The sequence below is a fragment of the Methylotuvimicrobium sp. genome, from assembly GCF_050611805.1.
GTDB lineage: Bacteria > Pseudomonadota > Gammaproteobacteria > Methylococcales > Methylomonadaceae > Methylotuvimicrobium.
This window is the reverse complement of the sequence record NZ_JBNGHF010000002.1, coordinates 1-57,671: the sequence shown is the minus strand read 5'-3', so window position 1 is coordinate 57,671 and position 57,671 is coordinate 1. Positions and strand designations below refer to the sequence as shown.

The 57,671-nt window shown below is 47.0% G+C and carries 42 protein-coding genes, 2 tRNA genes and 1 pseudogene; 15 read left to right on the top strand and 30 right to left on the bottom strand.

All coding sequences use genetic code 11. The annotated features are described in order from the left end of the window. Window positions 1-30 precede the first annotated feature (30 nt). Complete coding sequence (locus tag ACRJJO_RS01710; protein ID WP_431064253.1) at window positions 31-570, top strand: hypothetical protein; 540 nt, start codon at window positions 31-33, stop codon at window positions 568-570. 20 nt (window positions 571-590) lie between these two features. Here the strand turns inward: ACRJJO_RS01710 and ACRJJO_RS01705 are convergent, their stop codons facing one another. The 4 genes from ACRJJO_RS01705 to ACRJJO_RS01690 all read right to left on the bottom strand — a co-directional run bounded on the left by ACRJJO_RS01705 (window position 591) and on the right by ACRJJO_RS01690 (window position 7,673). Next, window positions 591-3,386, bottom strand: coding sequence for an EAL domain-containing protein (locus ACRJJO_RS01705; protein WP_431064252.1), 2,796 nt, complete (start codon window positions 3,384-3,386; stop codon window positions 591-593). A 1,217-nt stretch (window positions 3,387-4,603) separates the two neighbouring features. Then, entirely contained in the window at window positions 4,604-5,116 is a 513-nt protein-coding gene (locus ACRJJO_RS01700; protein ID WP_431064251.1) for a hypothetical protein, read from the bottom strand. After that, the gene (locus tag ACRJJO_RS01695; protein WP_431064250.1) at window positions 5,116-7,371 is read right to left on the bottom strand and encodes a heavy metal translocating P-type ATPase; all 2,256 of its coding nucleotides are present in this window, start codon (window positions 7,369-7,371) and stop codon (window positions 5,116-5,118) included. Before ACRJJO_RS01695 ends, ACRJJO_RS01700 begins: the two co-directional genes overlap by 1 nt. A 92-nt stretch (window positions 7,372-7,463) precedes the next feature. Beyond that, window positions 7,464-7,673 carry a heavy-metal-associated domain-containing protein gene (locus ACRJJO_RS01690; protein WP_431064249.1) on the bottom strand — a complete coding sequence of 70 codons (210 nt, stop codon included), beginning with the start codon at window positions 7,671-7,673 and terminating at the stop codon, window positions 7,464-7,466. Between the two features lie 391 nt (window positions 7,674-8,064). Between ACRJJO_RS01690 and ACRJJO_RS01685 the strand changes: the two genes are divergently transcribed. Genes ACRJJO_RS01685 through ACRJJO_RS01670 form a run of 4 tightly spaced genes read left to right on the top strand, consistent with a single transcriptional unit; the run spans window position 8,065 to window position 11,286 of the window. Further along, window positions 8,065-9,264 (top strand): EAL and HDOD domain-containing protein, encoded by a 1,200-nt coding sequence (locus ACRJJO_RS01685; RefSeq protein ID WP_431064248.1) that lies wholly within the window; start codon window positions 8,065-8,067, stop codon window positions 9,262-9,264. A gap of 8 nt (window positions 9,265-9,272) precedes the next feature. After that, entirely contained in the window at window positions 9,273-9,713 is a 441-nt protein-coding gene (locus ACRJJO_RS01680) for a rhodanese-like domain-containing protein (protein WP_431064247.1), read from the top strand. Beyond that, a complete protein-coding gene (hflD, locus tag ACRJJO_RS01675; RefSeq protein ID WP_431064246.1) occupies window positions 9,710-10,339 on the top strand; it encodes a high frequency lysogenization protein HflD in 630 nt (209 codons plus the stop codon). Before ACRJJO_RS01680 ends, hflD begins: the two co-directional genes overlap by 4 nt. A gap of 11 nt (window positions 10,340-10,350) precedes the next feature. Further along, entirely contained in the window at window positions 10,351-11,286 is a 936-nt protein-coding gene (locus ACRJJO_RS01670) for an ATP-binding cassette domain-containing protein (protein WP_431064245.1), read from the top strand. 68 nt (window positions 11,287-11,354) lie between these two features. On the opposite strand, the gene ACRJJO_RS01665 is transcribed toward ACRJJO_RS01670, so the two are convergent. From ACRJJO_RS01665 to ACRJJO_RS01645, 5 genes are all read right to left on the bottom strand, one after another. Further along, the gene (locus tag ACRJJO_RS01665) at window positions 11,355-12,626 is read right to left on the bottom strand and encodes a hybrid sensor histidine kinase/response regulator (protein WP_431064244.1); all 1,272 of its coding nucleotides are present in this window, start codon (window positions 12,624-12,626) and stop codon (window positions 11,355-11,357) included. Between the two features lie 493 nt (window positions 12,627-13,119). Beyond that, window positions 13,120-16,680, bottom strand: a complete 3,561-nt coding sequence (locus ACRJJO_RS01660) for a PAS domain S-box protein (protein ID WP_431064243.1) — start codon at window positions 16,678-16,680, stop codon at window positions 13,120-13,122. Next, window positions 16,677-18,293, bottom strand: a complete 1,617-nt coding sequence (locus ACRJJO_RS01655) for a sensor histidine kinase (protein ID WP_431064242.1) — start codon at window positions 18,291-18,293, stop codon at window positions 16,677-16,679. The genes ACRJJO_RS01660 and ACRJJO_RS01655 overlap by 4 nt, the downstream gene beginning before the upstream one ends. 750 nt (window positions 18,294-19,043) lie before the next feature. Then, complete coding sequence (locus tag ACRJJO_RS01650) at window positions 19,044-21,305, bottom strand: PAS domain S-box protein (RefSeq protein WP_431064241.1); 2,262 nt, start codon at window positions 21,303-21,305, stop codon at window positions 19,044-19,046. A gap of 4 nt (window positions 21,306-21,309) precedes the next feature. After that, window positions 21,310-22,410 carry a response regulator gene (locus ACRJJO_RS01645; RefSeq protein ID WP_431064240.1) on the bottom strand — a complete coding sequence of 367 codons (1,101 nt, stop codon included), beginning with the start codon at window positions 22,408-22,410 and terminating at the stop codon, window positions 21,310-21,312. A gap of 330 nt (window positions 22,411-22,740) precedes the next feature. Between ACRJJO_RS01645 and ACRJJO_RS01640 the strand changes: the two genes are divergently transcribed. After that, entirely contained in the window at window positions 22,741-24,687 is a 1,947-nt protein-coding gene (locus ACRJJO_RS01640) for a helix-hairpin-helix domain-containing protein (protein ID WP_431064239.1), read from the top strand. A 213-nt stretch (window positions 24,688-24,900) separates the two neighbouring features. On the opposite strand, the gene gpmI is transcribed toward ACRJJO_RS01640, so the two are convergent. The 18 genes from gpmI to ACRJJO_RS01550 form a co-directional block, all read right to left on the bottom strand. Further along, window positions 24,901-26,553: a 2,3-bisphosphoglycerate-independent phosphoglycerate mutase gene (gene gpmI, locus ACRJJO_RS01635; RefSeq protein WP_431064238.1), complete on the bottom strand. Its 1,653-nt coding sequence runs from the start codon at window positions 26,551-26,553 to the stop codon at window positions 24,901-24,903. A 663-nt stretch (window positions 26,554-27,216) separates the two neighbouring features. Then, window positions 27,217-27,290: transfer RNA gene (locus tag ACRJJO_RS01630), tRNA-Cys, on the bottom strand. Between the two features lie 47 nt (window positions 27,291-27,337). Next, window positions 27,338-27,412 (bottom strand) — tRNA-Gly (locus ACRJJO_RS01625). Window positions 27,413-27,462: 50 nt separating this feature from the next. Beyond that, entirely contained in the window at window positions 27,463-28,005 is a 543-nt protein-coding gene (locus tag ACRJJO_RS01620; protein WP_431064237.1) for a hypothetical protein, read from the bottom strand. A gap of 246 nt (window positions 28,006-28,251) precedes the next feature. Further along, on the bottom strand, window positions 28,252-29,838 hold the full coding sequence (locus tag ACRJJO_RS01615; protein ID WP_431064236.1) for a hypothetical protein: 1,587 nt from the start codon (window positions 29,836-29,838) through the stop codon (window positions 28,252-28,254). 767 nt (window positions 29,839-30,605) lie between these two features. Next, entirely contained in the window at window positions 30,606-32,060 is a 1,455-nt protein-coding gene (gene sbcB, locus ACRJJO_RS01610) for an exodeoxyribonuclease I (RefSeq protein WP_431064235.1), read from the bottom strand. Window positions 32,061-32,077: 17 nt separating this feature from the next. Continuing rightward, window positions 32,078-32,473, bottom strand: a complete 396-nt coding sequence (locus ACRJJO_RS01605) for a CBS domain-containing protein (protein ID WP_404361195.1) — start codon at window positions 32,471-32,473, stop codon at window positions 32,078-32,080. 225 nt (window positions 32,474-32,698) lie between these two features. Beyond that, window positions 32,699-32,878 (bottom strand): (Na+)-NQR maturation NqrM, encoded by a 180-nt coding sequence (nqrM, locus tag ACRJJO_RS01600; RefSeq protein ID WP_404361194.1) that lies wholly within the window; start codon window positions 32,876-32,878, stop codon window positions 32,699-32,701. After that, on the bottom strand, window positions 32,875-33,939 hold the full coding sequence (locus ACRJJO_RS01595; protein ID WP_431064234.1) for an FAD:protein FMN transferase: 1,065 nt from the start codon (window positions 33,937-33,939) through the stop codon (window positions 32,875-32,877). The genes nqrM and ACRJJO_RS01595 overlap by 4 nt, the downstream gene beginning before the upstream one ends. Before the next feature lie 42 nt (window positions 33,940-33,981). Further along, entirely contained in the window at window positions 33,982-35,202 is a 1,221-nt protein-coding gene (nqrF, locus tag ACRJJO_RS01590) for an NADH:ubiquinone reductase (Na(+)-transporting) subunit F (protein ID WP_431064233.1), read from the bottom strand. 12 nt (window positions 35,203-35,214) lie between these two features. Continuing rightward, window positions 35,215-35,823, bottom strand: a complete 609-nt coding sequence (nqrE, locus tag ACRJJO_RS01585) for an NADH:ubiquinone reductase (Na(+)-transporting) subunit E (protein WP_341325421.1) — start codon at window positions 35,821-35,823, stop codon at window positions 35,215-35,217. Next, on the bottom strand, window positions 35,823-36,503 hold the full coding sequence (locus ACRJJO_RS01580; protein WP_014148702.1) for an NADH:ubiquinone reductase (Na(+)-transporting) subunit D: 681 nt from the start codon (window positions 36,501-36,503) through the stop codon (window positions 35,823-35,825). Before ACRJJO_RS01580 ends, nqrE begins: the two co-directional genes overlap by 1 nt. 9 nt (window positions 36,504-36,512) lie before the next feature. Next, the gene (locus tag ACRJJO_RS01575) at window positions 36,513-37,349 is read right to left on the bottom strand and encodes a Na(+)-translocating NADH-quinone reductase subunit C (protein ID WP_431064232.1); all 837 of its coding nucleotides are present in this window, start codon (window positions 37,347-37,349) and stop codon (window positions 36,513-36,515) included. Further along, a complete protein-coding gene (locus ACRJJO_RS01570) occupies window positions 37,342-38,544 on the bottom strand; it encodes an NADH:ubiquinone reductase (Na(+)-transporting) subunit B (protein WP_404361189.1) in 1,203 nt (400 codons plus the stop codon). Before ACRJJO_RS01570 ends, ACRJJO_RS01575 begins: the two co-directional genes overlap by 8 nt. Continuing rightward, entirely contained in the window at window positions 38,544-39,896 is a 1,353-nt protein-coding gene (locus ACRJJO_RS01565) for a Na(+)-translocating NADH-quinone reductase subunit A (protein WP_431064231.1), read from the bottom strand. Before ACRJJO_RS01565 ends, ACRJJO_RS01570 begins: the two co-directional genes overlap by 1 nt. Window positions 39,897-40,653: 757 nt before the next feature. Then, window positions 40,654-41,751, bottom strand: coding sequence for a quinolinate synthase NadA (nadA, locus tag ACRJJO_RS01560; RefSeq protein ID WP_431064230.1), 1,098 nt, complete (start codon window positions 41,749-41,751; stop codon window positions 40,654-40,656). A gap of 275 nt (window positions 41,752-42,026) precedes the next feature. Next, the gene (gene aspS / locus ACRJJO_RS01555; protein WP_431064229.1) at window positions 42,027-43,817 is read right to left on the bottom strand and encodes an aspartate--tRNA ligase; all 1,791 of its coding nucleotides are present in this window, start codon (window positions 43,815-43,817) and stop codon (window positions 42,027-42,029) included. Between the two features lie 69 nt (window positions 43,818-43,886). Continuing rightward, window positions 43,887-44,162, bottom strand: coding sequence for an FmdB family zinc ribbon protein (locus ACRJJO_RS01550; RefSeq protein WP_125219593.1), 276 nt, complete (start codon window positions 44,160-44,162; stop codon window positions 43,887-43,889). A 101-nt stretch (window positions 44,163-44,263) separates the two neighbouring features. Here ACRJJO_RS01550 and pyrC point away from each other — a divergent pair, with 101 nt between their 5' ends. Then, on the top strand, window positions 44,264-45,301 hold the full coding sequence (pyrC, locus tag ACRJJO_RS01545) for a dihydroorotase (RefSeq protein ID WP_431064228.1): 1,038 nt from the start codon (window positions 44,264-44,266) through the stop codon (window positions 45,299-45,301). Between the two features lie 219 nt (window positions 45,302-45,520). Here pyrC and ACRJJO_RS01540 read toward each other — a convergent pair whose 3' ends face one another. Continuing rightward, on the bottom strand, window positions 45,521-46,111 hold the full coding sequence (locus ACRJJO_RS01540; protein ID WP_125220822.1) for a DUF502 domain-containing protein: 591 nt from the start codon (window positions 46,109-46,111) through the stop codon (window positions 45,521-45,523). 134 nt (window positions 46,112-46,245) lie between these two features. Continuing rightward, on the bottom strand, window positions 46,246-46,968 hold the full coding sequence (locus ACRJJO_RS01535) for a hypothetical protein (protein ID WP_431064227.1): 723 nt from the start codon (window positions 46,966-46,968) through the stop codon (window positions 46,246-46,248). 1,042 nt (window positions 46,969-48,010) lie between these two features. On the opposite strand from ACRJJO_RS01535, the gene ACRJJO_RS01530 reads away from it, so the two are divergent. The 4 genes from ACRJJO_RS01530 (at window position 48,011) to ACRJJO_RS01515 (ending at window position 54,294) form a co-directional block, all read left to right on the top strand. Then, entirely contained in the window at window positions 48,011-49,300 is a 1,290-nt protein-coding gene (locus ACRJJO_RS01530) for a TolC family protein (protein WP_431064226.1), read from the top strand. Beyond that, on the top strand, window positions 49,293-50,675 hold the full coding sequence (locus ACRJJO_RS01525) for an efflux RND transporter periplasmic adaptor subunit (RefSeq protein WP_431064225.1): 1,383 nt from the start codon (window positions 49,293-49,295) through the stop codon (window positions 50,673-50,675). The genes ACRJJO_RS01530 and ACRJJO_RS01525 overlap by 8 nt, the downstream gene beginning before the upstream one ends. Continuing rightward, window positions 50,668-53,856 (top strand): efflux RND transporter permease subunit, encoded by a 3,189-nt coding sequence (locus ACRJJO_RS01520; RefSeq protein ID WP_431064224.1) that lies wholly within the window; start codon window positions 50,668-50,670, stop codon window positions 53,854-53,856. Before ACRJJO_RS01525 ends, ACRJJO_RS01520 begins: the two co-directional genes overlap by 8 nt. Before the next feature lie 66 nt (window positions 53,857-53,922). Beyond that, entirely contained in the window at window positions 53,923-54,294 is a 372-nt protein-coding gene (locus tag ACRJJO_RS01515; protein ID WP_431064223.1) for a hypothetical protein, read from the top strand. 515 nt (window positions 54,295-54,809) lie between these two features. On the opposite strand, the gene ACRJJO_RS01510 is transcribed toward ACRJJO_RS01515, so the two are convergent. Continuing rightward, on the bottom strand, window positions 54,810-55,112 hold the full coding sequence (locus ACRJJO_RS01510; RefSeq protein ID WP_125219588.1) for a hypothetical protein: 303 nt from the start codon (window positions 55,110-55,112) through the stop codon (window positions 54,810-54,812). Between the two features lie 54 nt (window positions 55,113-55,166). Between ACRJJO_RS01510 and ACRJJO_RS01505 the strand changes: the two are divergent. The 4 genes and pseudogenes from ACRJJO_RS01505 to ACRJJO_RS01490 all read left to right on the top strand — a co-directional run. Further along, window positions 55,167-55,341, top strand: a pseudogene (locus ACRJJO_RS01505) (IS1595 family transposase); the annotation flags it as partial. 70 nt (window positions 55,342-55,411) lie between these two features. Continuing rightward, complete coding sequence (locus tag ACRJJO_RS01500; protein WP_125219587.1) at window positions 55,412-55,852, top strand: hypothetical protein; 441 nt, start codon at window positions 55,412-55,414, stop codon at window positions 55,850-55,852. 159 nt (window positions 55,853-56,011) lie between these two features. Continuing rightward, window positions 56,012-57,367 carry a TolC family protein gene (locus ACRJJO_RS01495; protein ID WP_431064222.1) on the top strand — a complete coding sequence of 452 codons (1,356 nt, stop codon included), beginning with the start codon at window positions 56,012-56,014 and terminating at the stop codon, window positions 57,365-57,367. Next, on the top strand, window positions 57,364-57,671 hold a 308-nt coding region (locus tag ACRJJO_RS01490), incomplete at its 3' end, for a FixH family protein (RefSeq protein ID WP_431064221.1). The genes ACRJJO_RS01495 and ACRJJO_RS01490, both read left to right, overlap by 4 nt.

Genomic DNA, 57,671 nt, shown 5'->3' with positions numbered 1-57,671 from the left:
CAGTTTGACTCTTCTTGTGGAGCATGCAAAATGAATAGAGAAACAGACAATTCAGCTAATAGTCTGGACGATAACGTAACTAAAATCGTTGAGTCCATTGATCGTGATGTCGAACGTGGAGAGGACATTGTGATGGCAGGCTTATGTATCGTAATGATGTCGACTTTTTTTGCACCGATAGCGCCTCCGGCAGTATTATTGCCTTTTGTCGCTATTACATTCGCAGTATCGGCGGGACTGGCGCGATTAAATTATCGAAAAATCGAACGGAAATTGACGAATTTCCTAATGATGATTGAAGAACCGGAACAATCCAAACTCAGACCAATTCAAGCAGCGCTTAAAGCATCGCCCTATGAATCGCTCGGTCAATCTTTTAATCCCTTTAAAAATATCAAGCGTACCTTTAAATCAGTGCTCGGCGGATTATTGATCAACCCGTTGTGGATGCCTATTTTCTATATGATCGGCCTACAAATCGAGGAAGAAAAAAAATTGATCGCTCTGAATCAAGCCGTTATGTCTATCGAACAAGAATCAGTCGATAACCCATATGAGTTTTACGCGTAAATTGCAAATCAAGAAAGCGATCACCCCACTCGATTCGTTTGAATGATTGGGGTTTCGCTCGGCTTACCGATTAAGTCTCCAGCGACGTTATTAACCCCCATTTTCCTAACCACATCGAAAATCCGACGCGTACTCACCGACTCAATAGTAGTAACTTTATCAAGTGCTTGCGCCACTTCGACCATCAGCTGTAAATTATTTCTGTTGTCTTGGTTCTTTTTAATTTGATCAACGAACTGCCCATCGATTTCAACAAAATCGACCGGCAAATGTTTAAGGTAAAAAAACGATGAAAACTCAATTCCGATATCGTTTAATGCGCACCGGCAACCGTATTCTTTAATGCGCCTTACAAAACGTTGTGCGATAACGAACTGTCCAATCACCGAAGACTCACTGATTTCAAACATGATCTGACTCGGATCAACCACGTTTTTGTTTAATAATCCGGCCATATCCGAGCAAAAGTCGGGATCTAAAAACAAAGCACCGGATAAACCGATCGAGATGCTAATCCGATTCCCCGATTGATTATAAAAAGCAAGTTCATTAATTGCTGTAACGACTAGAAGGCGCTCCAGTCGAGCCGCGAGTCCTAATTGCTCAGCATAAAGCCAATATTCCTTCGGCGAAATCAAACTACGGTCATCTCGTCGTATACATAAGCGACTTTTAAAATAACTTACGCAACGCTGATCGATATCCCAAACCGGCTGGTAACTCAACACAAATCGATCCCTATCGAAAGCAATATCGAATAAAACTTGCCATTCGCTTCGCCTCTTGCCGTTGCCTTGACTATTACGTTGCTGATCGAAAAATAAATAGAAGCCGTCTTTTTTTGCATGATGCATCGCCGAATGAGCATTAGCCCTTAATTGATCGACCGTATCGCCATGCTGCGGATAGAGCGCTATTCCGATACCCGTTGATAAGAAAAGGTTTGGCGAATCAATTTCCACATTGAGTGATTCGACTTCATCAATGATTTTATTCGCTAATACAATAATCCCTCGTTGTTGACAATTCGGCATGATCAACGCAAAACGATTATCGCCAATACGATACAATCGATCGGAAGATCGCAGAATGGGCTTAAGCCTGCTTGCGACACGAACCATGTAAGATATATCGAAACGTAAATCGCCCGTGCCGCGCGGAGTCACATCAAATACCAGCAAGGCTAACTTGCCGCCATGTCTTTTAGCCGATGCGAGCCGATCGGCTAGTTCGGATTCAAAGCTCCTCTGATTACCCAGACCGGTAACCGGATCAAAATTTGCTATGACTAATAACTTTTGCTCAACGATATGTTCGACACTCATATCGACGCCCATCGAAAGCACAAATGCTTCTTGGTTTTCGCCATCCTGATAAAATGGCGCATGAATCCAAAATATGTCGCGACTTCCGCCTAGCTTCGATGACAAACTACCTTCTATTTGCAACCGTTGCGCATGCCTATCGCTTCTTAGCCGGGCTAATTGAGCCCGATGATGCTCCTCGGAAGACGGCAAATAAAGATCAAATAATTTACCGATAATCGAATCCCTTTCTTCGCCTAAAACATCCGCCGCCGCCTGATTCGCACTCGCAATCAATCCATTCATCCGTTGCGTAATCATTATGACGGGAGCGGCACTCACCATACGATTAATAAAATCTCTTTCTTCGGCTAAATTCCGGTTATGCTCTATGATTTCAAGCGTATTAGTATTTACGATTTGTTCCACCAACTCAAGCTGTTGAGCCAATCCTAATACGGAATGATTTAGTTGATCGATTTCATCATGAAAAAATGGAAACAATCTTTTAGACTTTACTTGCTGTCTGAATGCCGGAAATTGCCGACCGGCCAATAACGGAATCGCTTTTGATAGTCTGTCCACGCGACCAATGAAAAACCGGAGAACAATCAATAATACAAGTAGCGATAAGAAAAAACTCATCAATACTTGAATCCAAATTGATCTCCGCTCGACATTTAAAACATCTATTTCGTGAGTGATATCGTTAACAAAAACAAAAAATGGCGCACGATTTGTCTCCGAGTGATTCATGCGTCTCATACCGAGCTCATAGTAACGGTCTCCGAAAGATAATCGTTCGTTACGATCGGCAAAACGACTGACTGCATCGCTCTTGGATAAAATACCTAAGATGTCGAAATCCAAACCGGAAAAAGTTTTAGCGGTTAATTTGACCGCATAATTTGGGTCTTCAGACGTCAGGAAGTCTTCGACCAAAATGCCGATATCGTTATTCGTTAGCTTTTTGTATTTTATGATAATATCTGCAAAAGACTGAGATACACTCAATACACCGGACGACTTTGATTGCCCCAACATTGGAATCATCGTTTGTTGAAAACAAGCATCGGGACATACAAGCCGGTGAACAGGTTCTTCGACCTTTAAAACCTGATGCACATCAGCATCGGATATTGCCAGCTTACGCCCCCATGCACCAATGAGTCGCCCACTCTCATCAAATAGAGTAACATTTTCAATATCCCAAATTAATTGTAATTGCTCTCCATTTCGCTCCAACATTTCTGACAGTTTTTTTTCTTTATCAGTATCCCCTACCGAGAGAGCTAAACCTTCGGCGAGCTGGTCTAAAGTTTGGAATGCTTCGTTGGATAATACCTGAGCGGTGTCGAATTGCTTGCTTTGAATATGTTCGCGTTCGAGCTTGAAAGCCCGATTCACTTCGTTATAAGCATAATAGAAATAAGCGCCATAAACGAACAACATTCCTATGCCGAATAAAATCGATAATTTCCAGCGCAAACTGAAAAAAGGGGCTTCATCCATCGGACTTACCAATCAAACCATGACATAAACACCTCTATTACCTGAATATTATGGCTCCGCATAAGGTGAACGACATAAAAAGTGCGACGTCGGATTCAACTGAAATAAATACTCTATTCGAGAGCAATCTGACCATTGCCGAAATCTATTGCTTGGCTTATCGTAGCCGGTCACACAAGGCAATGCGGACCGAATTACTTCAATTGAGCAATTAAAACATTAGGAATATAACTATTTGAAAATAGTTAACTGATAAGTTTTAACAAAAATCGGCATTTTAGCGCTTTTTACCCTATTTAACCCTACGGTGTTACTTCGCGCTTTCCGTCTCTTCTGTTTCTAGGATTAAAGATAATTGAATTGGTTTAATTTATTTTTCAAACAAACTTAACTATATTAATCAATTACTTATAAAATATTTATGGATGTAATCTCAGAATAATATGATAACAGACCCTTTGAAGCAAAAAATTCTAACGGATGAAGTATAACCTTTTTGTTCAATCAAGCCACTAATAATTTATCGTAACCTTATCATTCCGGCATGAATTGACGAAATCGATTCAAAAAATGGAAGTATACCTTTCGCACTTCAAATTTCGGCAGTGCCTGAGGAGGCGCCAGGGTGTGCGGCAAAGGCTTTGCCAGCATGGAGCTGGCATAGAGCCTACATGGACGTATTCACGGCGTCCTTTGACGGACCCCTGGTGCCGAATTTTGATCTGCGATAGGTATAAAAAAATATTCGACAGAGCAAAGATAGCAACAAAAACCATAAAAAGGTTTTACGGCACCCTCAGGTGGTCTTTCGATAAAACAGGTTGCTGATTTAGCCTCCCTTTTGAAAAGGGAAATTGAAAGGGGATTTTTTAACAATATCCCCTAGTCCCCATAAGTAACTACACAAGTTTTTATATCATAAATAGAATGAGTTATAAGCTGGCCTAGCACCCTCTCCTGTTGGAGAGGGTTGCGGTGGTGAGAGTAAAAACAACCACTTATATTCCCCTCATCCCAACCTTCTCCCGCAAGGAAAAAGGGGCAAGTACTTGTGTAGATACCTATGCCTAGTCCCTCGGCAACTGCTGAGTGACTAGGATGTCACGAATGTAGAAAATGCATTACTCCTCGGATGGCGTGTATTAGGGCAATGTAGTAGCAATTGCCGAGGAGTAAACCCCGGCCAGGATAACCAATCAGTGAGCGCTCGTACTCCATTAATGCCAGCCACCGTATTGCTTAGTCGGGTCGCCTTTAAAGCCGGTAGACGTTCCTTTTCCACTCGATTTTTTATTTTGCCGAATCGCATTAATAGCAGCCTGAGCCATGTTTTGCTTGGTCAAACCGCCCAAATTTCTAGCCGATTCGACGACCAGCGTCGACATCGTCGAAATATCCTGCATCGCCAATGCCGAATCCATAACAACCGCTTCCAGTAAGGTATTCTTGTCGACGGCAATCTCGAGCGTCACCGGATAAGCGGACCCGGGCGGCAATGCTATCAAATAGTGGGCTTCTTGATCAGGTTCAGCAGTGGCAATCGTCGCTCCATTTTTATCCTTCGCGACAATTTTTCCGCTAACAATCAATTCGTCTCGGTCGGTCACGGTTCCTTCAATAACATGCGAGGAGTTGACCCCGACTTGTTTCGCGCTACTGGAAGAATCACCGCAAGCCGCTACCACTGACACAATAGTCATACAAAATATAAGCTTTAATAATTTATTCATCACCTTCCTCCTAATTTAACCCACCGCAGCCGGTTGGCATTCATCACCACTGTGACCGACGACATAGCCATCGCAGCACCGGCAATCATCGGATTCAATAAAATCCCGAACAACGGATACAACAAGCCGGCCGCGACTGGAATACTGATCGTATTATAGAAAAAGGCGCCCAACAAATTTTGTTTAATGTTAACGACCGTCGCCTTAGACAATTCGATCGCTTCGGGCACTTTCATCAACGAACCTTGCAAAATAACGACATCCGCGCTTTCTATCGCGACATCGGTGCCGGTACCGATCGCGACACCTACATCGGCTTGCGCCAGGGCCGGCGCATCGTTAATGCCGTCACCGACCATGCCGACCTTTTCTCCTCTCTCTTGTAATTCCTTGACGACGGCGGCTTTGTCCTGCGGCAGCACTTGCGCCCTAACTTCGGAAATACCGGCCTGACCGGCAATCGCTTTTGCCGTAACTTCGTTATCGCCGGTCACCATAATAATGCGTATGCCTTGCTCTTTAAGCTGTTTAATCGCTTGTTCGGAATCTTTTTTAATCGGATCGGCTACCGCGACAATACCGGCGATTTCATTATCGACAGCTAACAGCATCGGCGTTTGCCCCTGCTTCGACAAAGCTTGCATTGGCTCCGAATAAGCTGCGCAATCGACGTCTTTTTGCGCCATTAGCGCGGTATTACCGAAATATACCTGACGTTTATCGATTTCAGCACAAACTCCGTGACCTGCCACAGCTTGGAAACGCCTTGCCCGTGACGGCTTAATACCGCGCCGCTCCGCTTCGGCCAAAATAGCTCCCGCCAAAGGATGCTCGGAACCTGATTCGATACTGGCAGAGATTTGCAGCACTTGTTCTTCGGAAAACCCGTTCACTGCCTCGATTGTTGAAACCGACGGCTTACCTTCGGTCACCGTGCCGGTTTTATCGAGAATCACACAAGTCATCTTACCGGCCGTCTGCAAGGCTTCCCCATTGCGAATCAAAATTCCCATTTGTGCCGCGCGTCCGACCGAAACCATAACTGAAATCGGGGTCGCCAAACCCAAGGCGCAGGGACAAGCAATCACCAACACAGTCATCGAAGTGACGAAAGCGTACCCGAGTGACGGTTCGGGCCCCAAACCCAACCATATAAAAAATGTGAGTATTGACAAAGCGACAACGGTCGGGACAAAGACACTCGAAATCCTGTCGGCCAAACGCGCGATATCGGGCTTGCTGCCTTGCGCCTGACGCACGCTTTTAATAATCTGAGCCAAAGCGGTATCGCGACCTATACGGGTTGCCTTAAAAATAAAACTTCCTTTTTGATTCATCGTACCCGCTGCAACCGATGAACCTTCCGTTTTTTCGACTGGCAAGGGTTCGCCGGTCAACATCGATTCGTCGACGGACGAATGCCCTTCGGTCACCGTACCGTCCACTGGAATTTTTTCGCCGGGACGAACCCGCAAGATTTCGCCGAGCCCGACATCGTGAATCGGAATATCGCTTTCCTTTCCGTCACGGATGACTCTCGCGGTACGCGGTTGAAGCCCGATCAATTGACGAATCGCACCCGACGTTTTGCCGCGCGCCAAAGTTTCCAAACCGGAACCTAAATTGATGAACGCCAAGATAATCACGGCCGCTTCAAAATAAGCATGCTTGGCTAGCGACGGCAAGGCATCGGAATAATCGATCACAATCGACGAATACAACCAAGCCGAACCGGTTCCGAGCGCGATTAAGGTATCCATGTTGGCCTGACCGTGAGACAACGACTTGATCGCACCGCTATAAAAATGCCAGCCTGAATAAATCAAGATACCCAAGGTCATCAAGGAAAGTTGCGGCCAAAACCATTGTCCGGCTTCGGAACCGATTTCGGGCAGCCAGTCGAAGTGATCGGCCAGCATTAACGGAATACCCAGCGCTGCTGCCGCTGCGGCTTTTTTCATCAACGAACGATAGCGTTTGAGTTCGAGCTCTTCTTGTTCGGAGGGATCTTCATCCAAACCTTCCATGACGGCCGCATCGTAACCCGCCGCTTTTACCGCTTTGGTTAATGCGTCCGGATCGGCATCGCCTTTGACCTGAGCCGAATGATCGGCAAAATTGACCGAAACTTCGGCCACGCCTTCAACTTCCGCCAAGGCGGTTTCAACAGCACCGACGCATCCGGCACAGCGCATACCCAAAATCGACAGGCGCAGTTCGGGCATCGGCATCTCGGATTCGTTTTGCGTGCTCATGATAATCTCCGAATAGAAGTGAATAAGGTTTAAGGGGCAAGGCTTAAGGGACAAAGCACCTTTCATCTTTCATCTTGAACCTAATTAATCCCTCATTCTACTGAAAAGCCGGCATCGATCACGGCATCTTCTATTGCTTCGACATCGATCTTAGCCGGTTCGTAGTCGACTTCCACTTTATTGTCTTTATGGCTTGCGGAAACCGATAACACACCATCCAAAGTTTTTAATTTATCGCTGATATTGGTTTCGCAACCGCCGCATTTCATACCGGTTACCATCAGCACAATTTTCTCGCTCATTTCCTCTCCACTAATTTTAAATAATTCTAAATGAAGCGCCCTACACCAGCAATTCCCAGTTTAAGAAATTTCGCCGTGTTTAGGGTGCGGGGTATGCCTGTCGAGGAACGCCGTAGACCCATCCATAGGGGCTTGACGGCGGCTCCCTGCCGCCGACATCCTCGCCAAGCACACCCCGCACCCTTTTTTATCCTCAAATTGGGAATTGCTGGCCCTACACATCAATCGACGCTTGTTTGTCAAACATGATATAAACTTAAACAATAATTTGCGATAGTCTAACGCTCAAATGCAATACAACCAAATACAATGCTTTCATACTTTATTTTATACTCCATTTTTGGCGCAGGTTTAAAGAAGCACCGGGATATTCAGCAATGGGCATATCTAAATGACAAACTTTTTGATTGGTCGCCAACAAATTTTTAATAGAAAACTTGAAATTTATGCCTATGAAATTCTTTTTCGAGGCCATGAATTCGACTTGGCGCAAGAAAGCCAAGCCACGCAAGCGACGAACCAAATCGTTACCGATACGATACTCGAACTCGGCATTAATCAATTAGTCGAAAGCCACAAAGCCTTCATTAACTTTACCGGCCAAAATATACTTGAAAAAACGCCGCTAAGCCTCCCCAAAGAACGCATTGTTATCGAGCTACTAGAAGATATCAAAGTCGACCTAAGAATCATCAACAATATTAAAGAGCTAAAGCAACTCGGTTATACCGTAGCACTAGACGATTTTGTATTGACTGACGAATGGAGGCCTTTATTAGAGTACGCCGACATCATCAAACTCGATGTATTGCAAATGTCCGAGCAAGAAACCCTCGGCATAATTAAACAACTCAAACATTACCCCATTAAGTTATTAGCCGAAAAAGTCGAAAGCCACCAACAATACGAACAACTACTTGAACTTGGCTGCGACTATTTTCAAGGTTTTTTTCTCAGCAAACCGAACATAGTCGAAGGCCGACGTTTGGGTATAAACCAAACAGCGGCAATCAGACTGTTGGCTGCGATCAATAATCCCAACGTAGAATTTCTCGAACTGACACAAATCATTTCGCAAGACGTCACATTAAGCTTTAAATTATTGCACTACATTAACTCGGCTTTTTTTGCAATTCCAAGACGCATCGAATCGATTCGGCATGCCGTTTCTTATCTTGGCCTGAATGAAATCAAACGATGGTGTAATATTCTGACCTTCGCCTCGTTATCGAATAAACCGAAAGCCATACTTCAAACAACCTTGATTCGAGCTAAAATGTGCGAACTATTAGCCCGGCACCTTTGCGAGGAACCCGAACATTACTTTTTAATCGGTATACTATCGAGTCTCGACAGTATTCTAGATTTGCCGATCGATGAAGCGCTTGGTCAATTACCATTGACGGCCGATGTCGCGATTGCTATTTTGGAAAAAAAAGGATTGGGCGGAGAAATCCTTCAATTTGTGCTCGGTTTCGAACAATGGTTGCCGCAATCGATACACTTTAAGACTTTAACGCCAGCAATGATTAATGATGCGTATCTGGAAAGCATCAACTGGGCAAATCAAATAATGAACAACATCGAATAACCGATTCCGTGAACAAGCTCTTATTTTTATTTTTATTGATGATCCATACGCAGTTACTATCGGCGAGTGAGCTTGAGGCTATCGATATACCGCAAATGCTCGACATGAAAACCAAGCAGAATGCGCTGATCCTCGATATTCGTACAGAAAAAGAATGGGCCGAGACCGGGACCATATCTCATAGCGTAAGGCTGCAATTTTTCGATGACCGAGGCCGATACGATGCCGAACAATGGCTAAGCGAAATGGAAAAATTACGCACTTCACCGAACCAACCCGTCGTGCTGGTATGCCGTTCCGGTAACCGAAGTGAAAAAGCCGGTAATCTCTTGACGCAAAAGCTCGGTTTAGGCAACATCAATCATCTACAAAACGGTATTCAGACTTGGATTCAAGCTGGCTATGCCACCACTCAACATTGCCCTGGTTTACTGGCTTGCAAACAATGACAAACAATCTCAACACCATTACTAACCAAGCGATCGCACTCGCAGGCATCGCCCAAGCAGCCGCTTTAGTCAGGCAATTGGCAACAACCGGCAAATCAGATCCCGATGCAACCGAAGCCAGTATCGCCAGCATTCTTAAAATCGACTCGGATACGGTTGAAGATATTTATGGCGGCTTAGCCGGTATCAAATTCGGATTGGAACAACTCAACCGGCAAATGACCGGTTTCGATATCGCAGATCCCGAACAAGCACGATATGCGGCATCGCTAGTATTTCTCGAAAAACAAGTGTCGAACCGTCCCGATTTAATGGAAGTCATCGGCAAAGGCATCGAAAAAGCCCAACGGCAAAGCGAAACTTTCGGGCTTTTGCACGAAAACGTATTAGCCAACCTCGGCGATATTTATCACAATACGATCAGTACGCTACAACCGAGGATCATGGTCAACGGAGAACAACATTATTTATCGAGACCCGATATCGTCAATAAAATCAGAGCTCTGTTGCTCGCCGGCATACGCTCGGCAATCCTATGGAAGCAATGCGGCGGATCGCGTTGGAAATTTTTGTTCTTCCGAAAAAAACTACAAACGGAAGTCGAAGCACTACTCCAACGAATCTAACGAATTGCTGTATGAGTCATCTAATAATTGCCGAACATTTATACCGTTATTACGGCAACCTTTGTGCGGTGGACGATGTTAGTTTTACCCTGTCTAAAGGCGAAGTACTAGGTTTTTTAGGACCGAACGGCGCTGGTAAAACCACGACGATGCAAATGCTCTGCGGCAATCTTGCTCCCAGCGCCGGACTCATTACTATTAACGGCTACGACATACTCGATAAGCCGAAATCGGCCAAGCTGAAACTCGGCTATTTACCGGATACACCTCCGCTATACCGTGAATTAACCGTCAATGAATTCTTGCATTATTGCGCGAGACTCCATCGTCTAACGCGCGGACATATATCAAAAGCCATCCAAACGGCCAAGGAGCGTTGCGGCCTGCGAGAAGTCGCGAACCGGCTCATCGGCAATCTTTCCAAAGGCTTTCAACAACGGGTCGGCATCGCTCAAGCAATCTTGCACAATCCCGACGTCGTCATTCTCGATGAACCGACAGTAGGGCTCGACCCGATTCAAATCCGAGAAATTCGAAGCCTGATCCGTGAATTAGGCCAAGACCACGGCGTCATTCTGTCCACTCATATTCTGCCTGAAGTCCAAGAGTCCTGTACGCATGTACAAATCATTCAGCACGGCAAAATGATTTTTCACGAAACGATCGAAGAACTCAACCGGCAGATGAAAACCAGCATACTGCAAATCAAAACTCGACGGCCGGCCGATTTCAACACATTGAAAGCAATACCCGGCATATTGTCAGTCGAAGGCCTACCCGGAAACATTACGCGACTACACCACGATAATACGCAAAATCTTAACGAACATATTACCGAAACTGCCGTTCGCCTGGGCTGGGGATTAATAGAAATTACCGAAATAAAAAAATCGCTTGAAGATGTTTTTGTCAAACTGACCGAATCGAGCCGTCGTAACGTATCCTGATAATAAGAAATTTATTAACGGCATCCTGTGACTTTCTAAATAGAGTCAATATGAGTGTATTCTGGCCTTTATAATGGAGCTCCAGGCTCCACCTCTTTATTGACAGGCAAATAGACACGGAATTTTGTCCCCTTACCTAATTCCGATGTCAAATCGATCGTCCCGCCATGCTCCTTTATGATCTTATAGGACAGCGATAAACCCAGGCCCGTCCCCTGACCGACCGGCTTGGTCGTAAAAAACGGGTCGAATACTTTCCGCCTAACCTCCTCGGACATGCCGCAACCCGTATCTTCAACCTCTATCCATACCCTGTCTTGCCCTTGACCGCCCGTTCTTATAATTATTTTTCCTGATTTTTCGATGGCTTGTGCGGCATTCACCAGTAAATTCATCACGACCTGATTAATCTGTGAACCGACGCAGTTAATCGGTTCAAGCCCACCATATTCCTTGATAATTTCCGCTTTATACTTTAACTCGTTATTCACGATGTTAAGTGTTGCATCGATGCCTGACTCAATATCATGCGGACAGTTTTCGCGCTCATTCATATGCGAAAACTCGCGAAGATTCTGAATGATTGTTCTAGCTCGCACTGCCCCCTCGATCGACTCCTCGATCAATTCGGCTAAATCGACTTTAAAATTATCGTAATCCAATTCTTCTTTAAGCTTCTGGAAAAACAACACATCGGGCTGGTCTTCCGGCAATTGCCGGGAAAACTTTTCGGTCAATTCGAAAATAGACCATACCGACTGTAAGCGATCTTTTAAGCCTTCCAAATTCGCATAGACATAACTCAACGGGTTATTAATCTCATGAACAATACCGGCAGCCAGCAAGCCTAATGACGCCATTTTTTCGGATTGGAATAAAAACGCCTGAGCCTCTTTTAATTCGTTCATACGGCGTTCGACTTCGCATTTTAGCCATGCATTTTGACTTGCCAGTAAGTCGCGCTCGTTTTTTAGCGCTAATTGGCTTTTAACGCGTGCCATGACGATGCCCGGCACAACCGGTTTAACGATATAGTCGACGGCCCCCAATTGCAAACCGAATGCCTCATCGGCATGATCGTCTAGTGCCGTTACGAAAATCACCGGGATTTCGCAAAGTTCCGGTTCGGCTTTCAGTCGACGGCACACATCGTAACCGCTCATTCCCGGCATCATCACATCAAGCAATATTAAATCAGGCATGTGCTCACGCGCCAATTTCAAGCCTTTTTCACCGGATGTAGCAACTTGAACACTATAATCATCTTTTAAAACTCCAGCCATCAATTCAAGATTAGCCGGCATATCGTCGATGATCAGTATCTTTTTTTTATTATCCATGACGATTTCTCGCGTTGTCAGGCCGAATCAATTGCGGCAATTACTGTGAAAATTCGTGAATTTGCATTCATCGCTGTTTACCAAGCTCTGCTCTCTTCGTTATACATAAATTGTAGGGTACGCTGCGCGTACCAAAGTCGTGCCCTGGCGGCTCGGTTGGCACATGAACATTGCGGGGTTACCATGGTACGCACAGCGTACCCTACGCGGTTCGTTTAGCGTTAGGTGATCCGCTAATGTTAAGTGACAATAAATGGTATCGAGGTCTCATTGGTTAAGATTGCAAAAGGGTAATTTTTGACTTATGTATAACGATGAGAGCTCTGCTTGGGAAACGACACGGGAAGCGGAGCTTCCGAAACTGCATTCCCAAGCAGAGCTTGGGAATGAGCAAAACTTGCGTAATTTAGGTGCTGGGTTCACGGCATCATGTCGTGCGAGTGACCGCACTCTCCGTCACCAAAGAGCTTTCATTTGCCGTTCTTCATGAACGTTAGGATATAGATAATCCGTCATTATCGTTATCCGGTACACTTCTCAATATCCGTAAAGCCTCGTCATAATCGAACCGATCAATACACCGATTAAACATCGCAAAACGATCGCCTAAATAGACCCGCAACATCGCCGCCGATTCACGGCTTAAACTGCCGGCTTTAACATTGCTCTCATCCAATAAGCGCTCAAGGTCTTGAATGAGGCTCCTCAAGTGTTCGGGATCGACATCAATCGACTCGAAATCATCCTGTTCGGTTGCTTCGGGCAAAGACTGAATTGCCTCGACCAACTGTATTAATTCATGTTCGCATACAAGCGCCAATTTCATACAATCGTCCAGCCCGGCATCTGCCCGTAAGGCATTGTCCAATGCTTCCGCACAATCGGCAACAACGCTAGCGCCTAAAGTCGCTGCTACACCTTTAAGAGCATGTGCTAAGCGACGAACGGCTTCGTTATCGCCGGAGGCTAATTGTTTCCGTGCCAGACTCATGTCTTGCCGATGCGATTGCGCAAACATACGTAACAGCCGTCGGTATTTACCGATATCGCTATTGACCATCTGCAGCCCCTTAACCGTATCCACGCCCGGTATATCCCCTAACTCGCTTTGGCTATTCGATTTATCGGACACTACTTGAGGCTTTTCAGACAGGTTATCGTGCTCCGGCAAATCATGTTTGCCGTGCGCCAACCAACGCAACACCACGGTATAAAGCACCTCCGGAATCACCGGTTTGGCCACGAAATCATTCATGCCGGCATCTAAACAAACGCGCCGGTCTTCGTCGAAAGCATTAGCTGTCATCGCTAAAATCGGTAACGGCGCATACTCCGGCTGAGAACGAATCACCCGGGTAGCCGCCAAACCGTCCATCTCGGGCATCTGCATATCCATCAATACCAAATCGTACTGTTTCGACCGGACTTTATCCAATGCAACACGACCATTTTCGGCCGTGTCCACCGACAAACCGACACCATGTAATAATTCCAAAACGACTTCTCGATTAATCGGGTTGTCTTCCGCCACAAGTAAACGCGCGCCCGCATATCGGCGACGCAATAGATCATCGACAGCTTGGGTTGTTTCAACTTGTATCGCCGGCATCACGCCACACCCGCGACGAAGCCAAGCGGTAAACCAAAAAGTACTACCCTGCCCAATTCGGCTTTCAACGCCGACGTCTCCGCCCATCATAGCCGCAAGCCTTTTGGTGATCGCCAATCCCAAACCGGTACCGCCGTATTTTCGGGTAATCGACACATCGGTTTGAGAAAAAGATTCAAACAATAACGGCAAATGCTCTTCGGCGATGCCGATTCCCGAATCCTGAACTTCAAAACGAACTAATAAGCCTTGCTCGCTCTCTTGTAACAGTTTGGCGCGCAAGGCAATCGAACCTTGTTCGGTAAATTTCACAGCATTGCCCGCATAGTTCAACATCGCTTGCCGTAAACGTGTCGGATCGCCTCTAAGCCAATAAGGAACGCCGTCACTATCCGAAATAACCGACAAGCCCTTGAGCTTGGCTTGATCGGCAATCAACGATTTAATATGATCCAACACGGCCTCGAGCGCGAAGTCGGTTTGCTCCAATTGCAAACGCCCTGCCTCGATCTTGGATAAGTCCAAAATATCATTAATTATCGACAACAAGTGTTGAGCGGAAATCTCGATTTTAGTCAGGCGTTCACCTTGCACGGGCGACAACGGGCTTTGTTTTAATAAATAAGTCAAGCCGAGAATCGCATTCATCGGCGTGCGGATTTCATGACTCATATTCGCCAGAAACGAGCTCTTGGCCTTGTTTGCCGCATCCGCCGCGGCACGCGCTTTTTCCAGCTCCGCCGTTCGATCGGCGACCAGTTCTTCCAGATGATGACGATAGCGGTCCAATTCCTCGCCGTTATGTTTTTTGTCGGTAATATCCTCTTTGACCGACACATAATGTGTAATACGACCGTCCGGCTGACGCAGCGGCGAAACGATAGCGAACTCGATATATTCGCTACCGTCCTTGCGCCGGTTGATAAATTCGCCTTTCCAAGTTTCACCGCGCCTCATTGCATCCCAAAATTGAATGAACGTCTCACGCGGCGTCTTACCGGAGTGTAAAATTTTAGGGTTACGACCGATTACCTCGTCAAGGCTATAGCCAGTATTCGCCACAAAAGCCTGATTGACATATTCGATCTCGGCATCCAAATTAGCGATCACAATGCTTTCGGGACTCTGCTCGACGGCTTGTGCAAGCTTGCGTAACTGCTCCTCTGTTTGTTTACGCTCGGTAATGTCGCGGACAATACCGGCAGCATACCAATGCCCGTCCAATTCGACAGACGACAGGGAAAGCTCGACCAAAAACTCCTCGCCGTTTCGGCGAACGGCAGGCAATTCCAAAGTACGACCGACAACCGGTCCATCCCCTGTTTGTTTGAAATTCGATAACCCGGCTGAGGCTGAATCATGTAAACGAGAAGGCGCAATCGTAGCATGAAGCAACTTCCCCTTCACTTCGTCTTGCGTATAACCGAATATTGTCTCGGCTGCGGGGTTCCAAATAACTATCCTATCGTCTGCATCCATTAAAATAAAGGCATCCCGAATGTTCTCAACGGCCACCCGGAAACGCGCCTCACTATCGCGCAACTCTTGCTCCATCGATTTTTGCGCGGTAATATCGCGATGGCAGCCATGCTTGCCTAGATAAGCCCCGTTCTCGTCATAGATCGCCTTATTCTGATGACTGATCCAACGGATAGTGCCATTCTTGTGTACGATTCGAAATTCCAAATAGCCCGTTTTGTCTTCACTATCGCTCATCAGATAGTGTCGATATCTGTCCCGATCCTCTTCATGCACAAGCTCGTCCATGAGCTTGGCATTTTCAAGAAACGCATCAGCGGGGTAACCTGTTATTTGCGCACACCCTGGCGAAATATAATTGAATTGCCCATCAGGATCGAGCCAAAAAATACAATCCGAAGAGTTCTCAGCCAACAAACGAAATTTAGCTTCTGACTCCAACAATGCGGCATGCGCCTGTTCCGCTCTAGTTTGCGCCGCGATCGCGTCCTCCATTAAGTTCAACGCGGCAAGACGGGCTAGGCGTTGCTCCTCGAGGGCTTTCGCCTGGCTTTGCTTTAACGCGACTTCGGCTTGTTGCAGAGCGCGATGCTCTTTGACTTCATTCAAAGCGCGATGGATGGACGAAGGCAAGCGGGCAAGATTATCCTTGAGTACGAAATCGCTAACGCCTTGCCATAACAGGTCTACGGCGGCTTCTTCGCCGATCGTACTCGTCACTAAAATAATCGGCAAGTCGCCCCGATGTGCCTTGATAAACTGTAGCGTCGACTGAAAATTCATGCCGGGCACATTATAGTCGGAAAGAACCAAATCCCATTCGTTTTGCAAAGCACGCCACAACTCCGTATTGGAGCTTACGCAAAAACACACAGACGCGAGTCCATGCCTACGCAAATAGCGTTCCAACAACAAAAAATCTGCCTCGCTATCCTCGATGACAAGAATTTTTTGTACGTCATTCATGATGACTCGTTTCCTTCGACCGCAATTTCAGGCAATGAAAAGCAAAACTCAGCTCCTTTACCTGGTTGGCTATTTGCTTCGATTACGCCGCCGTGTCGATTGATGATGCGTTTAACGGTAGCCAAACCGATACCAATTCCGGGAAATTCATTTTGATGATGCAAGCGTTGGAAAGGCTGAAATAAGCGTTCGGCATTTGCCATATTGAAGCCGACACCATTGTCGGCCACACAAAAATAGCGGACGCCTTCTCTATCTCGAGCAAACACTCGAATGCTCGCCGTCTTTTGTTTAGTCGTATATTTCCAAGCATTTTCGAGCAAATTAGATATGACCGATTCGATCATGCGTTTATCGCAACAAGCATTCAGACCTTGTTCGACCCGCACATCGACATGACATCCGGGATTGTTATCGGACAGTTCGGCGAGCACGCGAACCGCCAGCGAAGAAATATCAACCCGATCGCGGCTTAACTCGCCACGGGTATTTCGCGATAACGATAATAAGCCGTCGATCAAATCATTCATACGGCCGGTCGCAACACCGATCTGTTGTAAATATTCTTGTGCCTGTTCTTGCAATTCATTCGCATAGTCTTCGATCAAAGCCCAACTCAAACCATTCAATGCTCGGACCGGAGCTCGTAAATCATGGGAGACCGCATAAGCGAAGCTATCCAACTCTCGGTTCGCCAAGGTCAGTTCGGCGGTTCTTTCCTTTACGCGTCGTTCTAAATCGGCATTGAGTCTCAGTATCTCCAGCTCATTACGCTTTCGCTCGGTGATATCCCGAGCAATCGTTGATAAAGCCACCACTTTTTTCTCTTCATCGAAAATCGGTGAAATAGTCATCGCCACATCGAACAAATTGCCATTCTTATGTAAACACTGTAATTCGTGCTGCCTGACCGATCGCCCCCTACCGACAATTTCGACTAGCATCTGCTCTTGATCGCGCTGTGCGGGCGCCATCAGCGAGAGCAGCGATTGCCCTAGAACTTCCTTTGAGGTATAGCCAAACATCGCCTCAGCGGCCCTGTTCCAATCCGTTATGACTCCATCGTCACTGCCGCCAATAATCGCATCATCGGAAAACTCGACAATAGCCGCACGAAGTATTCGTTCCTTGTGCAAGCTTAGTTCGATTTCAGACTTCGCTTGCCTTAACTCTTCTTCAACCCTTCTTCGTTCGATAATTTCAGCTTGTAATTGCTCATTGACTCGACGCAATTGCGCGGGGCTAGGTAATCTAAGCGCGTCGGGAAGCACATACCAGAGCGACACGGCTGCGCCGATCGAAATCAGAGCGGTAGTCGACTTGAAAATAACATCCAAGCCATACCAAGGTTGCCAAAGTAAGACTGCCCCGATCAGATGAGTCAGTCCGCAAGCCATGATAAACGTGGCGAACATCCACAGTACCCATTGATAAGGAAAGTCCTTGCGTCGTCTCGCGAAATAAGACAACGCGGCCGGCATGGAAAAATAAGCGAGAAAAATCAATGTTTCGCTAACGACATAAGTCATCACTAAAGGCGGCGACCAACTTAAACAATAACCGTGAGGGAGCAATCCCTTTGTTGACAGAAATTGGCTCAATTCATCGATCATGACGCCACCGAATCAAGGCTAAAAAATGGATTGTATTTAACATATTTCAATAGATCCTGGAACTTAATCTAAGATGAGTCGTTAAAGCGTGGCGTAGGTTTTACAATCGGGCGTTCTTGCCGACACGGCCGTAGATAAGCATTTCAAATGGTTAGCTCGCTCTGCCCTTGTCGCTATACCCATCGTAGATCAAAATTCGGCACCGGGGGCCAGTCAAAGGACGCCGTAAGCCCAGCACCTAAATCCAGCACCTAAATTCCATAGGTCTTTGGCAATGAATCAAAATCATGGCTTATTTAGGTGCTGGATGAATTATCCAAGACAATTAACCATGGCCAATGGGCTATGGAATTTAGGTGCTGGGTAAATACGTCCATGTAGGCTCTATGCCAGCATCCATGCTGGCAAAGCCTTTGCCAGGCACCCCGGTGCCTCCTTAGGCACTGCCGAAATTTGAAGTGCGAAAGGTATATATTTTATCGGTACGCTGCGCGTACCTCCATGCCGTTAAACACCGAATCCTTACCTAGATCGAACCATAAGGGCTTGTGTTGAAATTGGCAGGGTTACCCTGGTACGCACAGCGTACCCTACAGAGTTCCTGCGCTTGCATGATTTTGCCATCGCGCTGGAGGCCGGCAGCGTATCGAAAAAGAAATGCGCATAACGACAAGCACGGAGCGTGGTGACGATGAATACACTACAACTCCCTCCGGGAGAGTATTGAGGATATCAAAAGCTTAAGTTTTTTCACGCTAATTCCTTACCGGTTTCGTTGAACTGCGTATCTTGCTGAGAATTATCGAGAAAAGCTAGCGGATAAGGCGGACTGTGTCCTAGCCGCTTAGAAAGTTCATTGATTTTCTGCTTTAAAGCAATCATCTCGAGCTCACGCCCGACCGCCGCGCGATTAAAACGTTGCAACTCCTGATTACGATCCTCTAGCTCTTCGGTTTGCCGGCGGAGCGTCTCTTCAACGGTCTTACGAGCGGTGATATCGGTATGAGCGATAACCACGCAGTGTTCCTCTGTCTCCAATGGAGTGACTGTCATCATAAACCACCGCTGCCGTTCCGGCGAATGGCAGGCATATTCCAAGTAAAAAACTGGAACACGGTCTTCCAAAACCGCTAAAATTCCGTCTCTTGCCGTCATCGCGCCTTCGGACGATGGGCCGGTGCTTCTGTGACAAACGTCCAAATAATTTACGCCGACATCAACTGAATTAAACGCCTCTCCGGACGCCAGTCCGTTGTCCTGAGCAAAGCGCCGCCACGGTTGATTGACCGCTACAACGATTCCCTGTTTATCCAATACGGCGATATGCGCATTAACCGAGTCCAAAATCGCACGCTTAAACGCTTCGCTTTGCCGCAGAGCCAATTCTGCTTGCTTTCGTTCCGTGATATCTTGATCGAGGCCTCGAAAACCGAGCAATTGACCACCATCATCGAGAATCGGCGTACCGTGAGACATGATACAACGTAAGTGACCGTCTTTGTGCCGGTTCATGTTCTCAATGTCACGAAACGATTTACGATGGGTCTTAATTCCTGCAAACCATTCACGTAGCTTGTAGGCGTCTTCGGAGGGCATAAAATCGAAGGGTGTCTTACCTAGCACTTCATCGGGCGCATATCCAAGCATTTCGAATACGCCGTCGGATGTGTAAATGTAACGCGCGTTTGTGTCGATTTCCCAAATCCAGTCCGCAGAAACATTGGCGATATCGTAAAAACGCCGCTCGCTTTCACGAAGTGCGTCTTCGGCGGCTTTGCGCGCGCTGATGTCTAGAAAGAGCCCTATGACAGCCGGCCGGCCTTGATAGTCGAAGGCACTGCCATGCGCTTCGATATACACAGGACTTCGGTCGCGGCGTAATGCGGTAAAACGGTAATTACTGATCGAGGATACCGTTCCATTGATCAAGCTAGCGATGTTATTGGTGACTTCCTCACGATACTCAGGGCTAATTAAATCGTCGACCGCCAATGTGTCGATAATATGCTGCGTTGAGTCATATCCCAAAATCGATGCAAAAGCAGGATTGATGTAGCGAAATCGATTATCCTGAATGATATAAATACCGGCTAGCGATTGCTCCACCAATGCCCGAAAGCGCTCCTCGCTATTTCGTAACGACTGTTCCGCGTGCTTTAGCTCGCTTATGTCGCGGGAAATCCCGAAGATCCCGATGACATTGCTATCGTTATCGAACAAAGGCCCCTTAGTGGCAAGAAATGTACGTTTTTCGTTCGAAACTTCGAGATCCTCGTAGTAAGTGATGGTATGGCCTTTCTCCAATACGGCCCGATCGTTCGCGATAAGCATTTCGGCCTGTTCGGGCGAAAAAAGCACCGCATCGTCAAGCCCCAAAACATCGATGGCCCTTTTTCCGGTAAAACGCTCCGAAGCAGGGTTAAAAAGCGTATAACGACCTTCCAAGTCCTTTGCAAATATCGCATCGTTCGAACTGTCGGCAATTGCGGCTAATAAACCGAGCGCCTTCAACCGCTCCGCTTGAGCCCGTTGTATTTCTTGAGACTCGGCTAAGCGTTCCTGTTGGCGTAATAGAAAGAACCCCGTCCCAATTGTAAATATCGAGATTAAACCGGCAAGTCCCAACCAAGCCGAGTCTTGCATCGTTGCCGATCGTATTGGCGATAATTGCAATAGTTGATTGCCGAAAGATCGATATTGGCTATATGCAAATACGAATAAGAAAACGGCGACAATCAATACCGTCCAATACAAGCCTGTATTGAAATGATTATTCTCGGTATTTTCTGCAATGGTTTCCCGGTCCATCAAGCGGTGCATTAATCGAAAAAGCAGCAACGATGTGACAATAACGAAGACCCAGCCTTTAATGGTGCTGATTAACGCTATTTTATTCGGTTCGTCAATAAGCCTTGATAGCAACCTATCGGAAAAGAATATCCACAATGCTGCGCATAACGCATAAGTCAATACGACACAGATGATTTCAGCCCGGCGGTATCGACGAGACATTTTCTTATACCATTACCGAATCGCTATATCGGTCGGCGATTTCGCAAAACACATCGAAATGCTTCAAAAACACATCGACCATGACCGGGTCGAAATGACTTCCGCTCCCCGAAGCAATAATATCCTTGGCTTCACCGTAACTCATCGGCGCCTTATAAACACGCGGAGAAATCAAAGCATCGAATACATCGGCCAGCGCCATGATGCGCGCCGAAGCCGGTATGCTTTCGCCGTACAAGCCATCCGGATAACCCGAACCGTCCCATTTTTCATGATGCCAATGGGCTATTTCCTTAGCCAAAGACAAAAACTCGACTTGTCCTGCGGCTTCTTGTTCGGCCATTTCTATCGCTTCGCTACCGATACGGGCATGCGTCTTCATCACGGCCCATTCGTCAGATGTCAATGGTCCCGGTTTTAGCAAGATAGCATCGGGAATGCCAACCTTGCCAATATCGTGCAACGGCGCCGAACGACTTAATAGCTTGATAAATTTATCGGTCAGCACATCGCAAAATCCTGGGGAATCCAGCAAAGCCATGGCCAACTCCTGCACATATCCTTGGGTGCGCAAAATATGATTGCCGGTTTCGGGATCGCGCGCTTCGGCCAGATGAGCGAGAGCCCTGATACTGACTTCCTGTATCAACTCGTTTTCCGCCATACGCCGGGCAATCTCCGCCTCCAACCAGGCGTTTTGATGCGACAAGCGATCGCGCGCTTGTTTAAGCTCTAATTGAATTCGAACGCGCGCCATGACGATCGGAGGCGAAATTGGTTTGGTAATATAATCGACCGCACCGGAGTCCAAACCTTGAAGTTGCGCTTCGTCACTGTCCATCGCAGTCACGAAAATAATCGGAATATCTCGCGTGGTTGAATCGGCTCGTAAATGCTTAAATACTTGATAACCGTCCATACCCGGCATCATCACATCGAGCAAAATTAAATCGGGATGCGGCGCAGTACCGGCAATACGCAAGGCCTTCTCTCCGGACGTGGCAACGCGTACTTGAAATTGAGTTTGTAGCAAATCGCTGAGAACGCATAAATTTTCCGGCGAGTCGTCGACGATCAGTATTTTAGCGTTAGAGTTTTCCGGCATTGACAGGCTCATGGATGAGTGAAAATGGAGTAGAGCGCTAAAAACTTCCAAGCACCTGAAATTTTGTAATTATTCCCCCTCCTAATCGTTCCCACGCAGAGCATGGGAACGAGAATTGAAGGTGACTTAATAGCTACGAAATTTTCGTTAAATCTAACATACAAACGCAAGTGCCGCACAACGATTATGGATATATTTTTTGATCCGATAGGAAGATTGCTTCAACCTAGTGTCTTCCGCATACCGCTCGGCAGCCACTCAGGCGTCATATGGAGATTTCGGCTATAATTTCGTCCTTATCCGCATAAAAATTATTAAATCATTCCGCAGATGCTAACCGATAATCAAAAAGACATTCTCGAGCACTCAAATGTTCAATTAAAACATCTAAACGAAAAAAAACTATGGGCAATCGCCTCGCGCGCGACCGACGAATCGAAACTCAACGACAAGGAACTCATCGAATTCATCGAGATAGTCAATGCCTTATATCGAGGCGGCGATGCACTGATTAGCGATGCCGAGTACGACTTTACTTTTATCGCCGAACTGAAGCGCCGTCATCCGAACCACCCTTTCGTAACGCGCGTCGAACCGGAATCGGCTTTCGCCGGTAAGACGGTTGAATTACCGGTCAGAATGCTATCGACCGACAAGGCTTATAGCCAGAGCGAAATCGAGAATTGGGCCAAGCGTATCCAAAAAGCGGCCGACGAACTGGACATAGCCTTCGATTCGGTCGTTTTCAAGGTAACGCCGAAACTGGACGGCTATGCGGCCTATGACGACGGCGAACGGCTTTATACGCGCGGCGACGGCAGAAAAGGCACCGACATCACACGCGTCTTCGAGCGCGGCTTACAAGTCGCGGATAATGGCTCCCGCGGACTAGGCGTCGGCGAAATCGTCGTCAGCAAAACCTATTTTCAGCGTTACCTATCCGAGTTTTTCGATAACACGCGTAATTTTCAGGCCAGCGTCATCAAGGAAAAAGAACTGGAGCAACATGCCGAACAGGCCATCAAGGATCGGGCCGCGGTTTTTTTTCCATTTGCCATGCTCCCCGCTTGGCAAGGCAGTTGGACAGAACTTTCCGAGCGCTTCGATGAGATTGTAAAACAAATCTGGCATGCGGTAGATTATGACGTCGACGGCGTAATACTGGAAATTACCGACGAGCGAATAAAAACCCATATTGGCGCCACCCGCCATCATCATCGTTGGCAAATCGCCTACAAAGAGAATGTCGCGACAGCCGAAGTCAAAATCCTCCAAGTCGTACCGCAAACCTCGCGCTCAGGCCGCATCACACCGGTCGTCGAAGTCGAACCGATCCGCTTGAGCGGCGCACTGTTGCAACGAGCGACCGCTCACCATTATAAAATGGTCGTCGACAAAGGCATCGGTCCCGGTGCACTGATTAAACTCGCCCGAAGTGGCGAAGTAATCCCCAAAATCGAGGAAGTCATCACACCGGCCGAACCCGACCTTCCGGGACAATGCCCGAGTTGCGGCAGCGAGTTGGTTTGGGATGGCGACTTTTTATACTGCACGAACAATTTCGACTGCCCCGCCCAAGTCAGTCATTCGATAGAACACTTTTTTCGGGTACTCGGCAATAACGACGGCTTCGGCCCGGCAACGATCGCAAAGCTTTACGATAACGATATCCGAACGATCGATAAGATCTACCAACTGAACGCATCGGATTTCGAAGCGATGGGTTTCGGCCCGAAACAGTCGCAAAATCTAGTTGATCAATTGCAGCGCAGTTTGTCCGAACCGATCGAGGACTGGCGTTTTCTGGCTGCGTTCGGCGTGTTCCGAATGGGGCTGGGCAACTGCGAAAAACTGCTCGCGCACTACCGTTTACCGGAAATTTTTTCGTTGAGCGAAGAAGAGATCGTCGCGCTCGAAGGCTTCGCCGAAAAAACCGCCGATGTCGTGCTGAAAGGTTTGAAAAAAATCAAACCGTTGTTCAACCGCTTATATCGTTTAGGTTTTGCATTGAACGAAACCAAAACCCAGGAAATGCCTGAGGGACAAAGCCCTATCGCCGGCAAATCCTTGGTGTTCACCGGCACGATGCAACAAGGCTCGCGCGAGGATATGATTCGCGAAGCCAAAGCAATGGGCGCGAAAGTCGGTAGCGCGGTCAGCGGTAAAACCGACTACCTAGTCATCGGGGAAAAGGTAGGCGCAACAAAATTAAATGCCGCCGAAAAACACGGCGTTCGCATACTGAGCGAAGCCGAATATCTGGATTTGATCGGTTAATAAATTATCCCTTTGCAAATGAAAGTTCGAGGCGTGGGGAGGGTGCGGCCACTCGCCCGACAGGACGCCGTGAATACGTCCATGTAGGCTTGACGGCGGCTCCCTGCCGCCGACACCTGTCAGACGAGCAACCGCACCCTCTTCGGAACCGGCATTGTTTTTCGTATCGAAAAATTAGATAAAGAGTCCAAATCTACGAGCTATCACAGTAACTTAACCGACTTTCACAAGGCTTGGAACATAATCTTCCGGCGGCTCAAAGCCTAACAACGAGATGCAAGTCGCCGCCAGATTCGCAATACCGGCGTTTGGCACTCCGGCCAAACTCGCATGCGCCGCCCCTGAAGGATCGTAAATGATTGCCGGGACCGGATTCAACGAGTGCGCCGTTTTCGGCTTGAACTTACCTTCATCGTCGAGCACAAGCTTACCTGTCTTTTTATCCAACTCACACATGTCGTCCGCATTACCGTGGTCTGCCGAACACACCAGAATTCCGCCGGTCTTTTTCAGCGCCTCGATAATCCTGCCGATACCTTGATCGACGGCTTCGACAGCCACCTTTACCGCATTAACATCGCCGGTATGACCGACCATATCGCCATTCGGATAATTTAAGCGGATAAATTTATATTCCCTGCTCTCGATCGCCTGCACGACGGCATCGGTGATTTCGTCCGCTTTCATACGCGGCGCTTCCTCGAACGGACAGGAATCCGACGGAATTTCCACCCATGTCTCGGTCGGGAATTTGCCGGAATTATTCCCATTGAAAAAATAGGTCATGTGTCCAAATTTCTGGGTTTCGGAAATCGCCAGCTGCTTTACGCCGGCGTTCGACAAATATTCGCTCATCGTACGATCGATCGCGGGCGGCGTTACCAAATAACGCTCGGGCACACCAAGATCGCCGTCGTATTGCATCATACCCGCATATAACACATCCGGTTTCGGACCACGATCGAACTCGTTCAATTCGTCCGCTTCAAAGGCCTTGGTAATTTCCAATGCCCGATCGCCTCTGAAGTTAAAGAAGATTACGCTGTCGCCATCGACAATCGGTCCTGCCGGCGCTCCGTCACGCTCGATGACGAACGCGGGTAAATCTTGATCCAAGATGCCGGGTTTTTCTTTACGGAAGGTTTCTATCGCTTCCTTCATGGAAGCAAAGCGCCGGCCTTCGGCTTTCACATGCGTATCCCAACCGCGCCGCACCATATCCCAGTTGGCATTATAACGATCCATCGTAATGTTCATGCGTCCGCCGCCGGATGCGACACAATAATCGACGCTGCCGTCGGAATTGATCTCGTTCAAAAAGGCTTCGAAGCGCTCGACATATTCCAGCGCCGAGGTCGGAGGCACATCGCGACCATCGATCAAGGCATGAATTCGCGCCTTTTTAACGCCTTGTGCCTTGGCTTTCCGCAACATCGCTTCCAAATGATTCAGATTGGAATGCACATTGCCGTCCGAAAACAAGCCTATAAAATGTAAAGTCGACTCTTTGTTAATGACGTTTCGAATAAGCTCATCCCAAACCGACTCGGGCGCGAACATAGCCCCGGATTCGATCGCCTTGCCAACCAAGGATGCCCCTTGAGAAAAAACACGACCGCAACCAATGGCGTTATGGCCGACTTCCGAATTGCCCATGTCGCCGTCATCCGGCAAACCCACTGCAACGCCATGAGCACGTAACTCAGTATATAAGGCTTGTTCTCGCAGCCAATCCAAATTTGGGGTCGCAGATTGCAACACAAAATCGCTTTCCGGGTTTTTACCAATTCCTATACCATCCATAATGGCCAATACCAAAGGTCCCTTAGGCCCTGCAAAATCCTTATTCTTTTTTAATTCAATCATTTCAAACTCCTTTAGAGATACGCTAAGACTATTTAATTCGGTTTCAATATGAACATCGATAATGATACGTTAGCTGAATCTATCTGAATCCGCTGATAACTCATAAAGACCGCCATAGCTAACACACTTACCTATACCCATCGTAGATCAAAATTCGGCACCGGCGAGACCGTCAAAGGACGCAGTGAACCCAGCACCTAATTTCCATAGTCCATTTGCTATGGTTAACCATCTTGGGTAATTTAGGGCTGGGTGAAGCGACCATGTAGGCTCTATGCCTGCACCCATGTTGGTCCCTCACTTAGCGTTAAGTGAGGGACCGATCGCCCCGGCGCTTCCTTAAGAATCACCGAAATTTGAAGGGCGAAAGGTATTTTCAGCAAAGTTGTTTAAACTATTCCTAATTAGTTATTCTAACCTATTTATTGCAAACGCCGTAAACCATTGATTCTGCTTAGAACATTTTTCAAATAGATCCAAGTGCGTAGAATTTAATGAGCCAGGAGATTTCTATCAGTGTAGTGTATGGTTTTTTTGAATTTAAACCCAAGTGCTAACGGTCGATAAACTTTACCGCTGAAAAATGAGTGTATTTAGTTGAATTAGTGCGATAAATTTCAAGCAAAAAAAAACCGCTTTGACAAGCGGTTTTTTGAAAATCAATGGAGGCTGCGGCCGGAATCGAACCGGCGTAGATGGCTTTGCAGGCCACTGCATAACCACTTTGCTACGCAGCCATAGTATTAAATAAAAAAGCCGCGAGATTCGCGGCTTAAAAACTTATTGGAGCGGGAAACGAGATTCGAACTCGCGACCCCAACCTTGGCAAGGTTGTGCTCTACCACTGAGCTATTCCCGCATCGCTTCAATAACGAACATTATACTTGAATATTTTAGCCAGTCAACTTTTTATTGAACATTTATTGAATTGGTCCAAGCTGTTTTGCCTTGGCATTCACCTTCTGCTTCAATTTTTACGTTAGCGAAGGCATTTTTTTTGCCGAAAGCATCTTGAAAACCTAGAACAGTAACAGGTGTTCCAGGCGCCATATGTTTACATCCACCTACTCTGTCGTCTTCTTCTGTATCATCATAAGCTGCAATCGTACCCGGTACGGCAACCAATCGTATTGTGGAGTCCTTATCGTAAGCATTCGGCCCTTGTAGAACATATTTTTGACCGATAACCAAGTTTTTCATAGCCGGCCCAGATACGGAGGAACCTGACCCGCCTCCGAACATCATAATACCCAACAAGACTACGACACCGCCTACAGCACCGTAAAAAACCTTAGGTTTTTCATCCTTGAGCTTCAATGCGGAACTTAAAAAACCACCCGCCATTTTTTTTATTGATTCTGCTTTATCTTCAGAACTCTTTGAAGCTGTCTCTTTTTCAATTGTTTCCTGGGTGCTTTCCGAAGCTTGGTTATTGTTGTCTTCGCTGCTCATATTTTTCCTCTCAATCTTCTAGTTATTATAAAGTTAATAATAGGTCTCTACTCCTTATCAAACAAAGTCAGTACAAACCTAATCCCATTGTATTAAGTATTGCAATGCTAATACACTCGACTCGGACTGATCAAATTACCACGATAGCAAAAGTTTTCAAGCTTAAAATTAAGTCACTTAACTCTACTTCAATAATAATTAGAATTATCAGAGTTTTTTAGCACGCTTTAGTTAAATCCGGCCTACTCAAATGAAGTCATATCCTTTTTTGGTTTCAGTCTTTTGAGCACTTAACTCCTCGACTCTTCTACATTCGAACTGCCAATAACCCAATCCAATATTTTTTCTATCCCGGAGAATAATCGGGAACGTTTCGTTATTCATAGCCATACGAATCAAATCACCATCTTTAAGATTAAAGGACTCAAGTATGATAAAGCTTTTTTCGCTTTCTTGACTCTTAACGCCATAAATCAATGCTTTTTGAGGTAACTCGTCTGTTTCGTTCCTTGTGTAAGACTTATAAGAAACCGCAAACACTTGATTAGCCAACAATTGGATTTCAAATCCAATCTTTCCGTCAGCTTTAACTGAAGTAATTTTGTTGACAACACCTAGTGATCGTTTAGAAATCGGTGAATTTTTTTTTCTAAAACCGATTAAACTTCCGATTGAGATCATGCCTGCCTTGTTGAAGTGGCACGCCAGCGACCTTTCCGAAGCCGACTCGGCTAACATCTCATCCTCTCCTAATTTGTTCGCGGGGTCTCCGCTAAGCAAATCGTGGCATGCTTCCAATCCAATACAAAAATACCGCTCCAACCTGTCACCGAATACCGGCACGCCATGAAACTCGATTCCGGTCCATCTCGAAATCAAATAATCTAGTAATTCAGCCGGCAATAAGCCATCACCGTCTTTCACTAGCATTAATGAACTAAAACGCGCTTGCTCCTTCGAGACAAACCTGGATTTGTTTTGAAGTACTTTTATTAGCTTATTAAAACCCAAATATAAAACCGAAGAATCAGAAGGCGGAGCAGATTCCGATATAAAATGAGGTCCTTGGTCCTCATCTGTCAAAATAATGCATTGATGTGGCTGAGTCTCGAAGGGACTATGACCTATCACCAAATGAGCGCTGTGTTGTTCAATGAAATTATATACCTGCAACACCTCTTTTTGCATAAGACCCGAAGGTTCAGCCAGGCAAAGCAACAAAATTTGCCTATAGCAATCACCCACAGAAAGCCCCTGCCCTGGTTCTAAATGACTTTTAGGAACATTGGTCGAATCTTTTTTGATTTTCACGCTTAAGCGATACAGCGAATGAATATCTATCCATACCCAATCCGGAACCGGAAAATTCATTAGATAATAACTGACGACAATGTTGCTCAGACCTCTGATCGCTCTTTGAATAGACAAAGGAGCACTCTTACCTTGAAACCAACCTAAGCTTCTGCGAGTAAGCTCTTTCACAACAATCCAATAGCCGAGCGTAAATTCCTTTTCTATTGCGATCAATACGTTAAATATTTTGTGCTCGTCAGGCTCTTTCGGAAATCCCTCCTGCATTAATCTGAAACGCAAATATTCCTCTACACTGGAAACTCGAAAACTTAATATTTCCAGCGCATCGAGACGGGTCTGAGCGCTCATTGCCAGACTATTAAACTCTTTCAAAAAATCGTATATTAAACGCGTAGACAACCCGGGGTTGGCAACCGGCAGCTCATCCAACCAATGTTTCAATGCCTTTTCTTCGAATATTCTTAATCTTTCAGGAATATTCTGTTGGGCGGGTATTACTAAAAAAAAAGAATTTTTCACTGATCCCTCAGGTTTAAGCGCTCAACCAAAAACTGAAACATGTGCTTGACCCAACATCTCGTTTGCAACAAATATACAGAAAAAACGCTCGATTATTACAAATGTTTTTATACACCTTTAAAGGATTCGGTCATAAACAACTTCCCTATTTTTAATGCGCAAGGTAAGCAGGTTCGGTAACTCGATTGATAGGTGTCGTCGGCAGGACAGATTTTTGCTCCGGCAAAATCTGCATTCACCCAGCACCTAAATTCCATAGCCCATTGGTATGTCTTAGATAATTTAAGTGCAAGATACACGGCACCCCGTCAAGTGAGTTACCGAACCCGCGACAAAACTCATAGCGCCTAGAAGTTATTTTTCACAAAATCCTAAGCACATCAAATATCGGAACCGGCTTACACAGAAGCCCCGGAGTGCCGGTGGAGACTCTATGACCCCCGCTAGGATTATAGAACTTACAAGATCGTATTCACCTAGCACATAAAATTTTTAATTATAGTCAATATTCTATGAAATTCAGGTGCTGGAGGCTTGACGACAGTTCACGAACACCAAGGGTGGCGTATATTAAGGCACCAACAGTAGGCGCTTTGGCGATGCAGGACAGAAAATGCTCCTGCATTTTCTGCATTCATTACATCCCTGTAACTCAGAAACTGCCGAGAAGAAAAATTTGCGCAGCTGCCGACATTTTCGCTAACCAAACCCTCATGTCTTCATAAAGTTAGCCATTTTTAAGTATAAAGGGATTATTATTATTAAAATTATTCTGAATCCATTCCGGCAATCGACAAAAGTCTCATTTTATCCAGCGCATATTCTCGCAACGCCGATAAAATTGCTGGATCCGCTGAGCTCTCGGCCTGCAACTCCTGCAGTTTTGAACAATACTCATTAATAGTCATGCCATTGCTAACAGCACCGGTTAAACGATTAACACAATCTTTCATCCAGCGAGGCCACTCCTCCTCATTTAACGTTTCAGGATAGTTCCGGGCTCGATATCGGAAAAACATTTCCGGTAACCGCGGATCGCTGAAGTTTAAACGCAAGCTAGCTAAATCCTCAGGAAGAGTTTTATGAACTTTCTCCATTGTTTTTTTGTCACTATCGCTGAAAAAACCGCCACTGTAAATCATCAAATCAGGGTCGGCATCAGATCCCGGAAAATCCGTTTCAAAGACATGGGTAATTTTTTCTAAGATATTAGAATCGTTGCGGATTTTATCAATATACCGATAGCAACGATCGATATCTAAATTAAGCCTCACTGCGTCATCAGGCCTTATGACTGCTATCGGCGCCAGAACAGGGCATTTGTTGACATGCACGGTTTTTAGCGGAATCCGTTCGACTCCTTCCGGAAGATCTTTTATAGCTGTAAAAATTCTTTGCTTGATTTCATCGACAGACAAATTAAGCAGAATTTCAGGATCACTAGAAAGATCATAAACCACGATTCCATTGTTATTGCTCGGGTGCCGACAAATAGGCAGAACCACGGCCATACAATGATTTCTGACAGCGTATTTTCCTGAAATGTGAACAACCGGTTTAAAGCTGCCTGTTTGCAACAAACGGTTTGCAGCAGATTTAACTCGATTATCAAAAAGAAAATTAAATAGTTTCGGTTGCGACTCTCGAATCAGTTTAGCCACGGCTATCGTTGCGTAAACATCCGACAAGGCATCGTGAGCCATCGCATGCTCAATACCATTAGCCTTAGTCAATTCTTCCAACCGAAAAGTAACCACACCCTGTTCGGTTACCGGCCACTCAATACCGCCGGGACGAAGCGCGTAAGCGGCTCGGGCTACATCGATTATATCCCAACGCGAATTACCGTTTTGCCACTCTCGTTGATAAGGGTCGTAAAGGTTTCGATACAAAGTATTGCGTGTGACTTCATCATCAAAACGAATATTGTTATAGCCTAGAGTGCAAGTATTAGGCTGAGAAATTTCACGAGAAATCGCTTCGATAAACTCAGCCTCGCAAATGCCTCTTGCTTCAGCAATTTGCGGAGTAATGCCTGTAATTAAACAGGCAACGGGATCGGGAAGACAATCGAGTGCGGGCTTGCAGTAAATGACAAGCGGATCGCCTAAAACATTGAAATCATAATCGGTGCGAATTCCGGCAAATTGAACCGGCCTATCGCGCCTAGGATCTATTCCGAACGTTTCGTAGTCATGCCAATAAAAAGTCCGTCCGGTCACAATGGATCGACAGCCTATTAAAGATTGACCAGGGCTTTCAGCACATCGGTCCGACTGACAACGCCAACAAGTTCAGAATCTCGAAAAACAGGAAAACTTCTAATCGTAGAATCCTTGAACTTAGCCGCAATGTCGACGATGCTCGCATCCGCATCGACCGAAACAATATCCGTGGACATAAATTCGGAAACCTTACCCGCCGAACCTTGGTTATAAGCCGATTCCAATACGACCTTCATGCTATCCTTTTCGGAGAACATACCGACTAACTTGCCTTGACCGTTTATCACGGGAGCACACGTAATTTTATGGGAAAGTAATTGTTTAATTGCTTCAACGACATTGGCATTTTCCTTGAGTGTGACCATATTTCTTTTGGTCATATAATCGGCAACAGTAATTTTAGCCAGCATGGATTAACTCCTGATTATGGTTATTATTATACTTCGCGCGGCCACTTTTGCGGATTTCTGACGCGCTCTTTTGTCCGGTATCTGCGTTACGAAAACAGTTACATAGCTTGCTATGCGCCTGTTTTCGCGCCTTGCTACCGAACAAAATAGCTTTGCCATAAAAACCGCAAACATGACCGCGCGAACTATATCAACAAAAGGAACCATTACACACAAACACAAGTGTTAAACTTGTCCTTCCGCTTCCATTTTTTTTCTTTTATCACACTTTTTAATGCAAACGCAATCGCCTTTATTAGCCCCGCCGCACGAGCCCTTGATAGCTTTTCTTCCAAAAATAACGCCCACTGCCATTATCGCAATAACAATGAGCATAAATACAAATGTTACTAAAAAATAAGTCATTGTCCCTCCTTAAAATAATCGCGATACGCAGAGGTTGATGTTTCACTGAACCCCTGCGCGGTTTTAGTCATAAATAAGACAGGAAGATGTAGTTGCTCTGCCAATCGTAAACCGTCTTCAGCGCCTAAGACCATAAAGGCTGTTGCCCATGCATCAGCCTCCATCGCGGTTTCGCTCAATACCGTTACCGAGGCAAGATTATGATTGATAGATTTTCCCGTTCTTGGATCGATTGTATGTGAAAATCTGACCCCTTCTACTTCAAAATAGTTTCGGTAATCTCCGGAGGTCGCCACCGACATATCGGTAATCGATACGATTTTCTGTATCATTCGCTGCTCTGAAGACGGCTTTTCTATAGCAATACGCCAAGCATTACCATCCGGTTTGCGTCCTCTCAATCGAAGCTCGCCGCCAATTTCAACTAAATAATCTTTAATACCTAGCTTTTCCAACAGCAAACCAACTTGATCGACCCCATAACCTTTAGCGATCGCTGATAAATCAAGATAGAGATCAGAATGATTTTTTTTGATCGATAATGGTTCGTCTCTTAACTTCAGATTCCGATAACCGATTCGACGCATCGCAAGAAGAATCGCTTCGTTCGAAGGTGCCTGAAACGATAAAGGATCAGGACCGAAGCCCCATAAATTGACTAACGGACCAACCGTAATATCAAAGGCGCCCTCCGTCAAGTCACTAATGCGTTTAGCTTCGGCCAAAACACTGTAAAGAGCCTCGGAAACCGGTTGCCATTCGACAGAGTCGCTGTTATTGATTATCGATAATTCTGATTGCGGCCGATAGGTAGACATCTGATCGTTGACGAGTTCCAGCAATTCTTTAATCTCAATGTTAAGCTGGTTGGTTTTGACCCCGTCAGGCAACACCGATGCTTTGATGCTGAAACTGGTACCCATCGTTTGACCGGTCATCTCGAAAGGGAAAACCGGTTTACTAGTCCCCTGATCATCACAGCCCACCAATAAAAAAACGAGGACCAGGAAAATCCCGAATCCTCGTTGATTTTGTTTTACATTCATAGATCTTTTTTTCATCCCCTCCCGAAAGACTCGGGAGAGGTGTTTGCCTTTAAATTATCAACCGCCGAAATCATCCAAGAAGATACTTTCAGGTTCAACTCCGTTTTCCAACAGCATGTTGATAACCGACGAGTTCATGATTGGAGGCCCGCACATGTAGTATTCACAATCTTCCGGTGCCGGATGGTTTTTAAGATAATTTTCATACAACACATTGTGAATAAAGCCTGTGTACCCGTCCCAGTCATCGTCAGGAAGGGGATCGGACAACGCGACATGCCATTCGAAGTTATCATTCTCGGCCGCCAGCATGTCGAAGTCTTCAACATAGAACATTTCGCGCTTACTGCGCGCACCGTACCAGAAGGTTATCTTGCGTTTCGACTTTAATCGGCGTAATTGATCGAAGATATGCGAACGCATCGGAGCCATACCTGCGCCACCGCCGATAAAAACCATTTCCTTATCGGTATCTTGCGCGAAGAATTCGCCGTAAGGACCCGAAATAATACACTTATCGCCTGGTTTTAAATTAAAGATGTAGGATGACATGATGCCTGGCGGAACGTTTTCAGGTGCTCCCGGTGGCGGCGAGGCGATCCTGACATTTAACATGATTTCCTTTTCCTCAGGATAACTTGCCATCGAATAAGCTCTCAAGGCAGGCTCTTTGACTTCGGAAACATAACGCCAAAGATTGAATTTATCCCAATCTTCACGGAAACGTTCTTCTACAATGAAATCTTTGTATTTTACGACATGAGGAGGACATTCAATTTGAATGTAACCGCCTGCGCGGTAATTGATCGCTTCACCTTCCGGCAAATCTAAAACCAATTCTTTAATAAACGTCGCAACGTTATGATTCGACTTGACAGTGCATTCCCATTTTTTGACGCCGAAAACAGAATCTTCGACTTCAATTTTCATGTTTTGCTTTACCGTTACTTGGCAAGACAGACGTTCGCCTTCTGCCGCTTCGCGTTTAGTGATATGAGAACGTTCAGTCGGTAAAATTTCGCCGCCTCCTTCAGATATTTTCACACGGCATTGCGCGCATGACCCGCCGCCGCCACAAGCCGAGGGAACGAACAATTTGTTGTCCGCTAACGCGGTTAATAACTTGGAGCCGACAGGAACATGAATCAATTTTTCATCGTTAATGAGAACTTCAACGTCTCCCGAAGCCACCAATTTACTCTTTGCGCCAATGATCACGAAGACCAGCGCAATCACGATAACCGTGAAAATAATAATTCCTAATGCAATTTCCAGCATTACGATACCTTTTTAAAGTTGGATTCCAGAAAAAGCCATGAAGCCAAGAGACATCAGACCCGCGGTAAGAAAAGTGATGCCAAGACCTTGCAGGCCCCCCGGTATATCACTGTATTTGAGCTTTTCGCGCACGCCGGCCATGACCGTAATAGCCAATGCCCAGCCGAAACCACTGCCGATTCCGTAAGTGACACTTTCGCCCAGACTGTAATCGCGCTCGATCATGAACAAACTGCCGCCAAGAATCGCACAGTTGACCGTAATCAACGGCAAGAAAACACCCAAGGCATTGTATAAGGCCGGAAAGAACTTATCCAAAATCATTTCCAGGATTTGAACCAGTGCGGCGATCATACCGATGCAGCTCAACAACGATAGAAAGCTCAAGTCGACGCCGGTAATCCCTAGCCATGACAACGCATCTTCTTTCAACAAGCTGTGATAGATAATATTATTGGCCGGAACTGTGATAGTTTGCACGACCATCACAGCAATACCAAGACCCATCGCGGTAGAAATCTTTTTCGAAACCGCCAGGAATGTGCACATCCCCAGGAAAAACGATAACGCCAGGTTTTCGATGAAAACCGCTTTAACAAACAAACTGATATAAGCTTCCATTAGTGATGCCCTCCTTCACCGTGAGCAATCGGCATGATTTCAAATTCAACATGCTCGCGTTGCTCGGGCTTGAATTGACGAAACACCCAAATGATCATTCCGATAATAAAAAACGCGCTAGGCGGCAACAGCATCAAACCATTCGGATCGTACCAACCTCCATCTTTGGTCAATTCGAAAATTTCGATACCAAGAAGTTTGCCGGAACCGAACAATTCACGGAAAAATGCGACAATAACCAAAATCAAGCTATAGCCTAGTCCATTACCGATGCCGTCCATAAAACTTTCCAGTGGCGGGTTTTTCATCGCATAAGCTTCGGCACGCCCCATCACGATACAGTTAGTGATGATCAAGCCGACAAATACCGATAATTGCTTGCTGATGTCGTAAGCAACCGCCTTCAATATTTGATCAACAACAATAACCAAAGACGCGATGATCGTCATTTGCACGATGATCCGGATGCTGCTCGGAATATGATTCCGGATTAAACTGATTGATGCGCTTGAACACGCCGTTACCGACGTCAAAGCAATCGCCATGATCAATGACGTCGACATTTGCGACGTCACCGCCAGAGCCGAACAGATACCCAATACCTGAAGGGTTATCGGATTTTCGTTAATTAAAGGTTTAATTAAAACCTTTTTAGTTTCGCTCGTTAATATTGCACTCATGATTAACCCCTACCCGTCTGTTCTGACTTTATCTAAATAGGTAGCAAAGCCTTCTTTGCTCATCCAATACTTAACCAGATTGGACACACCCACGCTGGTTAAAGTGGCGCCGGCTAATCCATCTACTTGGTATTCGGAGCCCGGCTTGTTGGTATCGACCGTACCTTTGACCAATTTCAAAACAGGCTCACCGGCATCGTTGTAAACTTTTTTACCTTGCCATAAAGCTCGCCAATTTGGATTGACCACTTCACCGCCCAAGCCCGGCGTTTCAGCTTGGTCGTAAAAGTTGATGCTTTGCACGGTTTGACCGTCAGCTTCCAGCGCTAAAAAGCCATAGAGCGTCGACCATAAACCATATCCGCTAACCGGCAGAATGATCGATTGTATTTCTTCGCCTTTCTTGACCAGATAAACTTTAGCAATCTTGGCTTTGGCCTTGATACTGGCAATATCTTCTTCCGGCGGAATAGCGATACTTAGCTCAGGATCCTTAGTCGCTTTCCGTTGATCGTAAGTCGCAACATCGATGCCCTCGACATAATCGCCGGTCTCCAGATCAACCAACTTAGCCTCGATTTGCTGATCAAAAGCAGCATTGATATCGACGCCCTCTTCCAGCAATCCGGCTACATCCAGGATATTCTTTTTCATATCCAGGGCTTTGTTATTGGCTTGCATTGGCCTCAGCGCAACCGCTGCAATAGAAACCAATATCGCGCAAACAAAACAAACCCATAACGCAATCGCAAGAGTCTTCTCGAGACTATCGTTGCTCTGCGCTAAAACTTTATCCGCGTATATCTTGAATTTTTCGTAGTGTTTACAATCTTTTAGATTAGGCATGACGCTTCACCCTTCTTCTAATGTTTGCCTGAACGACAAAGTAATCGATGATAGGCGCGAACATGTTCGAGAATAGAATCGCCAGCATGATTCCCTCGGGAAACGCCGGATTCACTACTCTGATCAAAACCGTCATAACACCCACTAACATTCCAAAAATCCAGCGACCGGTATTAGTCATCGCTGCACTTACAGGATCGGTAGCCATGTAAACCATGCCAAAAGCGAAACCGCCGACAGTCAAATGCCAATACCATGGGAAAGCAAACATAGGATTGCTGTCGCTGCCGATAAAATTGAATAGCGATGACATAATCAGCATGCCGAGAAACACGCCGCCCACAATACGGTAAGAAGCGATACGGGTGTAAAGTAAAAATGCACAACCAATCAAAATAGCGACTGTCGAGGTTTCACCCAAACACCCTGGCATGAAACCGAAAAAACTTTGCATCCAGCCGTAACCGGCCTCATGCACGGCATCCAGGCCACCTGACGCAGCCAAACCTAAAGGCGTAGCAGCCGTGTAACCGTCAACCGCAACCCAGACTGAATCACCTGAAATCGATGCCGGATAGGCAAAGTATAGGAATGCACGTCCAGTCAACGCAGGATTTAAGAAGTTTTTACCGGTACCTCCGAAAACTTCCTTGCCGATTACTATTCCGAACGAAATACCCAGCGCGACCTGCCACAACGGCATGTCCGGCGGCATGATCAGGGTATAAAGCATCGACGAGACCAAGAAGCCTTCGTTGACCTCATGACCACGCACGGTCGCGAACAGAACTTCCCAAACACCGCCGACAGCCAGGGTTACGATATAAATTGGCAAAAAATACAGAGCACCATGAATCAAGTTGGATAACGGATTATATGGGCTATAGCCGAATATCATCATTGGCAGACTACGCCAGCCGTCCGCTTTTTCTAGCCCCATCGCTTCCATCGCGACATTCGCTTGATAACCTGTATTATACCAAGCCATTAGGATACAAAAAAACGTTGCAATAACGACAAACGTCATCGTACGTTTCAAATCATTACCGTCTCGAACATGAGTTTTACCGCGCGTCACCTCGGCGGGCGTATATAAAAAAGTATCGACCATCTCGTAGAGACCGTAGTACTTCTCTAGCTTACCGCCTTTGGTAAAATGCGGCTCTATGCTGTCTAAAAAATTTCTAGCCGACATTAGCCTTCCTTCTCGATTTTAGTTAAATTCGCTCTCAGAACCGGACCGAACTCATGTTTACCCGGATCGACAAAGGTAAACAGAGCCATATCTTCCTCGTCTAACTCCAAACAACCTAGCATTTGCGCTTGATCCGTATCCCCGACAACCAAAGACTTTAGCAATGGCGTTGGCAAAATATCCATCGGCATCACGGATTCGTAGACGCCAACCGGAACAATCGCCCGATTACTGCCGTTTTTATTCGTCGTCAACGGAAACTTACGTCCACTATTTCGGTCTTTACTGGAGGTGTAGACATTGAGGGCCGAATATTTATCCTTGCCCGGAACGATCCAACCGAAGAACTCACGGTCACGACCTTCTTTCAACACCGAAACTTGGTTGCTGTAATAACCCAGATAGTCCGACCAGTCGGCCGCTTTGTGGCCATAGATGACCGAACCGGAAATCACACGACTTTCCCCGTCCATCAGCTCTCCAGCAACGAGTTCGCTGAGACATGCACCGACACGGGTTCTAAGCAATCTTGGTTTTTTAGCGGTAGGCCCCGCCAATGAAACCACTCTTTCAACATTCAATTTACCGGTCGTGAACAACGCACCGATTGCCATCACGGCTTGATAATCTAAATGCCAAACCGATTTATTAGCGTTGACAGGGTCAATAAAATGAATGTGAGTGCTTGGCAAACCGGCCGGATGCGGGCCTGAGAACTCGGCAACTGTAATGGAAGACGCGTTTCCGGTCGGTATTTCGGCACCGTGAGCTTTACAAACATAAACTTTGCCATCGGTCAACTTAGCAATCACTGCCAGGCCGTTGCTAAAGTCGGCAGAGCGTTCCTGAATGATTACTGACGGATCGGCGGCCAATGGATTGGTATCGATTGCGGTCACAAAAATCGAGCTAGGAGTGCTATCGATTGTCGGCGTTTTACCATAAGGACGCGTTCTCAACGCAACCCATAAACCGGAAGCGATGAGATTTTCCTTGACTTGATCGGTTGATAAACCGTCCAATTCGGAATCTTTATATTTAGCAAACGATTCTGCTTCGTTACCTTTCAGCTCGATGACAACCGATTGCAAAACGCGCTTGGCTCCGCGGTTAATTGCCTTGACGATACCGGCACCGGGCGATGTAAAATTGACACCTGGATTTTTTTTATCGGAAAAAAGCACCTGACCGAGTTTGACTTTGTCACCCTCGGCTACCATCATGGTAGGCTTCATTCCCACATAATCCATCCCCAGAACGGCAACCGACTTAACCTTATTACCGTTTTCTATTATTTGTTCGGGCTCTCCCGTGATCGGAAGATCCAAACCTTTTCTTAAATTAAATTGCATAGTAAATAAGCCTGCTCTCCAGACATATCGCGGCGAACAACCCCCTTATTCGAAACAGCCGTAACAAGAGGCACTTGAAGACGTAAACCGAGGCATTAGACCATAATTTCGTGCCGTTCTCAAGATCGTTAAAATGTCTATTGAGTCAACACACTGTCACCTATCGAACACAATTCGGCTTACTGTTATGAATTGAAAATTTGCGAAACAATATTAAAAAGCAAAAAAGCCGTTACATACCAAGTATGTAACGGCTTTTTTGTATCGAATCGACGCCATATGAAAAGCACACCATCAAAGTGTTATATCACTTATACCCATCATAAATCTAAATTCGGCACCAGGCACCTCTTTAGGCGCTGCCGAAATTTGAAAAGTGCGAAAGGTATAAAGATCTTTAATGCTAATCAGAGTAACAAAATACCAAAGTCATTAGGCGCCTACTTCATTTAAGGATTTAGTGAAAAATAACTTCCTGGAGCTATGAGTTTTGTAGCGAGTTGGGTAACTTGCTTGACAGGACGCCGAGAACCTAGCACCTAAATCACACAACATAGTTAACCATAGCCAATGGAATTTAGTTGCTGGGTGAATACGTCCTTGCAGGCTCTTTGCAATCTCCAAGGACGGCATGAATGCAGACTTTGCAGGAGCAAAAGTCTGCCCTTCAACCGACACCTGTCAATCGAGCAACCGAACCTGCTTACCTTGCATTAAAAATAGAGAAGTTATTTATGACCGAATCCTAAGTAGGATATCAATGTATCGAAAGCATATTATCCAATGCTTTTTTAGCTAGGACGGACTCTCGTTCCGGCACCGATATCCGATTAACGACATGTCCTTGGACCAGATTTTCCAGCACCCAAGCCAAATGCTGCGGATCGGTTCGGAACATCGTAGAGCACATGCATACCGTCGGCGACATAAAATGCACATTTTTGCCTTGACCTTTACATTCGTCGTGCAATCGATTGACCAGATTCAACTCAGTTGCAACCAGCCAACGTGTACCGGGCTCGGCCTCACGCACGATCTTCAAAATCGCTTCGGTCGAGCCTATGTATTCGGATTTTTGGCAGACTTCAAAACTGGCCTCGGGATGCGAAATCACATGCGTTTCGGGATGTTTTTCCAGGAACCGGTCGATATGCTCGGGCTTAAACATTTGATGAACCGAACAAAACCCTTTCCAAAGAATCATTTTTGCATTTCGTATTTGTTCCTCGGTCAGGCCCCCCATCGGCTTATCGAAATCCCAGGTTACCATTTCCTCAAGTGGAATGCCCATCCGATAACCGGTATTACGTCCTAAATGCTGATCAGGAAAAAATAACACCTTCTCGCGTCTAGCAAAACTCCATTCAAGAATTTTTTGCGCGTTCGACGATGTACAAACAATACCGCCATGCTCACCGCAAAATGCCTTTAAATCGGCTGCGGAATTAATGTATGTGACTGGCGTCACCATGCTATCCGGATCTAAAACCGACGACAATTCTTTCCAACATTTATTGACTTTGATGACATTAGCCATATCGGCCATAGAACAACCGGCCGCCAAATCGGGAAGAATTGAAATCTGGTCGGGCCGAGACAGAATATCGGCGACTTCGGCCATGAAATGCACACCGCAAAACACGATATACTCGGCTTCGGACTCTGCCGCATTACGCGACAACTTCAATGAATCCCCGCTATAGTCAGCATGTTTGAACACTTCGTCACGTTGGTAATGATGCCCAAGAATGACACAGCGCGAACCGAGCTTTTCCTTCGCGGCTACGATACGCGCATCGCATTCGTCATCATCGAGAAGCGCATAATCTTGGATTGCTAAGGCTGTCGCAGACATTTTTATCACTCAAATTTTGTTAGGGTGCACAGCGCGCACCGTTTTTAAACTTCATTCGCTCTATTCAACACATAAAACTAGCGACGCATACGAACCGACAAACATACTTCGGCTACACACTTAAGCCGGGACGGTTTAAGCTTTGTTCGCTGAGCGGAGTCGAAGCGAACTAAGCGATTGGCTCCGACTCCGCTCAGCCAGCAGCTCGATTGATCCGCTTAAACGAAAGGTTAATCTGTCCCGTTTAAAATGGGAGATCCACAATTCGAGCAACGTTAATCTTGCTTTTCGTCTTTTCCTGCCGGTTTACGCAATTTGATACCCAATTCCTTCAATTGTTCCTCGCTGACGAACGCCGGGGCATTGAACAAAGGACAAGCCGCAGTCTGTGTTTTCGGGAATGCAATCACATCGCGGATCGAATGCGCGCCGGTCATCAGCATAACTAGACGATCCAAGCCGAAAGCGATACCGCCATGAGGCGGCGCACCGTATTTCAATGCATCCAACAGGAAGCCGAATTTCTCGCGCGCTTCATCGTGGCCTATTCCGAGAATCGCGAATACGATTTGCTGCATGTCGGTCCGATTAATCCTAATCGAACCGCCTCCGACTTCGGTGCCGTTCAGCACTAAGTCGTAAGCACGCGACAAAGCATGGCCCGGATCGGCTTTCAATTCCTCAATCGAACAGCTCGGCGCCGTGAACGGATGATGAATCGCGGTATAGCGTTGAGCCTTATCGTCCCAAGCAAACATAGGGAAATCGACGACCCATACCGGTTTCCAATCGCCATCGAGCAAGCCGCGATCCAGGCCCAACTTAACCCGTAAAGCACCCATGGCTTCATTGACGACATCGGCCTTATCGGCACCGAAGAAAATCAAATCGCCGTTTTGCGCACCGGCTTTAGCCATCACCTTGGCCCAGACTTCATCAGGCGCAAATTTAACAATCGGCGATTGCAGACCTTCGACACCAGCCTCCAAATCATTAACTTTAATATATGCCAGTCCTTTCGCGCCATAAATTCCGACGAATCGAGTCAAATCGTCAATTTCCTTGCGACTCAACTCGCCACCCTCAGGCAAGCGCATCGCAACGACACGCCCATGAGGATCGTTGGCAGGCCCTGAAAACACTTTGAAATCGACTTCACGCATTTCTTCGGCAATATCGACTAATTCCAGAGGTATACGCAGATCCGGGCGATCGGAGCCGAATCGACGCATCGCCTCGCTATAACTCATAACCGGAAACGGATCGGCCAAATCAACATTGATGATATCCTTGAACAAACAGCGAATCATCTGTTCCATAATCGCCATAATTTCATGTTCGTTCATGAACGAAGTCTCGATATCGAGCTGCGTGAACTCCGGCTGTCGGTCGGCGCGCAAGTCTTCGTCTCGGAAACACCGTACCACCTGGTAATAGCGCTCCATGCCGGCAACCATCAGCAACTGTTTATAGAGTTGCGGCGATTGCGGCAAGGCAAAAAAGGCGTTTTGATGAGTGCGGCTCGGTACGATGTAATCCCTAGCACCTTCCGGCGTTGCTTTGGTCAAATAAGGCGTTTCGATTTCGAAAAACTCCTTATTATCGAGGAACTGACGCAAATTGCGCGTCACATCGCGGCGCACCTTCATTTTATGCTGCATCTCAGTGCGGCGAAGATCGATATAACGGAAACGCAGACGCATTTCCTCATTGACTTCGATTTCGCTTTCGATTGGAAACGGCGGCGTTTCGGATTCGTTCAAGACTTCGATGCTTTTACCCAGCACCTCAATCTCACCGGTTGCCATATTCGGATTATGCGTACCCTCAGGACGGTCTCGAACAATACCTTCGATACGTAAAACATATTCGCTGCGTACGCTTTCGGCTATTGAAAACGACTCCGGCGCATCGGGATCGAATACCACCTGTACCAAGCCGGCACGATCTCTCAGGTCGATAAATATAACGCCGCCATGATCCCGGCGACGATGCACCCAGCCGCATAAAGCAACCGATTGTCCTAAATGTTGGGTATTCAATTCTCCACACTTGTGGCTACGCATAACTCTTCTCGTATTAATCCAAAAAATTCGCCGATATTACTTTCTTACACCCTGTTATGCAAGCCGCCGTTATTGGGCAGAACAAGCACCGCTGGAGCATCCGCCGTCAGTTGAAGCACACGACGCAGGCGCAGAAGCCTCGCCGGCGACATTTTTCTTATTGCCGCTTTTAAAATCGGTTTCATACCAACCGCCTCCCTTTAATCTAAAACCGGCCGCGGAAATTTTTTTCATCAACTCAGGCCGACTGCAGGCAGGACAATGAACCAAAACAGGATCACTCATTTTTTGTAAAGCCTCATGCTCATGACCGCAGGCTTGACATTGATATTCGTAAATAGGCATTTTCGACTCCGTAACAAGAAATAATTGCCAAAATAAGGGCACGATTTAATTTTTCAAGCCCTTAAGGTAAAATCATCGTTTATAAAAATACGCGCATTATAATGAATAAACTCACCATTACCCAGCCCGACGATTGGCATTTGCATATCAGAAACGGCGAGATACTCAAAACCGTACTGCCGCATACCGCTAAACGCTTTGCAAGAGCCATCATCATGCCCAACTTAAAGCCTCCGGTGACGACGGTCCGACAAGCCTTGCAGTATCGCAATGAAATTTTATCGGCCCTCCCCTCGGGGTCTGACTTCACGCCGTTGATGGCGCTTTACCTGACCGGATCAACTACTATCCAAGACGTCAAACAAGCCGCCGAATGCGAACACATCTATGCGTTTAAACTATATCCGGCCGGCGCGACGACTAACTCCGATGCCGGCGTCGCCGACCCGAAGACGATTTATCCGATTTTCGAGGCAATGCAACAATTCGATATACCATTATTAATTCACGGCGAAGTCGTCGATCAGGACTGCGATATATTCGACCGGGAACGCGTGTTTATCGAGCGCACGCTCAACGATATTACTCGCCAATTTCCTAATTTACGTATCGTACTCGAACACGTCACGACAAGTGATGCGGTCGAATTCGTAAAATCGGAACCGAATACGATTTCGGCAACCATTACGCCGCAGCATTTGCTTTACAATCGCAATGCGATGTTAGTCGGCGGCATAAAACCCCATTACTATTGCCTACCGATCTTGAAACGAGAACAACACCGCCAGGCTCTGGTCGCTGCCGCAACCGGCGGCAACCCAAAATTCTTTTTGGGCACCGACAGCGCTCCACACCTAACCGGCTCAAAAGAAAATGCCTGCGGTTGCGCCGGATGTTTCAGCGCTCATGCAGCGATCGAGATGTATGCCGAAGCCTTTGATAAAGCCGGTGCTTTAGAAAAATTGGAAGGGTTTGCAAGTTTTTTCGGCGCCGATTTTTACCGATTGCCCAGAAACACTCGTTCGGTCACATTGATTAAAGAGCCTTGGCTCGTACCTGAATCTTACGGGCATGGAGAAATTAATATCACGCCGCTTAAAGCCGGCGAACCGTTAGCTTGGAAGCTGGAGACCTTCTGACTCTGACAGTTTACACCATCAAGCATTTCCCCATAGGCGCCAACTTAAAGCAAAAACGCGTCATTCCGTCAGGGATGGCAATGCGTAGCTTAACATCCATGTAACCAGGATATCGGCAATCCATGCCGATTTGACGAATAAAGCGGCAAATGCACCATAGAATAAGCACTAAGCTGACGCTTATGGAAGCATTTCCCTCGGTTAAAACCTTTTTTACAATTAGGAAAGTTTCTTCATCTCATCCATTTTGTCGTAATCAACCCCGACACTTACGATAAAACTAGTCGCTTGTTCAATATTCATTTCGGACTTTACCACTCTGGATTGATGCACAATGACCGTAAAACCTGAAGTCGGATTCGGCGACGTCGGCACAAACAACACGTACTGATCATCCTGCTTATTAGTCACATATGCTGGAACCCAAAGTCCTTCTTTAGGATATTCGATATAAACCACCTCGCGCGCTTCCTTACGCTCATGCGAAGAAAACATATTAATGACTTTCTTAGTCACCCGATAAATGCTATTCAACAGCGGAATTCTATCGATAATAAAGTCGAACGCCGCAATCGCCCAAAATTTTCCTTCCTTAACGATTTTATGCCCAATCATCGATAAGATTAAAAAACTAACCGCAAAAACCATCAACGTATACAAGTAGTTATCGGCATAACCGTATACCATCCTAAAAAGGTCGGACACCCGATCTTTTACAAAATTGACGATCTGCAAAATGATCACAATCGGAATAACCGCGAAAATTCCGATCAAAAAATTATTTAAAATTGCCTTGAATTGTTTATTCATCATGCCCCCTTTTAATTGTTATACTTCGTGCGGTCATTTTTACGGCTTTTATGACAATGCTATTTTGTAATGGCAGACCATAAGACTTTGGTGGTTCTTTGTTCGGCACTCGTAGCCTTATTCAGGCAACAAGACTACAAAGACTTCCAAATCAATACGGCGCCCGAAACCCCCAAAAATACCGCAAAAATTTTAGCGTACTTTTCGTTATCGATGTTCTTATAAAGCATTTCCTCAGTCAACAAAAATACCACCACGGCAATTTGCAGCAATGACACATTATCGGCATAAGAAATCACGTACTCATGCTTGACAAAAAATAACGTCAAAATCTGAAACACTGCGAACATGCCATAACAAACCGCAACAGTCGACCGAGTCTGATTTTTTTCATACTTTTTGCTATGCACCATCGCAGTCAATAATGAACCGCCTAAATTGGTCAAGCCATGCACGATGCCCATCGAAACCAAATAAGTTCTTTCGAAACTGACCAATTTTTGGATTATTTTATTGACGGCGCCGACTGCGTCCTTAAGCGCAACGAAAATTAAAAACACCCCAATCAATACGCCGATATTGATTCGAACGCTAGTCACGATAAATAAAAACACCACGACGAATGGAATGCTGTATTTCAGTACATTCTTGACAAAGTTGACATCGATAAAATGATGATGTTTAACCAACTGTAATAAGTTGATGGCAATAGAGATCGGCAACAAAATCTCAAGCGCATTGATAAACTGATAGCCCAATAGCAATAACAAGGGCGTACCAAACAATAAAACGCCCACGCCAAAAATCGACTGAATGACGGTCGTCGCTATAGTTGCCAGTAAAATATCCAATGGCATCGATATCTCCTTTTTATTTTTATTAATCTCGGCATTATATACCGATAATTAAGAAATGAATTCAAAAGGTTCACTGCACTAAAGCCTAAAGCCTTCATGTCATGTAGCCATTTTTGTAAATCGGATAACGAGCCCAAAAGTCAGCGATAGGATATATTTTTAGAATGGAAATCGCCGTTTTGTATTGCCTTTCTTTTAAGAGGTATATAATAAAACCCAAAAATTGAACAGCTAATTAAGGTGGTAATATGCATGTACAAACCTCAGCAGTGCGGAAGAAAATATCATACAGAGAAAGAAACACAGTGCCGAATTTAAAGCCAAAGTGGCGTTAAAAGCCTTTAAAAGGCGAACAGTGTGGAACCAATCAAAGAATTTGTCATACAACGCACCAAAGCCGGAGAGTGTACCTGCGGAATTAGAAACCCTTCAGGTCAGTGCTGTTCAGCAAATTGCATTGATAATAATTAATAATGGTGCTATTTTGAAAAAGCAATCCTTCTTCATGTATCCGTTTATAGTTTCCGATTCTGGTTAAACTTATTCAAATGTTCAGCAGACGCGTAGTATTAATGTTAATGCTCACTATGGCTATCATGCCTGTTGCGACGGCGTTTGCTAATTACTCGGAGATCGGGAATCAGGTTGCGTCCATACGGGTCTTATTGATGGTCGATCAAGCAGATCATGACGGCACTTCGATCATGCAACATGATCACTGTCACCCAAGTAAATTACACTCGCTGGGCTGTAGCTTTCATGCCTGCGTCGATTGCGCGATAACATCGTCTTATATGTTGCTGCTTTCCATGCCGCGGGTAACTATTTACATAGATTCAACAAATCTAGATCCCTTTTCCATCACCCCCCCTCCCGATACAAAGCCACCTATAGCAACCCTCTAAGCGTTTTAGATCGGCCTTTTCTTACTCGTTCGTTAAGGCCATTCCTGGCAATCACGGTTAAGTCGTTTCAGCGCGTTATAGCTAATCAGTTAAATCGTATAGATTGTCATCGCCCATTTGACGTTTTGAGAATGATCATGTCATCAGTTTTACCCATTACCCGCCATCTCCTGATGGCGATATCGTGGTTTATCTGTAGTGTCGTCTACGGTGCGGAGCAAGCCGTTTTAACTCTACAAGCCGCCACTGAATTAGCCATGCTGGACAATCCCGGCTTAGCGCAAATTAACGCTCGAGCCCAAGCAATGGCCGCTATCCCTTCGCAGGTCGGCACAATGCCTGATCCGGTGATCAGTTTTAATGCACTGAACTTACCGACCGATACCTTCGATACCCGGCAGGAGCCGATGACGCAGATGCAATTCGGCGTATCGCAGAGCATACCCTTTCCGGGCAAATTGGAATTAAACGAACAAGCCGCCGGCTTTGCGGCTGAAGCCGCCGCGCATGATGTCGTCGAAGCGCGGTGGCGATTATTGCGAGACGTCAAAAAGATCTGGTGGTCGCTGTTTTATCTGGACCGCGCACTGGAGATTGTTAAAGCCAATCGAGATTTACTCCGGCAATTCGTTGAGATCGCACAAACTAAATATCAAGTGGGCGAAGGCTTACAACAGGATGTGCTATTAGCGCAACTGGAACTATCCCGCCTGCTCGATAACGAACTTGTTCTCGTCGGCACTCGAGAACGAGCAAAAGCACAATTGAATGCATTGCTCGATAAGCCGGCGGACCAGCAAATCAATTTACCCCAAGCGGTTTCGGAAACATTACCCAACTTAATGGCAGAATCCACTTTATTCGAACAAGCGGAAAATTCCAGAGCATTGCTCTCTTCCAGACGCGAATCGGTCAATGCGGCACAAACTCGTCTGGAACTGGCCAAAAAAGACTATTTTCCGGATTTTAATGTCGGCGCCGCTTATGGCATTCGTGACAACACGTTGACCAATACCGATCGCGCGGATTTTCTCAGTATGAAATTGAGCGTGACGGTTCCGATTTTTTTGGCTAGCAAACAGGCCAAAGCGGTTGATCAACGCACCAGCGAATTGATGCAGCAAAAGTATGTCTTACAAGATGAGTGGAATCAGGTGCGTGCTGAAATTTCAACGGCTTCTAGCGATTTTCATCAAACCAAAAATCAGGTGGTTTTATTTAAAAGCGGCATCATTCCCCAGGCCCGGCAAACCGTTGCCTCCATGCTGGCCGGTTATCAGGTCAACAAGGTCGATTTTTTAAACCTGGTTCGTAGCCAAATCACCTTATTTAACTATGAGACCCAATACTGGAAAGCTTTAAGCGAAGCTAATCAGGCGCTGGCTCAACTCACTGCCGTGGTCGGCAAGGAAGAAATCTATGAATAAGTCCTTGATCATTGCAGCGCCTTTACTATTGGCTGTGGGGCTGAGCGGAGGGTATTGGTTAGCAACCCGGCATCAGAGTGAAACACAGAATGCCGCTTCATCGACAACAACGAGCAAAATACCTTTGTTTTATCGCAGTCCGATGAACCCGTCGGTCACTTCACCGGTGCCGGCTAAAGATGCAATGGGCATGGATTATGTTCCGGTCTATGCCGATGATTCAAACGGCGCAACCTCGCCGTCAGGTACCGTCAAAATCGATCCAGTGACCGAACAAAATATCGGTGTCCGCACAGCCGTAGCTACGCAGGAAACGCTGTCGCATATCATTCGTGCGGTCGGCCGGGTTGCTTATGACGAGGAAAAATTGGTGCGCCTGCACCCAAAAACGGAGGGCTGGATCGAAACCCTCAGGGTCGACAAAACCGGCGAATGGGTCAAAAAAGATGATGACTTGCTCAGTATTTATTCGCCGCAATTGGTGGTGAGTCAACAGGAATACATTCTGGCGCTGAACAATCTCAAGGCCTTGGAAAATAGTCCTATCGAGGATATTCGCCGTGGTGCCGAGGAGTTACTGAACAGTTCGCGTGAACGGCTGAAACTGCTGGATGTGCCGCCCCATCAACTGCACGATCTGACCCGCACTCATCAAATTAAAAAAAGTCTGCATATTCATACGCCGGCGGCAGGCATCGTCATGAATATCGGCGCGCGAGAAGGCCAATATGTCACGCCGGCTACCGAGCTTTACATGATCGCCGATCTGTCCACGGTCTGGGTCTATGCCGACATTTATGAATATGAATTACCCTGGGTCAAAGTGGGCGACCCGGTTGAAATGCAGTTGGCAGGCGTCCCCGGTCGCACTTTCAAGGGCCATCTGGCTTATATTTATCCTTATGCCGAGCCTAAAACGCGATCCATCAAAGTCCGGCTCGCGTTCGACAACTCGGAGCTGTTGCTGAAACCGGACATGTATGCCCAAGTCGCCATTATGGCCAGCAGACAGTTGAAAGCTGTGACCCTGCCCAGCGAAGCGATCGTCCGTTCCGGCACCCGGGAACAAGTCTTCGTAATGCGCGCTCCGGGCAAGTTCGAACCGCGCCCGGTGACGGTGGGGCTGACCTCGAATGGCAGAGTAGCTGTTTTAGAAGGCGTTAAAGCCGGTGAAGAAGTGGTTACCTCGGCGCAATTTCTAATAGATTCGGAATCCAAACTGCGTGAAGCCACCGCCAAAATGTTCGCCCCTGATCAACCTGCCGGACGGATGAATACGAGTTCTATGCCGAACCGGCAGGAATCAAACAACGCAGATCATCGCACCGAAGGCAAGGTAACTCCGGTACAACAAGGAGACCATCGACATGATTAATGCATTAATTCATAGCTCGATCAAAGATCGATTCATCGTACTATTGGCTGCTATTATCCTTGGATTGGCCGGGCTATGGTCTTTTAAAAATATACCTTTGGACGCGATACCGGATTTATCCGATGTGCAAGTGATCGTCTTCACGGAATACCCAGGGCAAGCGCCGCAGGTCGTCGAAGACCAAGTTACTTATCCTTTGACGACGGCCATGCTGGCAGTCCCAAAGACCAAAGTGGTTCGCGGTTATTCCTTCTTCGGTTTTTCTTTCGTGTACATCATTTTCGAAGACGGCACCGATATGTACTGGGCTCGTTCGCGGGTGCTGGAATATCTTAACTATGTCAGTGGCCGTTTGCCGAAAAGTGTCAATCCATCCTTAGGACCGGACGCCACTGGCGTCGGCTGGGTATATGAATATGCGTTGGTTGATAAAACCGGCAAACACGACTTGTCCCAACTGCGTTCGATCCAAGACTGGTATATGCGTTATCCATTGCAAACCGTACCCGGTGTATCCGAAGTGGCTTCGGTCGGCGGTTACGTCAAACAATACCAGATCGAAGTCGACCCTAATGCTTTGCTCGCTTACGGCATCCCGCTAGCAAAAGTCAAACAGGCCATTCAGCGCTCCAATAACGACGTCGGCGGCCGATTGATCGAGATGGCCGAAACCGAATACATGGTGCGCGGTCTGGGTTATATCCAAAGCATCGATGACATCAACGGCATACCGCTGGGGGTCGATGCCAACGGCACGCCTATTCGAATACAGGACGTCGCCCATGTCCATGTCGGCCCCGAACTGCGCCGGGGCTTGGTGGAGCTGAATGGCGAAGGCGAGACGGCGGGCGGCGTCGTGATCATGCGCTTCGGTGAGAACGCCAAGGCCACCATCGACGGTGTCAGGGCCAAGCTTGAGGAACTGAAAAAAGGACTGCCGGAAGGCATCGAAATCGTGCCGGTCTACGACCGAGGCGATCTCATCGAACGTGCGGTTGCGACCTTATACGAGGCGTTGACCCTAGAACTGATCATCGTCTGCGTGTTGGTCGGCTTGTTTCTGCTGCATCTGCGTTCGTCGCTGGTGATCGTGATCACGTTGCCGCTGGGTGTTTTGATCGCCTTCATCGTAATGAAATTACAGGGGCTCAATGCCAACATCATGTCGTTGGGCGGTATCGCCATTGCGATCGGCGACATGGTTGACGGCGGCATCGTGATGGTCGAAAACGCGCACAAGCATTTGGCCGATGCGGCCGAAAAAAAACGGGCCGAGCTGACCCGGCAAGAGCGCTGGCAGGCCATCGAGGCCGCCTCGAAAGAAGTGGGGCCGACGCTGTTTTTTTCGCTATTGGTGATCACCGCCTCCTTCCTGCCCATTTTTACCATGCAGGCGCAGGAAGGCCGCCTGTTCAGTCCGCTCGCCTTTACCAAATCCTATGCGATGGCGGCCGCGGCGCTATTGACAGTCACCGTCGTGCCGGTCTTGATGGGCTATTTTATCCGCGGCAAAATCATTCCGGAACACAAAAATCCGGTCAACCGCTTCCTGCATTTCCTACACTCCCCTGTTTTGAAAGCAGCCATGCGCTGGCGCTTTGTGACCTTGCTGATCGCTGTCATCTTGCTGGCATCGACGGCCTATCCGCTGGCGAAAACCGGCAGCGAGTTTATGCCGCCACTGGATGAAGGCGATATCCTCTATATGCCAAGCACATTTCCCGGCATCTCGATCACCAAGGCGAAGGAACTGCTGCAGCAAACCGACAAAATCTTGAAAACCTTCCCGGAAGTCCAGCATGTCTTCGGTAAAGTCGGTCGGGCCGATACCGCCACCGATCCGGCACCCTTGTCGATGGTTGAAACCACGGTTCGGCTCAAGCCCAAAAATCAGTGGCCAAACCCGGATAAAACCACTCGGCAATTGATGGCCGAAATGGACCGGGCGATTCGCTTCCCCGGTGTCACCAATGCCTGGACCATGCCGATCAAAACCCGAATCGACATGCTGTCTACCGGTATCAAAACACCGGTCGGCATTAAAGTGTCCGGACCGGATTTGAATGAATTACAACGTTTATCCAAGGAAATTGAGCAGGCAATGAAAACCCTACCGGATACACTGTCGGCCTTCGGCGACCGAGCCGTGGGCGGGTATTACCTTGACTTCGACATCGACCGGAACGCCGCCGCACGCTACGGTTTGACGGTCGGCGACGTGCAAGACATCATCCAAAGTGCAATCGGCGGTATGAATGTGACCGAAACGGTGGAAGGCTTGGAGCGTTATCCGGTCAACCTTCGTTACCCGCGCGAACTCAGGGACAACCTGGAAAGCCTGAAACGGGTTCTGATTCCGGCCCCAACCGGCGCCCAAATCCCGCTGACCTTGGTGGCCGATTTAGAGCTTAGACGCGGACCGCCCTCGATCAAAAGCGAGAATGCCCGCCTTAATGCTTGGATTTATGTCGATATCAAAACCTCGGATATCGGTGGCTTTGTAGATCAAGCCAAGAGAACACTGGAACAACGGGTCGAGATACCCAAAGGGTATACCGTGAGCTGGTCGGGGCAGTTCGAATATATGGAACGTGCGGCCCAGCGGTTGCGCATCGTCGTGCCTTTGACCTTATTGTTGATCTTCTTGCTGTTGTATTTTTCTTTCCGAAACTTTGTCGAGCCAATGATCGTCATGTTGACGATTCCCTTCGGCCTGATCGGCGGCATTTGGACCATTTACTGGTACGATTTCAATCTATCGGTGGCGGTCTATGTCGGCTTTATCGCGCTGGCCGGCACGGCCGCCGAGACCGGCGCGATGGTATTGAATTTCATCGACATCGAAATCGCTAAACTGCGCGCGCAAAAAAAACAATCGCCCTTAACGGGGACGGAAATCAGGGAAGCCGTCGAAACGGCCACAGCCCTTCGCGTACGTCCGGTTGCGATCACGGCCTTCACGACCATGCTGGGTTTGGTCCCGATTATGTGGGCTACCGGCACCGGCGCCGATGTGACGCAACGCATCGCGGCCCCAGTGTTGGGCGGCATGCTGACCGTGTTGATGTTGAGTCTGTTGGTGTTTCCGGTGATCTACAGTCTGGTGCTGCAGGGCATGGAGCGGCGAAGAGAGAAAGTCTTGGACGATCCGATTCAATCAACCACGATTAAAGGAGAATGACCGATGCATTGAAATCATGAAACACGCTACATTACATTAAAATCGACATTTAATCGGAGAATAATCATGTTAAACGATAAAATCAGCCGGGTTGTTATTGGGGGTAGTCTGGTATTGATCTTGGCTCTCGCCGGGTGCGTGGCGGATCGTCCTCATCGCGCTATGGCGGAGGAGATGATTCAGACCGCCGAGACTCGGGAAGATCATGAAGCGATTGCCGCTCATTACGACCAGGAAGCCGAAGAGGCTTTGAACAAAGCGGAGCTCATGCGGCGACATCTGGCAAGATACAACAGCCGCGCGGGCGGACCGATCGCACGCAGTAGGGACGCTTTCATCCGGCACTGCGAGTCGCTGATAGGAAAATACAATTCGATTGCACAAGAAAACAAGGAATTGGCCGAGATGCATCGGGCCTTGGCTGCCGAAATACGGTGATCGATCAGTGCTTCACTAAACTTAGGAAAATCATTTGATCTGCGACAAAAGAGCGGTTGAATCCGTTATGCAGGCGCCGACAGAAAAGCCGGCGCCTGCAATTAGCGTTCGTTTAGGAACTCGATCAGCGTCAAACTTAAAATTCAGTACCGGCACTACAGCGTCGTCAGCTACTCCGCGGTTGACCTTAGCTGTTTGAAAAAGACGGTAATTCTGCGATAGCGTTATTGAACCTTTTCAGCTTCGGCATGCGTGCCGCTTATGGTCATCTAATCCTGATACGACTCACCGCCATTGTTTTCGCGCATCTCGTCAACCGGATTTTCGTCATATAATTGTTCAATATATTCGTTATATTTCCGGTGGCGTTCGTGAACAGAAGTGAGATAAATGAAATAAAACGGAATGAAAAGGAATAAATGAAACGAAAAAATGAACATTTATTTCATTATTTGCAAATAGGATATTTAGGTGCTTTCTGTATCCTGATAAACCGCCCGCAACGGCTCGGGCAATTACACTGCGGGAAAGGTCTTGGTACGGATTTCACCCAAGTGCCACTTCCAACGGGAGAGGGGTTGCGTGTCGTCGTCGGCGAAGACGTCAGGCCATAGCTCGTCCAAAATGACCGCCTCGATCAGTATCTCGTCGAGATCGGACAATTTGGAAACAAGCCTACCGCCCGCGAGTTGCCTTGCTTCGTGCACGCCGAAGCTGCTGCCGTCTTGCAAGTCGAACAAGACGATTTCTTTGTAATGCGTTATGAAACAGAGCCTTGACCGGCCATAAATACTCCCCAAAAACATCCGCGTTTTCATTGACCCGCAATCGGAACTCGGTAACATAGTGGTTCGACTGCACATCTCAGCGGCGGCGCCTACCATGCTTTCGATTTCGCCAAATACGGCACCCGTTACTTAGGTGCGGCTGCGTACCGCTTTAACCGACGCTTCCGACTCGATACCATTACTACGCGCCTTATCATGGCTGCGGCTACGAATGGAACCCGTTCGAATTTGGCTTCGGCAAGCTGAAGCATCTTGCTAATCAGAATAATTAATGCAGGTTCTTCAAAAGAAGCGTTGAATACCGAGTGCATTCAAAATACAATTGCGGCATGGCCATTTTTCGCAACTTAACATTGCAACGCTTACTTTGCTTGATGTTTCTAGTTACGGCGTTGCTGTCGCATACCCAGATACTGTTTGCCTGTGAAAAGATGCATGGCAAACCAAAGCTGGTTTGCTGCTGCGATGAAGCCATGTCCGAAGCTTGTCCGATGATTGACGCTTGCGCCATGCAGGAAAACTTGAATCAAGATCAATGCTGTGAAGTGACTCAGGACTCATTGACCGAAGTCGTCATGACGCACGGTTCAAGTACGGCAGAACTCCTGACCTTATTGTTGGATAGCCCGCAACCGCCTCCGACGATTGGCTTTCAGGAATTTTTCGACTTTCTAACGCCCAAACTCTTATCTGCAGCGCCCCCGTTTGAACCGTTTCTGTTGGTCGGCAACCGGCAAATCTTTCTGCGCACCCTGCGTCTTCGGCTATAGGCCAATCTCTAGCGATAAAACCCTTGCACCGGTGATACGGGTGCATAGCCATAACAAGCCTTCTGTAACAAAACGTTCCTGACTCCATTACCGGTGCGGGACGTGGACAGAGAATGCGCTTGCTTACAGTTGTAATGATTTTTCGCTTAGAGACACTCTATGAAATCATACCTTTATTCCTTTCGAGGACTGGTGTTGGCCACCGGCTTTTTTCGAGCTGCAATCAGCTTAGCCGAAGAGACGCCCGTCGAACTCCCATCGAATAGACCATCAGCTTTCGACAACTTTACTCCGCAAGTCAACAAGGCTCGGAAAACCCTGTCGTCCGGACAGTTAGTGTCTGACATTCTAGCCGCGAATCCGCAAATGGAAGTGGTACAGGCAATATGGCAAGCCACGGCCAGTCGGGCTGAGCAAGTATCCGCTTTGGACGATCCGATGCTATCGCACAGTTTTGCTCCGATGACGATAGCCAATCAGCAAAGCGGTTTTTCACAGAATACCGTCATTTCGCAAAAATTGCCCTGGCCGGGAAAGAGACGGTTACGGGGCGAGGCGGCCAGTTTCGACGCCGAGGCGGCCAATGAAAACATAGCGGCCTTGCGTTTGCTGCTCACGGCCACCGCGAAGACCTTATTCGCGGATTGGTATTACATTCATCAAGCCCTCGAAGTTAACGAGATCAACCGGCGCTTGTTGACCGAATTTCACGGCATCGCCCTCGATCGTTACGCGACGGGCCTGGCCAGTAAGCAAGATGTTTTGCGAGCCGAAGTTGAAATAGCGCTACTCGATCATCAAAAAATCTCGCTAGAGCGGGAAAAGCGCACCCTGTTGGCCCGTCTCAACACATTGCTGTACCGTCTGCCGGAGTCGCCGCTGCCGGCGCCGTCCGAATTGAGCCCCGAGTTATTGCTTCCCAAACCGGCCGCATTACAAGAGATTGCCTTGCAATCGCGCCCCGAGTTGCGGGAATTGGCGGCGCGTATAAATGCGTCCAAATCCCGAAGCGATCTGGCGGAAAAAGACTTTTATCCCGATTTCAAAGTTTCAGCGGGTTACAACAACTTTTGGCGGCTAGAAGAGCAGCGTTTCATTGTCGGCATCGAGATGAATCTACCGCTGGACCAAGACAAACGCCGTGCCGCCGAAGACGAAGCGTATGCCCGTATCAAGCAAGCCGAATGGCAACATTTCGACCGGATAGCCAAAATCAGGGAAGACGTGCAGGTTGCCTATGAATTGACCCTCGAAAGCCTGCACGTCTATCGGTTGCATCAAGAAAAATTATTACCGCTGGCGGACGAAACTCTCAAAGCGGCATTGGCCGACTACCGCAGCGGTGGCGGCGATTTTCTGACCGTGATCAGCAGCGAGCATAACCTGATGCAAACCCAATTACAAACTAAACGGGTCTTGGCGGACATGCACCGCCACTTGGCCGAATTGGAACACGCGGTTGGCAGCGCTTTGCCACTTTCGGGCATGCAAGCAACGCAGGATGCGGCATTATGAATACAAAACATAAATTAGGTTATTTGTCGGGGAGTGCGATTTTACTCGCGCTGCTCGGGAGCCTCGTGTTTGTTTACAATCGTCCAGCCGATGAAAGTATGGCAAAGCCCGAGGATACCCTCAGCCATTGGGCCGGGCCTTTTGCCATAGACGTCACGCTTGAGCCTGCAAAACCCAAAGTCGGCAATAACACGATCAGTTTATTGATTCGAGACAAAGACGGACAACCTGTTTCCGATGCCCGTATCGAGGCCGTGTCGGAGATGCCGGCAATGGGCTCCATGCCGGCCATGCCGGTGCCGAT

Bases quoted from the DNA above. Each gene is read 5' to 3' on its own strand.
- ACRJJO_RS01530 (WP_431064226.1), top strand. From the start codon at position 48,011: ATGTCATCAGTTTTACCCATTACCCGCCATCTCCTGATGGCGATATCG.
- ACRJJO_RS01695 (WP_431064250.1), bottom strand. From the start codon at position 7,371: ATGAGCACGCAAAACGAATCCGAGATGCCGATGCCCGAACTGCGCCTG.
- ACRJJO_RS01670 (WP_431064245.1), top strand. From the start codon at position 10,351: ATGAGTCATCTAATAATTGCCGAACATTTATACCGTTATTACGGCAAC.
- ACRJJO_RS01650 (WP_431064241.1), bottom strand. From the start codon at position 21,305: ATGTCTCGTCGATACCGCCGGGCTGAAATCATCTGTGTCGTATTGACT.
- ACRJJO_RS01660 (WP_431064243.1), bottom strand. From the start codon at position 16,680: ATGAATGACGTACAAAAAATTCTTGTCATCGAGGATAGCGAGGCAGAT.
- aspS (WP_431064229.1), bottom strand. From the start codon at position 43,817: ATGCGTAGCCACAAGTGTGGAGAATTGAATACCCAACATTTAGGACAA.
- ACRJJO_RS01525 (WP_431064225.1), top strand. From the start codon at position 49,293: ATGAATAAGTCCTTGATCATTGCAGCGCCTTTACTATTGGCTGTGGGG.
- nadA (WP_431064230.1), bottom strand. From the start codon at position 41,751: ATGTCTGCGACAGCCTTAGCAATCCAAGATTATGCGCTTCTCGATGAT.
- nqrF (WP_431064233.1), bottom strand. From the start codon at position 35,202: ATGCTGGAAATTGCATTAGGAATTATTATTTTCACGGTTATCGTGATT.
- ACRJJO_RS01570 (WP_404361189.1), bottom strand. From the start codon at position 38,544: ATGTCGGCTAGAAATTTTTTAGACAGCATAGAGCCGCATTTTACCAAA.
- ACRJJO_RS01705 (WP_431064252.1), bottom strand. From the start codon at position 3,386: ATGGATGAAGCCCCTTTTTTCAGTTTGCGCTGGAAATTATCGATTTTA.
- ACRJJO_RS01690 (WP_431064249.1), bottom strand. From the start codon at position 7,673: ATGAGCGAGAAAATTGTGCTGATGGTAACCGGTATGAAATGCGGCGGT.
- ACRJJO_RS01640 (WP_431064239.1), top strand. From the start codon at position 22,741: ATGCTAACCGATAATCAAAAAGACATTCTCGAGCACTCAAATGTTCAA.
- ACRJJO_RS01605 (WP_404361195.1), bottom strand. From the start codon at position 32,473: ATGCTGGCTAAAATTACTGTTGCCGATTATATGACCAAAAGAAATATG.
- ACRJJO_RS01655 (WP_431064242.1), bottom strand. From the start codon at position 18,293: ATGATCGATGAATTGAGCCAATTTCTGTCAACAAAGGGATTGCTCCCT.
- ACRJJO_RS01700 (WP_431064251.1), bottom strand. From the start codon at position 5,116: ATGAATAAATTATTAAAGCTTATATTTTGTATGACTATTGTGTCAGTG.
- ACRJJO_RS01495 (WP_431064222.1), top strand. From the start codon at position 56,012: ATGAAATCATACCTTTATTCCTTTCGAGGACTGGTGTTGGCCACCGGC.
- hflD (WP_431064246.1), top strand. From the start codon at position 9,710: ATGACAAACAATCTCAACACCATTACTAACCAAGCGATCGCACTCGCA.
- ACRJJO_RS01710 (WP_431064253.1), top strand. From the start codon at position 31: ATGAATAGAGAAACAGACAATTCAGCTAATAGTCTGGACGATAACGTA.
- ACRJJO_RS01510 (WP_125219588.1), bottom strand. From the start codon at position 55,112: ATGAAAACGCGGATGTTTTTGGGGAGTATTTATGGCCGGTCAAGGCTC.
- ACRJJO_RS01575 (WP_431064232.1), bottom strand. From the start codon at position 37,349: ATGCCTAATCTAAAAGATTGTAAACACTACGAAAAATTCAAGATATAC.
- gpmI (WP_431064238.1), bottom strand. From the start codon at position 26,553: ATGATTGAATTAAAAAAGAATAAGGATTTTGCAGGGCCTAAGGGACCT.
- nqrE (WP_341325421.1), bottom strand. From the start codon at position 35,823: ATGGAAGCTTATATCAGTTTGTTTGTTAAAGCGGTTTTCATCGAAAAC.
- ACRJJO_RS01645 (WP_431064240.1), bottom strand. From the start codon at position 22,410: ATGCCGGAAAACTCTAACGCTAAAATACTGATCGTCGACGACTCGCCG.
- ACRJJO_RS01550 (WP_125219593.1), bottom strand. From the start codon at position 44,162: ATGCCTATTTACGAATATCAATGTCAAGCCTGCGGTCATGAGCATGAG.
- pyrC (WP_431064228.1), top strand. From the start codon at position 44,264: ATGAATAAACTCACCATTACCCAGCCCGACGATTGGCATTTGCATATC.
- ACRJJO_RS01540 (WP_125220822.1), bottom strand. From the start codon at position 46,111: ATGAATAAACAATTCAAGGCAATTTTAAATAATTTTTTGATCGGAATT.
- ACRJJO_RS01595 (WP_431064234.1), bottom strand. From the start codon at position 33,939: ATGAAAAAAAGATCTATGAATGTAAAACAAAATCAACGAGGATTCGGG.
- ACRJJO_RS01500 (WP_125219587.1), top strand. From the start codon at position 55,412: ATGGCCATTTTTCGCAACTTAACATTGCAACGCTTACTTTGCTTGATG.
- ACRJJO_RS01665 (WP_431064244.1), bottom strand. From the start codon at position 12,626: ATGGATAATAAAAAAAAGATACTGATCATCGACGATATGCCGGCTAAT.
- ACRJJO_RS01580 (WP_014148702.1), bottom strand. From the start codon at position 36,503: ATGAGTGCAATATTAACGAGCGAAACTAAAAAGGTTTTAATTAAACCT.
- ACRJJO_RS01535 (WP_431064227.1), bottom strand. From the start codon at position 46,968: ATGCCATTGGATATTTTACTGGCAACTATAGCGACGACCGTCATTCAG.
- ACRJJO_RS01620 (WP_431064237.1), bottom strand. From the start codon at position 28,005: ATGAGCAGCGAAGACAACAATAACCAAGCTTCGGAAAGCACCCAGGAA.
- nqrM (WP_404361194.1), bottom strand. From the start codon at position 32,878: ATGACTTATTTTTTAGTAACATTTGTATTTATGCTCATTGTTATTGCG.
- ACRJJO_RS01685 (WP_431064248.1), top strand. From the start codon at position 8,065: ATGACAAACTTTTTGATTGGTCGCCAACAAATTTTTAATAGAAAACTT.
- ACRJJO_RS01520 (WP_431064224.1), top strand. From the start codon at position 50,668: ATGATTAATGCATTAATTCATAGCTCGATCAAAGATCGATTCATCGTA.
- ACRJJO_RS01565 (WP_431064231.1), bottom strand. From the start codon at position 39,896: ATGCAATTTAATTTAAGAAAAGGTTTGGATCTTCCGATCACGGGAGAG.
- ACRJJO_RS01515 (WP_431064223.1), top strand. From the start codon at position 53,923: ATGTTAAACGATAAAATCAGCCGGGTTGTTATTGGGGGTAGTCTGGTA.